Genomic DNA, 57,671 nt, shown 5'->3' with positions numbered 1-57,671 from the left:
CAGAAATTCTGAAATTCTTTTTAAAGTTACTATTATCATTGATATCTGCGTTGTCTTGTGCTAATGAGAATTTTCTTGAAAAATACTGATACGCTGACCAACCGGCTAAGAAAATTATAGCTCTAATAAAGAAACCTGTTTTATTTAACCAACCCGATTTATTAGCTACTAAAGCATCATAATTATGACTTCCTTCCGTAGTCATTCCATCCGTTAACCATATAAACACATGACTATCTGCAAAAAATGCTACCACTAATAGAAGTATTCCACCAGGTAAAACATACGATGTAATACCTTCCATCACTCTAAATAATACTGGAGACCAACCTGCTTGCGATGCATGCTGTATGGCATAAAATGCTAATACTCCTAAGGCTATCATAAAGAAAAAGAAACCTGCGACATACAATGCTGCCCAAGGTCTATTATGAACTTGGTGTAATACGTGCTCAACATGTTCTTTATGTTCATCAGCATGATCACCTTCTACATTTGAAGCACCATGAGCTTCCTCAACAGAAGCAACTTCAGAAACTTCACCGTGATGACTTTCTTCGCTTAGCATTGTTTCGACATCCTCAAAAGACTTGTGAGAATCAATGAATCCATAACCAACACCTAATGCTCCTAAAACCATTAAAATGATCGCTCCTATTCTTAATCGATTTGAAATTTTATATTCCATTATATAATCTTTATCTAAATCTTATTTTTCTAAATCAGCCTTAAGTTTCTCAACATAAGCAACTACTTGCCAACGCTCTTCTTCATTTAATTGGTTAGCGTAAGAACCCATTGTATTTTTACCATAATATAACGTATGATAAATACTACCTGTTGTAATCGCTCTACCTACATCATCATAGCTAGGTACACCTAAAATCTTTTCACGCTGTACCAATTTTCCTTGACCATCTCCTTTATTTCCATGACAAATACCACAATAAATGGCAAACAGTTGTCCTCCTCTTTCATAATCAACAGCACTAGAATCTAGAGGACTTTCTAAGTTTTCTTTAGCGAACTGAAACCCTTCTGTCGTATTTTCTATTTCAAAAGGCATAAAATCTCCTCTTGGTATTGTTCCTTCAGCTGGTAACTGACCTTGTTTACCGTTTGCAAAAGCATCAGATTCTTGATATGTTTCATAACCAACCGGTTCATACATGTTTGGCATGTATTGATAGTTTGGCCTAGAATTCTCTTGGCAAGATACAAGACCTACCAATAGTCCTAACACTACGATATATTTTGCGGCTATCTTCATATTAATGTGCATCTTCATCTTTATCAATAATATTTATCTCAACAGCACCTGTATCTTTCAACAGATTAGTTAATGATTCTTCGTTATTATTAACCGAGATTTCCATTAAGAAATGGTCATCCGTAGTTCTTGGATCTGGATTTTCAGCGTCTTTAAATGGCCACATTCTACTTCTTAAGTAAAACGTAATAACCATTAAATGCGCTGCGAAAAATACCGTTAGCTCAAACATTATTGGCACAAAGGCTGGCATGTTTTCTATATAACTAAAGCTTGGTTTACCACCAATATCTTGCGGCCAATCTTCTATCATTATAAAATTCATCATAACTGTAGCTACAGCTAAACCAACACATCCATATAAAAACGCTGTTATTGCCAAACGTGTAGGTGCTAGTCCCATTGCCTTGTCTAGTCCATGAACTGGAAAAGGCGTATAAATCTCTTCTATGTGATGTCTTTCTGCTTTCACCTTTTTAACGGCTGACATTAATACATCATCATCTGTATAAATAGCATGAATTACTTTCGAAGCTTCCATAGACTATATTAGTTGTTTAATAATTCTTTAGCTTGTCCTGACCAATCATCACGTTCTGCTCTTCCAGGGAAAGAACCTGTAATTTCGTCTAACAAGTCATATTCTCTTTTTGTCATTTTACTTACTTGTGCATAAGTAAATATACCAATGTTATTAAGGACTTCTTCCATTTTTGGCCCAATTCCGCTAATAACTTTTAAATCATCTGCTGTCTGTACAGAAGGATCAAATCTTCCAATTCCTTCTAGTAAGTTACCGACTTTTTCAACATTATCTTGGGTTGGTTTTGAAGCCGTAGTAGTTTCTGGAATTTTATAATTTGACGTTCTATTATCTGCACCAGTTCCTACTAAACTATCTCCACGTTCTCTAATATTCTTATAGCTTTCACCTGAAGACTTTAAAATTGTTTTCACTTCAGCTTGTGCAATTACTGGGAATGTACGTGAGTACAATAAGAATAACACAAAGAAAAATCCAATGGTTCCGATAAAAATTCCAATATCAACAAATGTTGGAGAGAACATTGTCCAAGAAGATGGTAAGTAATCTCTATGTAATGACGTTACAATAATTACAAAACGCTCAAACCACATTCCGATGTTTACAATAATTGAAATAAAGAATGAGAACATTATACTTGTTCGTAATTTCTTAAACCACATAAATTGTGGAGAGAATACGTTAAAGGTCATCATGCACCAGTAAGCCCACCAGTAAGGTCCAGTTGCTCTATTCAAAAAGGCAAACTGTTCGTATTCTACACCAGAATACCATGCGATGAATAACTCAGTAATATAAGCTACACCAACGATAGAACCTGTAATCATAATTACAATGTTCATTAATTCGATGTGTTGTACTGTAATATAATCTTCAAGGTTACACACTTTTCTCATAATAATAAGAAGTGTATTTACCATAGCAAATCCTGAGAATACAGCACCTGCTACGAAGTAAGGTGGGAAAATCGTTGTATGCCAACCTGGAATTACCGAAGTAGCAAAATCAAAAGATACAATGGTATGTACAGAAAGTACTAAAGGTGTTGCTAAGCCAGCAAGTACTAAAGATACTTCTTCAAAACGTTGCCAATCTTTTGCACGACCCGACCAACCGAAACTTAATAAAGCATAAATTTTCTTTTGAAAAGGACGTATAGCTCTATCTCTTAACATCGCAAAATCTGGTAATAAACCTGTCCACCAGAATACCAATGACACAGATAAATAGGTAGAGATTGCAAATACATCCCAAAGTAATGGTGAGTTAAAATTTACCCATAACGAACCAAATTGATTTGGAATTGGTAATACCCAATACGCTAACCATGGACGACCCATGTGAATAATAGGGAACAATCCTGCTTGGAATACTGCAAATATTGTCATGGCTTCTGCAGAACGGTTAATAGCCATTCTCCATTTTTGACGGAATAATAATAGTACTGCAGAAATTAATGTTCCTGCGTGACCAATACCAACCCACCAAACGAAGTTAGTAATATCCCAAGCCCAGTTTACGGTCTTGTTTAAACCCCAAACACCAATACCAGTAGATACGGTATAAATAATACAACCTATTCCCCAAAGGAATGCGACCAAAGAAATACTGAAAACAATCCACCATGCTTTGTTGGCTTTGCCTTCTACTGGTCTTGCTACATCTAATGTAACATCGTGATACGATTTCTCGCCAGTTACTAAAGGTCTTCTAATAGGTGCTTCGTAATGAGACGCCATAATTATATACTTGTTTCTTTAATTATTCTATTATTATGAAATTGAAACCAAATTGACTTAAAATTCCAACTTCAGACTTTCAACTTTCTATGAGTTTCTAACCTTTGTTTGATAAATTACATTAGGTTTTGTACCTACGTATTCTAACATATGATACATACGGTCATCTTCTTTTAATGCTGATATTTTACTGTCTTTATCATTAACATCACCAAATATCATTGCACCATTTCCACAAGCTGCTGAACATGCTGTTTCAAATTCACCATCTTTAATTGCTCTACCATCGCGTTTAGCATCTAGAATTGTTTTTTGTGTTTTTTGAATACACATAGAACATTTTTCCATTACACCACGAGATCTCACTACAACATCTGGATTTAATACCATACGGCCTAAATCGTCATTCATGTAATAATCAAATTCATCATTCTTGTTGTATAAGAACCAATTGAAACGACGAACTTTGTACGGACAGTTGTTTGCACAATAACGTGTACCTACACAACGGTTATAAGCCATTTGGTTTTGACCTTGACGACCATGTACTGTTGCAGCAACAGGACAAACTGTTTCACAAGGTGCATGATTACAATGCTGACACATTACAGGTTGAAAAACAACTTGAGGATTATCTGCAGGATCTTCTAACTCACCAAATTCACTTAAAGAACTACCTAAACCAGAAATATTATTTTTCTTATCTAAGTCATCTTTAAAGGTATCTTCAGATGAATAATAACGATCAATACGCAACCAGTGCATATCTCTACTACGTCTCATTTCAGATTTACCAACGACTGGTACGTTGTTTTCGGCATGACATGCAATTACACATGCTCCACAACCTGTACAAGCGTTTAAGTCGATAGATAAGTTAAAATGATGACCAATAGAACGATCAAACTCATCCCATAAATCTACATCTGGAGATGATACAGGAGTTGAAATATGATTAAGTGAAACTTCTGGAACGGCATTCCAGTGTTTCTTATCTTTTGTATTAAATACCTCTAGGGTTGTTTCTTTGATGATATCACCACGCCCCATTAAAGTATTATGCAATTGTACACAAGCAAATTCGTGCTCTCCAGCAACTTTACTAATCGTTACCTCCTGTACGGCATTGAAATCTTGATAAAGTGGGTATGCATTCACACCCGTTTTCATTTCCTCTTTAAGGGCTTTAGACGTTCTTCCGTAACCAAATGCTAAACCAACAGAACCTTTAGCTTGTCCTGGTTGAATTAAAACTGGCACTTTAGGAACTGTAACACCATTTACGGTAACATCTACATAACTTCCATTAAGACCACCATTAGCAACATTCTCATTAATTAAATCGTATGCTTTAGCGTCTGCTTGCGATAATGTAATATAGTTATCCCAAGTTGCTCTTGTTATAGGATCTGGAAATTCTTGTAACCATGGATTGTTAGCTTGTTGTCCATCTCCCATACCTGTTTTAGTATAGAGTGACAATTCTAACTTACCTTCTTTTGCAGAAGCTGCTAAAGCTCTTGCTGCTGTACCGCCAGTTAAGACAGCTGACGTATCTAAGGTATTACCATTGTTTACAGTAGTTGTAGTTGTCGTCGTTTTATAGACGTCTTTATCTTCGTCCTTAATACCAACACCGACAGCTACATCATGTATTACTCCACCTAAAAAGGTTCTATCCTTTTTGTCTTGTAATTCTGATGACGTCGTTGTTGTAGTTGATGATCCATTTGCACCAAATCCTGATGAACCGGTTACAAAAACACCATCTTGAACTGCTTTATTAAATGAAGAACCATTTAAAATACCCGCCGTCCAAACAGATTTAATATAATCTCTATACGTCCCAGACGTTTCTGTCCAGGCCATTAATACGTCTTGAAATTGCTTGGTATCAAACAACGGACGAATTGTAGGCTGCATCATTGAATAATGACCAGTTTTGAATTCGAAATCTCCCCAAGACTCTAAATTGTGTGGAGTGGCAGCAATATATTCACAGTTTGTTGATGTTTCATCTTGCTTCATTGAAAACGCAACTGACAACTCTGTTTTTGCTAATCCTTCTTTAAAGTCTGAAGCGTTTGGTAACGTATACATTGGGTTAACACCATTCATAATGATGGCACCAATTTTACCAGCTTTCATATCAGCTACTAATTGTGTAACTGCTTTATTACTCCCTTGTCTAATTTTAATCGTTGTTTTAGGATCAAAAGCTTTACTTCTTAAGTGCTCATTGATCTCTAAAACTGTCGTTTGTGCATTCACATCCTGTATACCAGAAACCACAACACCATTACTACCAGCTTTACTTAATTCTTTTGCTGCATCTTTCACCGCTTTATCTAAAGCTTCTGGCAAAGATCCTGGCAATGCTACACCTGTTACATAACTATAAAGTTTAGCAAGTGCTAGTTTTTGTTGGCTTGGCGTTAATGACACACGCTTATCTGCATTTGCACCAGATAAAGACATATTAGATTCAAATTGAATATGTCTCGACATTTTTCCATTCTCTGGAATACGCTTTTTAGCATAAGCAGATTCAAATCCTCCGCCTTGCCAGTCTCCAAGAAAATCAGCACCAACCGACACAATAGTCATTGCTTTAGAGAAATCGTAATTAGCCATTCCTCTTGTGCCATACTTTGCTTGGTAGGCATCTAAAGTTGCAGACTCTGAAACTGCATCATAAGACACGTGACTTACGTTGCCAAATTTTGCTTTAAACTCTGCAATTAATTTATTAGTTGATGGACTCGGCATAGATTGCGTTAACAATACAATTGGCTTACCGTTTAGTCCATTTAATTTTGAAGTTGTCTCAGACATAAAAGTTTCCCAAGAGATTTTTGAATCTCCTTTCATAGGTGACTTTACTCTTAGGTTATCGTACAATCCTAAAACTGAAGCATTAACTCTAGCGTTGGCAACACCATTTGATGCAGCATCTAAGTTGTTTTCAATTTTAATTGGTCGACCTTCTCTTGTCTTAACTAAAACACTTGTAAAATCAAAACCATCTGCAATTGTCGTTGCATAATAGTTAGCAACACCTGGAACAATCTCAGTTGGCTGTACTATATAAGGAATGGATTTAATCACAGGTCCTTCACAGGCAGCCAAAGAAGCTGCTGCTGTACTAAAACCAACGTATTTTAAGAAATCACGACGCGATGTAGATGAAGACTCTAAAGACTCTTTATCTCCCAAAAAATCGTCTGTAGGAATCTCTTCCACAAATTCATTTTGTTGAAGCGCCTCAACAATAGAGCTATTTTCGTTTAGCTCTTCAACACTTTTCCAGTATTTCTTGTTTGATGACATAGTGTTTATTTATAATTTTCGATTTTAGAATTTAATATTAAAGTCTTAAAACTTCAATCAATTCAATCTAAATATTTAATTCCTTTAAATTTAATTCTCTTCTTTTGTGCTTCTTGACACAATCACGCTAACGCGTTTTTAATAGTGACACTTACCACATTCTAAACCACCCATTTGTGCGACTGTCAATTCCTCAACACCATACTTTTTAGAAAGTTCTTCGTGAATTTTAGTGTAATATTCGTTATCCTTAACTTTTACGTTAGTTTCTCTGTGACAGTTAATACACCATCCCATAGTTAATGGCTCATGCTGATACATAATTTCCATTTCTTCAACAGGACCATGACACGTTTGACACTCAATACCACCTACTTCTACGTGCTGTGAGTGATTAAAGTAAGCAAAGTCTGGTAAGTTATGAATACGAATCCATTTTACAGGTTTTGCTTCACCAGTATAACCTGTACCATCCCAACCAACAGCATCGTATAATTTTTGAATTTCTTTATTGTAATCTACTCCGTATTCATTCATACCTTCTGCATGAGTATCAGCAGACACTTCTGAAATTGACTTATGACAATTCATACATACATTCAACGAAGGAATACCAGAGGTTTTACTCACTCTAGCAGAAGAGTGACAAAACTTACAATCGATGCCATTATCTCCAGCATGAATTCTATGTGAGTAGTGAATTGGCTGTACTGGTTCGTAACCTTGATCTACACCCACTTGCATAAAGAAGCCATACACAAAGTAACCAGCTGCTAGTAAAAATACGATTGCAGTAACTAATACCAAAAATTGGTTTTGAGCAAAAGCTTTCCATAACGGTGTGCTTTTTTCACGCTCTGCCACAACAGCGATATCTTTAGCTTCAGCAAAACGATTTAATGTACGATTTACTAAGACAAGTGCAACAGCTAACAATCCGAATAATAAAGCAAGTGCTCCAAGAATTATGTCGTTAGATATTCCGCCTGATTGAACAGGAGCTCCCTCAACACTACCTTCCACAACAACAGGCTCTGGTTTTGGTTCAGCCGTATACGCTAAAATATCAGAAATATCTTGATCACTTAATTGTGGGAACGGTGTCATTGGAACGTTGTTCCATTCTGCAAATACTTTGTTAGCATACGAATCACCAGAACTAATTACACCTGCACTATTTCTAATCCATGCTTGAAGCCAATCTCGACCTAAACCTTGCTCATCCATTAAACGGGCTTCAACACCACGTAAAGCCGGACCCGTAAGTGGCTTATCTAATCTATGACAAGCTGCACAATTAGTGTTATACAGTGATTTCCCTTTTACTGGGTCACCTTCTTGAGCCGCAAGGGCTGTTGAAAAAGAAAGCAATAGAACAAGACAAAGATTAAACATCTTCGAGGTTAAACTACAGTAAATCACCTGTTTCATATTATAAGTTGGATTATCTTCTAAACTTTGGTACGATTTTTTCATTAAAAATAGTAAAAAAAGACGTTATAAAAACTCTGGCAAAAGTAACATTTAAAGTCGATTTTGAAAATCTTAGAGAAGTGTTAATAGATAATTTATACTTATTCTAAATAACATTTTTAGAATTTTTTATGCGAATATTCGTTACTTATATATCGAGCGCTTGAAGCGCAATTGATTACAATTAAAATGTCAATAAAAAATAATTGTACATGTTAATTTGAATGCTTTACCTTTGCCATAATAATTTGAACTTATGAAAATAAAAAATAAAAATTTAGCACTATTAGCTTTAGGTTTAGGCCTAACATTTTCGTTACACGCACAACAAGGGGTTGTTAATATCAGTCAAGATAGTGATATAGATAAGCTACTTGAATTTAAAAAAGATGTAAAAACCTCAAAGGTTTATAAAATTCAAGTGTACCAAAGTAACGACATTGATAAGGCGCAGCGCGAGAAAACAAACTTCTTAAACACCTATAACGAATGGCCTACAGAAATTATCTGGAACACTCCAAACTACAAGGTATGGGTAGGGAATTTCGCCACTAGACTTGAAGCGGATCGCGCGTTAGTTAAAATTAAAGAAAACTATATGTATGCTAACATACTTCAACCAAAAACAGATTAAAAACGCATTTCATTTTATCCCATAAAAAAAACCGACAATTGATTGTCGGTTTTTTTATTTCTATCAGTTTTTAAAGTTGCTATTTCAACTTTTTCTTTACTTCTACTTCTTGGAATGCTTCTATAACATCACCTACAGCGATGTCGTTATAGCCTTTAATTTGCATACCACAATCATATCCTTTAGATACTTCCTTAACATCATCTTTAAAGCGTTTTAGAGCTTCTAACGATCCTGTGTGAACTACAACACCATCTCTAATGATGCGGATACCAGAATTTCTAAAGATCTTACCATTCATTACCATACAACCAGCAATGTTACCAACTTTAGAGACTTTAAATATTTCTCTAATTTCTGCAGTACCTGTAACTTCCTCTTTAACTTCTGGAGATAACATACCTTCCATAGCGTCTTTAAGATCGTTTATCGCTGCATAGATAATTGAGTATGTTCTGATATCGATTTCCTCTTTATCTGCAATCATTCTTGCATTTCCTACAGGACGCACATTAAAGCCGACGATAATCGCATCAGACGCTGTTGCTAACAACACATCACTTTCTGTAATGGCACCAACTCCTTTATGTATAATATTAACTTGAATTTCTTCAGTAGATAACTTCTGGAATGAATCTGTTAAAGCTTCAACAGAACCATCAACATCACCTTTAAGAATAATATTTAATTCTTGGAAATCACCAAGTGCAATACGTCTTCCAATTTCATCAAGTGTGATATGACGTTGTGTTCTTACAGATTGCTCTCGTTGTAACTGCGTACGTTTTGTAGCAATTTGTTTCGCTTCTCTTTCATCTTCAAAGACATTGAACTTATCACCTGCCTGTGGCGCACCATCTAAACCTAGAATTGATACAGGAGTTGCTGGACCAGCTTCTTCAACATCGTTACCCCGTTCATCTTGCATGGCTTTAACTTTACCACTATTCTTACCTGCTAAAACATAATCACCAACGCGCAATGTACCTGCTTGTACTAAGATTGTTGACACATATCCTCTACCTTTATCTAAGTAAGCTTCTACTACAGTACCACTAGCAATCTTATTAGGATTCGCTTTAAGCTCTAACAATTCTGCTTCTAGCAATACTTTTTCTAATAATTCTTTAACACCAGTTCCCATTTTAGCAGAAATATCGTGAGATTGAATTTTACCTCCCCAATCCTCTACTAAGAGATTCATTTGTGCTAATTGTTCTTTCACTTTTTCAGGATTAGCACCTGGCTTATCTATTTTGTTAATTGCAAATACAATTGGTACTCCTGCTGCTTGCGCATGAGAAATAGCTTCTTTTGTTTGAGGCATTATAGCATCATCTGCTGCAACAACAATAATAGCGATATCAGTTACCTGAGCACCACGTGCACGCATTGCCGTAAAGGCTTCGTGACCTGGTGTATCTAAGAAGGCTATTTTTTGCCCGTTTTCTAATTGTACTCCATAAGCACCAATGTGCTGTGTAATACCACCAGACTCACCTGCAATTACATTTTCTTTACGTATATAATCTAAAAGCGATGTTTTACCATGATCTACGTGACCCATAACGGTAACGATAGGAGCTCTTTCTATTAAATCTTTTGGATCATCTTCAACAACCTTTATTGATTCTTCGATATCTGCTTTGATAAATTCAACATCGAAACCAAATTCTTCTGCAACAATGGTTAAGGTTTCTGCATCTAATCTTTGGTTCATGGTTACCATCATACCTAAAGACATACACGCTGAAATAACTTGTGTTACTCCAACTTCCATCATTGTAGCCATTTCACTTACAGTTACAAACTCAGTAACCTTTAATGTTTTACTTTCTGCTGCTGCAATTTCTTGATCGATTTCCGTTTGTTGACGGTGTTGATCTCTTTTATCTCTACGGTATTTTGCTCCTTTACCTTTATTTGATTTTCCTTGAAGCTTTTCTAAAGTTTCGCGGATTTGCTTTTGTACATCTTCTTCACTAGGTTCTTCTTTAACCACTTTAGGTCTAGAATTTCCTCGACCTTTTTGACCACCTCTTTTATTATCAAACCTTGATTTATTTGAGGTATCATTTCCAGTTTTACTAATTCTACGTCGTTTACGTTTATTAGAATCACCTGTACTTTTTGCCTTATCGTCTTTCTTCTTTTTAGGCTTGTTAAATTGAGATAAATCAATTTTTTTACCTGTAATATTTGGTCCAGAAAGCTTTTTATACTGCGTCTTTAACGTTTCTTCTGCAGGCCCTGTAGATGTTTTTTCTTCTTCTTTTTTAGGGGCTTCTTTTTTAGAATCAACTTTAGGTTCTGACTTTTCTACATCTTTAGCCTTAACCTCCTTTTCAACTGTTTTAGCCTCTACTGGTTTTTCAACTTTCTCAGCTTTTTCAACCTTTTCAACCTTTTCAGTCTTTTCAGTCTTTTCTACCTTCTTAGGCTCCTCTTTAGGTTTTTCAGTTGATTTCTCAGGCTTTTCAGCTTTAGGCGTTGCCTTAGTTGCTTTAGGAGCTTCCTTAGTTTCAGGAATTTCAGAATCTTCCTTTTCTTCAGCTTTAGCTTTCTTATCTAAGTCAATTTTACCAACTTGTTTTGGGCCACTTAACTCAGCTTTAGCTTTAACCACTGATTCTCGTTCAGCTTTTTGCTTTTGCTTTTCTTCAATTTCGCGTTCTCTCTGTTCGCGAAGCTCTTCTTTTTCTTTAAGTTTTGCTTCACTTACTTCTTGAGCTTTTTCACGTTTTGATGCATCTGTCTGAAATTCATCAGAAAGCGTGTTATAAACCTCTGCCGAAATTTTAGTATTAGGACTTTTCTCAATTTCGATGCCTTTGGATTCTAAAAAATCCACAGCACGATCTATTGAGATGTTTAATTCCCTTAATACTTTGTTTAATCTTGTTGTTTGAGCCATAAACTGCTTTAAAATACTTAAATATATTATATATTAATTTTAAATTAAAATTAATATGAAATCAATTCAACTTAAAATGAATTTATGCTATTCATTTTAAAGTTAATTTGATGTTATTCTTCAAATTCTTCTCTTAGAATTCTAATGACATCTAAGATCGTTTCCTCTTCTAAATCCGTACGCTTCACTAAATCATCTACATCTTGCTCTAAAATGCTTTTTGCAGTATCTAATCCAGCTTTACTAAATTCAGAAATTACCCAATCTTCAATTTCATCAGAGAACTCTTTTAATTCTACATCTTCTTCTGCACCTTCTCTAAATACGTCTATTTCGTAACCTGTTAACTGACCTGCTAAACGTATGTTGTGACCACCTCTACCAATAGCTTTAGAAACCTCTTCTGGTTTTAGCAACACTTCTGCACGCATATTTTCTTCATCTAATTTTAAAGATGTTACTCTTGCAGGACTTAATGCTCTTGTTACAAAAAGTTGAATGTTATTAGTATAATTAATAACATCAATATTTTCATTTCCTAATTCACGAACAATACCGTGAATTCTAGATCCTTTCATACCAACACATGCTCCTACCGGATCAATTCTATCATCATAAGAATCTACAGCTACTTTAGCTTTTTCACCAGGAATACGCACTACTTTTTTAACCGTAATTAAACCATCGAATACTTCTGGTATTTCTTGTTCAAATAATTTCTCAAGAAATATAGGGGCGGTTCTAGACATTATAATTGCCGGCTTACTTCCTTTTAATTCAACACTTTCAATAATTCCTCTTACATTTTCTCCTTTTCTAAAGAAATCTGAAGGAATTTGTTTGTCTTTTGGAAGTATAATTTCATTGCCATCGTCATCTAACAAAATAATTGCTCTGTGACGAATATGATGTACTTCTGCGGTATAAATTTCACCTTCAAGTTCTTTAAAGTGCTTGTAGATGTTAGTATTATCGTGTTCGTGAATCTTAGAAATTAAGTTCTGTCTTAAAGCAAGAATAGAACGTCTTCCAAGATCAATTAACTTTACTTCTTCTGCAACGTCTTCACCAACTTCAAAATCTGGTTCTATTTTCTGAGCTTCTGATAAAGCGATTTCTTGGTTAGGTTCTTCTACTTCACCATCTGCAACAACGATACGGTTTCTCCAGATTTCTAAATCCCCTTTATCAGGATTAATAATGATATCAAAGTTATCGTCATCACCATACTTCTTCTTCAATGCATTACGTAATACATCCTCAAGAATCGCCATTAGCGTAACTCTATCTATTAATTTGTCGTCTTTAAATTCTGAAAATGACTCAATTAACGCTACATTTTCCATAATTGATATGAATTAAAATTTTATTTTAACTTTTGCTTCTTTAATATTATCGAAAGCAATAGTTGCTATTTTAGTTACTGTTACTTTTCCCTTTCCAACGGGTTTTGGCTCTCTTGCTTTCCAGTTTAAAACCACACCGTTTTCGTTTACCTCTGTGAGTTCTCCAGTTAATTCTTGATGATCTAAAGTCTTAACCTCTAAACTTCTGCCCACATGTTTATTGTACTGTCTTGGCAAAATTAATGGAGTTGCTGCACCAGATGACAAAACTTCTAGAGAAAAATCGTGTTCTTCTCTATCGATATTGTGTTCAATGGCTCTACTTACAAACATACAGTCCTCTACCAAAACACCATTATCACCATCTATGACTATTTTTATAGCATTATCTCCAGACAAGGTAAAGTCTATTAAGAATAGATCTTCTCTTTCCGTTAAAGCCGTTTGTAATAAGTCTTCTACTATTTTCTTAAACATTTCTTGATATAAAAAGAGAGGACTTTTCGTCCTCTCGCTTATTCATTTTTAGTAAATAACGGTGCAAATATACGATATTTATATTAATTAACCCAAGCGATGTAATATGGATTTATTTTCTTAAATTTAGAAAGACTATCTCTAACCAATAAATACAATAAATATGAATAGAATATTAGTACCAACAGATTTTTCAGAGCAAGCAGAAAATGCTTTAAAAGTAGCTGCTATGCTTGCTAGAACTCATAATTCTGAAATTTATTTATTGCATATGATGGAAATTCCAATGCAACATAAAGATCCTGCTCATGCTCAAAGCGACATTCCAGAAACTTTATTTTTTATGAATTTGGCCCGAAAAAGGTTTGAAAATCTAATGGCACAAGACTATTTAGAAAATATTACAGTTCATGAAACGGTTAAGGCAGACATAACGTTTAATGAAATTAATGATTCTTGTAAAGAGTTTAATATAGATTTAATTGTTATGGGTTCTCATGGAGCTACAGGTCTTAAAGAAATGTTTGTAGGTTCTAATGCTGAAAAAGTGGTACGCTCTTCTGAAGTACCAGTATTAGTCATAAAAAATGAACATCAAAGCTTTAAAGTCTCAGACTTTGTATTTGCTTCGGACTTTAATAACGACAATAAAGAGACCTATAAACAAGCTGTAAAATTTGCACAAGCATTCGATTCTAAAATCCATTTAGTTTTGGTAATTACATCTAGCAACTTTATGACGTCTTATGAAGCAAAGACAAGAGTTACTGATTTTATTTCCGGAGAAGCGTTTGATAACTACACCATTACTATACATAATGACCATACTGTAGAACAAGGTATTTTAAATATCTCTAAAGATTTAGATGCCGATTTAATTGGTATTAGTACACATGGCAGACAAGGTATTGCGCATTTCTTTAATGGTAGCATTAGTGAAGATTTAGTAAATCATGCCAAACGACCAGTGATTACGTTTAAGATATAAAATAGAGTTAAGAATCAAGACCGCTTCGCTTTTAGAATCTAGACTCGCTTTAAAATCATAAGAAAGAGAGGTTTGCAACCTTCAGTAAATGAAAAAACCCCAATCAAAACTGATTAGGATTTTTTTCTTTTGTTAGTCTACTAAGGTTTTACTTCGACTAGGCTCAGCATAAACTCCTCAACCTAAAAAAACCTTGCTAAAACAAAAAATCCTAACTCATTTCTGAATTAGGATTTAAATTTTGGTTGGCCTACTAGGTTTCGAACCTAGACTCTTCTGTACCAAAAACAGATGTGTTAGCCAGTTACACCATAGGCCAATCTCTCAAATTGAGGGTGCAAATTTAATACAAAGTTTTACTTTGACAAATAAAAATGAGAAAATAATTTAAAATACTTAACGTTAACTTAAAAATGTAGGCTTTTAGGTATTAATTAGTAAATTCGCGAGCATTAAAAAGCTAAGTTTTCATGAAAGATTTTAACTTTAAAAAGTGGAACAACATCCTAGGATGGTCTGTTTTTACCGTTGCTGTAGTCGTATACGGACTTACTATAGAACCAACCGTTAGTTTTTGGGACGCTGGTGAGTATATTTTAACCTCATCTAAATTACAAGTTGGTCACCCGCCTGGAGCTCCTTTATTTCAAATGCTAGGAGCATTTTTCTCAACTTTTGCTTTAGAACCTTCACAAATCGGAGCCATTATGAACATGATGAGTGGTGTGGCAAGTGCATTCACCATTCTATTTATGTTTTGGACTATTAGCCTTTTGCTTGTAAAATTAACCAAGTATAATGAAGACAAAGATACCAGTAAAGCCTATGCTATTTTAGGAAGTGCTTTAGTTGGTAGTTTAGCATTTACGTTTACAGATTCGTTTTGGTTTAATGCAGTAGAAACGGAAGTGTATGCCATGGCGACACTTATTATGGCTGTTTTGTTCTTTTTAGGCTTACGTTGGGAACGCGATATGAATGAGCCACGAGGTAACCGTTGGTTAATCCTCATTGCTTTTGTTATTGGCTTATCTTTTGGTGTTCACTTTATGGGATTATTAACCATTCCTGCGATTGGACTCCTTTATTATTTTAAAAACTATAAAACAATTACGGTAAAGAACTTTATCATAGCAAATATTGCTTCAGCCGCAATTTTACTTTTTATTTTCAAATTACTTTTACCGTCAACCTTAGAGTTGTTTGGTAATTTAGAAGTGTTTTTTGTAAACTCAATAGGTCTTCCATTTAACTCTGGTACAATTATTACTGGCATAATGGTGATTGCCTTATTTTATTTCGGACTTAACTACACGCGAAAAAAAGACATGAAACACACCAACACCTTAGTGTTATGTCTTATGTTTATTTTTATTGGGTTTTCGTCTTGGATGATGCTTCCTATTCGTGCCAATGCTAATGTCGTTATTAACGAAAATAACCCTTCGGATGCTAGAGAGCTTTTAGCTTATTACAACTTAGAACAATATCCTGAAACACACTTATTTTATGGGCCATTTTTTACAGAAGTGTATTCTGGTGCAGATAAAGACGAGCCTTTTATAGATGACAAAAAGAATTATGAGCGTGATTATGAAACCGGGAAATATGTAATTATAAACGATTGGGAAAAGAGTAAACAGAACTACAACCACGAACATGCGTCTATATTACCGAGAATGTGGAGCGCTGATCATGCTGAAAACTACATGATGTTTACAGGTTTAATTGATTTTAAAGTAAACCCGAACCTACAAACCCGTGCGTATAACGAAGCGATGAACGCTGGATTAACAGAAGAACAAGCTGCGCAATATGCACTTGGTGAAAAACAACAATTCGATCAGTTAGTTAACGATTTTAAAATGCGTGTTGCTAATGGTGAAATAGATTATAATGGTTATAATCAATTCTTAAGACAATACGGACAACAGTATTTAATTATTGAAAAACCGACCTTCATGGATAATATTATGTACATGTTTCAATACCAATTTGGTTACATGTATTGGCGTTATTTTATGTGGAATTTCACAGGGCGACAAGATGATATTCAGGGACGTTACACGCACAAAAATGGAAATTGGATTTCTGGTATAAATGTTATAGACGAACTTCATTTAGGTGTGTCTCAAGACAATCTGCCAACAGATGTTCTTGAAAACAAAGCCAGAAACACGTATTACTTCTTACCTTTAATACTAGGTTTAGTTGGTTTCTTTTTCTTAATGTATTCCGATTTAAAACGGTTTTGGGTGTTACTCGTGTTCTTTTTACTGACCGGTTTAGCCATTCAGTTTTATACTAACGTAAGACCATTTGAACCAAGAGAACGAGATTATTCCGTTGTAGGGTCATTCTATGTGTTTTCCATTTGGATTGGCTTTGGAGTATACGCCATTTATGATCTATTAAAGTCGCGATTAACAACTAAATTTTTAGCACCTGCTATTACAGTGGCTTGTATTATTATTGTACCTGGTGTTTTAGCTGCAAATAATTGGGATGACCATGATCGTTCTGGTAAATACACTACCGAATCTATGGCACGCAAATATTTAGAGTCTTGTGCTCCTAACGCTATTCTGTTTACTATTGGAGATAATGACACCTTCCCGCTTTGGTACTTACAAGAAATTGAAGGCGTGCGCACAGACGTTCGGGTGGTAAATACCAGTTTATTTCAAACGGATTGGTACATTGACCAAATGAAGCGTAAGGCATATGAAAGTGACCCTATTCCGTCTCAGTTAACGCACAATCAATATCGCGGAGGCACAAGAGATGTGATTATTAGACGAGAAATCACTAATGACACAATCCCTATTAAAGATTTTATGGATTTTGTCTCGAGTGAAGAAGCACGTACAAAATTTAAGTTCATTGTCGAAAGACAAGGAGATGATCCAAGTCAATACCCTAAACATTTATTGAATTCTAATTATTTCCCATCGCGCAATATTAGTATTCCTGTAAATAAAGACGTGGTTTTAGAGAAAGGTATTGTTAAACCAAAAGATGCCGATAAAATAGAAGACTACCTATTCACTCAAATTGAAGGCAGCTATCTTTATAAAAATCGCCTGTTAATGTTAGACATTATTGCTAATAATAATTGGGAACGTCCTATTTATTTTACAGGAGGAGCGTTTGGTGCAGAAGATTATATTTGGCTAAAAGACTATTTACAACTCGACGGTATGTGCTACAAGCTCGTACCTATTAAAACGCCTGTAGATAAAGCTAACCCTTATGATATGGGACGTGTCGATTCTGATTTAATGTACGACATGGTAAAAAACTGGAAATGGGGAGGCAGTGGAGAAGAGATGTACTACGACATTGAAACGCGACGAAATGGTATTACCTATAGAGGAAATTTAGCACGCTTAATTGAAGCTCTAATCAATGAAGATAAATTAAGCGAAGCTGAAGAAATAGCTGATATCGCCATGGAAAAAATGCCGGTAGATAAGTTTGGTTTCTATTCCTTATTAGAGCCTTATGTAAGCGCATATTACCAAATAGGAAATGTTGAAAAAGGACGCGCTTTATATAAAGATGTCGCTAAGAAATACCAAGAAAACTTAGTGTATTATAGTGGTTTATCAATAGAAAACCAAGAACGTATGGTCGGTGAAGATATTTACTTAGACATACAACGTTACAGAGCTTTAATTGATATATTAATCATATACAATGACGAAGAGTTCGCCTTACAAGAAACAAAGACCTTTAATAGTTATTTAAGCTTGTTTGATAAACTTATGAGTCGTTATAATGACGAGGAGTTACCAGAAATTCCAGCTGATTTAGACCTTCAAGAAACTACAAAGGACACGATAGATTTATTAGCTCCAGAAAATTAGTATGCAGATTATTCCAGCTAAAACACCAGGCTTTGTTAAAACATTGTTCCCAAATTTTATCTGGAATATCGCTACTAAAAACAAAGAACTCTATTTAACTTTTGATGATGGTCCAACTCCAGAAATTACAGATTGGGTACTTGCAACCTTAAAAGCTTACAATGCAAAAGCTACCTTTTTTTGTATAGGAAACAATATTGAAAAACACCCAGAGATTTTTCAGAATATTATTACTGAAGGTCATACTGTTGGCAACCACACCTACAACCACTTAAAAGGCTGGAAACATAAAACAAAGGATTACCTTGATGATGTCATCAAAACTCAAAAATTAATAAATTCCAGAATCCAAAATTATCACACTGAGCAGAGTCAAAGTGTCTATGGAAACAATTCTAATTTAAAAATGTTCCGCCCACCTTACGGGAAGTTTAAAACTAAGCAGAGCAAACAACTTCAAAACTTAGGTTACAACATTATTTTATGGGATGTTTTGTCTTACGATTGGGATGTATCAGTTACTGAAGCAACCTGTCTTAAAAATGTCCTTTCAGCGGCTAAAGAAGGCAGTATTATTGTATTTCATGATAGTGTAAAAGCATCACGAAACTTAAAATATGCACTTCCTAAAGTTTTAGAGTATTATAGTGAAAGCGGTTTTGAGTTTAAAACATTGTCGTCCGTTTAGAGACATAAGACCGCTTCGCTTATAGAATCAAGAAAAAAGACTTAATTGTAACTAGCTGATAAGAAACTCAGAAAAATACAAAATACTATTATCCGTAGGATGAGATTCCTGCTTTCGCAGAAATTTTAAACGTACTCTTGAATAATACCAATTAACGTATTAGCATCTTGTTCTCCACTATGACGCCATTTCATTTCACCATTTTTGTAGATGATTAAGGTTGGTAAACCCTTCACGCGCAAAGCCTCTGCAAGTTCCTTATTTTTTTCTACATCAATTTTAATCACTTTTGCTTTATCGCCTAAAGCAGCCGCAACATCTCTAAGTATAGGATGCATTGCTGTAGATTGATTGTCTTTTTCCGTATAAAAATCCAGAAGCACTGGAATTTCAACATCTATTAATTCCCCAAATTTTGACATACGTTATTGTTTTAGTCAAATGTATAAGTAGTTAAATTTGTAAATACTAAAAATAGTAATTCATTACCAATTAGATACTCATATCATAAAAATAAGCAATTCTTTACAATTACACACTTTTCGCCCCCTTTTTGAGTTCAATCACTGTGATTTCTGGCCAAATACCAACACGACCTGGATAGCCTAAATAGCCAAAACCTCTATTGACATTGATATGCTGATCTAACTCCGTATAAATACCTGCCCATTGCTTGTATCTCCATTTTGCAGGACTCCATTTTATCCAACCCGGAATTTCAATCCCAAATTGCATACCATGTGTGTGCCCACTCAACGTTAAATGATAGTGATACGGATCATTCAGCACTTTTGCTTCCCAATGGCTTGGATCGTGTGTCATTAATATTTTAAAATCATCAGCTTCTATAGCTGCAGAAGCCTTTTCTAAATCTCCAGCTTTTTTAAATCCTCCTTTTCCCCAATTTTCAACACCAACTAAAGCTAATCGTTGGCCATCTTTTTCTAAATAACGACTTTCATTTAGCAATAAATCGAAACCTATATCGCTTTGAATCGTTTTTAAATCTTCAAGATTTTTTGCTTTGTCTTCAGACGATTGCCAGTCGACATAATCTCCATAATCATGATTTCCTAAAACAGAAAACTTACCATCTTTCGCTTTCAATCGTCCAAAGGTATCCATCCATGGCAACATTTCTGAAGCCTTATTATTCACCATATCACCTGTAAATAATAATACATCAGACGCTTGTTCGTTTATTAAATCTACAGCGTATTCAATCTTTTCACGATTATCAAAACTACCCGAATGTATATCACTAATTTGAGTTATTCTATAACCATCAAAGGCTTCAGGTAAATCTTCAAAATGTAAAGTATAATTAAGAACTCTAAAATCGTATTTCCCTTTAAACATACCATAAAGCAATGAAGACAACGGTATTGCCGCAACACCCAAAGCTAATTGACTTATAAATTTTCGGCGCGATGGTAAATAAAATGTATCATTTTTAGTCACAAATTTATCGTACAGACTAATAATGCCTCTAATAATATCTTCACCAATTAAAAATGGCAACAAGACCAAGTTAAAAGCCATAAATGCCAATATAAACCCAAAGGCAAAACTTTTTGCCGTTGTTAAAACACGACCTTCACTTGCTGTTGTAAACTGAAAGATAAAATTACCCACAACAACAATGGCTATAATAAAAAATACGTAGTACACCCAAGTTTGTTTGGTTACTGTTCTTATAGCTTGAAAACCATAAATGGTAACTATGATAAATAAAATGGCAAATAGTATCCAGCGAATCATGTTGTGTCTTTGAGTTTACAAATTTAAAGTTAATAACGAGCCACTTATCTTATTAAAGTGTTAAAGCTTGAGCATAATATCGTATCAATTGTTATCAATTATTACCAATAAGTAGTTCCTAATATATCGTCAAAAACCCGAAAACAAGTTATACGTAGGTCATAATTGTGGCAAAGAAACTGATGAAAGTTCCAGAATGGCACTCGGATTATCATTTACAGGTAAAAAGTTCGATTTTTGTGGATGAAAGTCCAATAATTTAACAATAATCTATTAGATTTATCAGCTTATTAAAACTTGAAACGCTTAACAAAACAATAATCTCTACCAGCTATAACTAAACAAATTATGAATGAACAAAAATCCTATCGTTCCTCATTTATTTTACTAACCACCTTATTCTTCCTTTGGGGCTTTATAACAGTTTTGGTCGATTCTTTAATTCCGCGACTTAGAGAACTATTTACGTTGTCTTACTTTCAAGCCGGAATGGTACAATTTGCCTTCTTTGGTATGGCTATAAAAACGGTCGGAAGAATGTTGCCATTGCGAATTAAAAAATGATAGTCATAAAACGATTTTATTAACTAGAGTTCTTTCATTATTCCTAGAATCGCATCATTTATATGCATTACTCTTTTGGTAAGTACATATAGATTATTAAGGAGATTGACATTATCAAAATTATATAGCACATCATGAAACGTAGAAAATTTATAAAAGCAGCATCTTTAACTGGAGTAGGTTTCGCCGTAGGAAATTCATTGACTAGTTGTGATGAATCCGTTTCTGAAAAAGCAACGGAACAACAAAAGAAAGCTCTCAATGACTTGTTTGGATTACCATTAGTTGTTGCGACTTGGCATGTTAAAAATGCAACAGCAAAAGCTATGGCCGTTTTACAAGCTGGTGGAAATGCTTTAGATGCCGTAGAACAAGGCTGTAGAATTGAAGAAGCCAACGAAAAAGGACAATCAGTTGGAAAAGGAGGCTTACCTGATAGAGATGGAAATGTCACATTAGATGCGTGTATTATGAATAAACATGGTGATTGCGGTTCGGTAGTTTATCTTCAAAATATTACACATGCTGTTTCTGTGGCTAGAAAAGTGATGGAAGACACTCCACATGTTATGCTCGCTGGTGAAGGTGCCAAACAATTTGCTATTTCAAAAGGGTTTCAACCCGAAGATTTATTAACCGACGCTTCAAAAAAAGCTTGGGAGAAATGGAAAGTTGAAGCCAAATATAAACCCATTATAAACATAGAAAACCACGACACTATAGGAATGCTCGCCATTGATAAAAATGGTGATATTTCTGGGGCGTGTACAACGAGTGGCTTAGCATATAAACTTGGAGGACGTGTGGGTGATTCTCCAATTATAGGATCAGGATTATTTGTAGATAACGAAGTTGGTGGTTGTGTTGCTACGGGTTTAGGTGAAGAAGTGGTGAAAACAGTGGGTAGTTTTTTAGTAGTAGAACTTATGCGCCAAGGCAAAACACCTCAGCAAGCTTGCGAAGAAGCCATTGGTAGAATTGTAAACAAACCCAATAGTAATTATAAGAATTTTCAGGTTGGTTATGTTGCGGTTAATAAAAGAGGGGAAACTGGCTGCTACTCCATTCATCAGTGGTTTAGCATGACTAAATTTCAGGATGGTAGCAATGAGCAAATTCAATCCGATTATTATAATAAAGCTTAAAACCACTTAATAGTCAAGCGCGCCAATTTTTCTTTCATATTAGTATAAGGAGGAAACAATAGTTCAGTGACACCAAAGGTATGTTGTTTCATAACAGCACGTTCATTACTAAACGCTTTAAAACCGTAAAATCCATGGCTCTTGCCTATACCACTATTATTAACACCTCCAAACGGTAAATTATGATTGGCATAATGTAACACACTATTATTAATGCAAGTTCCTCCTGCTCTAGTAGAATTTAAAATCTTATTCGTGTTAGATTTACTTTTACTATAAATATAAAGTGCTAGTGGGCGTGGTTTCGAATTAATATAAGTAATAGCCATATCTAAGCTCTCATACGTAACGATGGGTAAAATAGGTCCAAAAATTTCTTCTTCTAAGACTATAGCTTCAGGTTTTAAATCGGAAATTATAGTCGGTTCAATATATTTTGAAGCGCTATCCGTTTGCCCACCAACCTCAATTGTAGCCTGTAGTGACTTTGCGTTATCAAGATAAGCACTTAAACGTTCAAAGTGTTTGTCGGTGACTATTTTACCATAAGAATCTGATGACTTTGCTTGATCATTATAAAATGTTTGCAACCATTTTTTACAAGATGTAATAAATTCTGCTTTTACACTGTCATCAATTAAAACATAGTCTGGTGACACACATATTTGCCCACAGTTCAAAAATTTTGCCCACATTATTTTTTTTGCTGCCTTATCAATGTTTGCCGTTTTATCTACAATGGTTGGCGACTTACCTCCTAGTTCTAACGTAACAGAAGCTAAATGTTTAGAAGCGGCTTCCATAACAATTTTACCAACCTTGGGCGAACCTGTAAAAAAGATATGATTGAAAGGGAGTTTTAATAATTGGGTAGAGACCTCAACGTCACCTTGTAATACAGCAACTTCATCTTCAGCAAATATGTCAGAAACAATCTTAGCCATTAGATCTGCTGAATTTGGTGTCATCTCAGAAGGTTTAATAATAGCCGTATTCCCAGCTGCAATAGCTGAAATTAATGGCCCAAAGGTGAGATTAAACGGAAAATTCCAAGGTGATATAATTAAACAAACACCTTTAGGTTCATATGTTATATAGGAGCTAGAACCTAATAACGATAGCGGTGTTTCTACATTTTGCTTGCGCATCCATTGATGTAAATGTTTCTTGGTATACTTTAGGTCGCCAATAATAGCATAGATTTCTGTAAGTTCTGTTTCTACAACTGGTTTCCCTAAATCTTTTTGTAAGGCTTCTTGAATCTGAGTTCTATAGGTAACCTCAATGGCTTTCTGAAGTTTGTTCAAGGTATTCAACCGTTCTTTATAACTACGATTGCCTATTGCAAATTGATTTAAGCTTTGTTTTGAAAACAAGTCATAATATGGGTTGTTACTAAATTCAGTCATAATAATTATCTGTTTACAGGTACTTGAAGCACATTTAATGCATTTCGTCGACAAAACTGTTTTTTTTATCCAAAGCACTCCAACGTTCAACATAAAACACAACGTATTTAAAGGGCTACCGACGCATATTGTGTAGTTCGTCGATATTTTTTACTGCCATTTACCACTTAACAGTTTATCGACATCCTTCATCTAAAAATTTTAACCACACGAGATATGTTGTGTTTCTTTGACTCGAAGTTAAAACAAATATAACGTCTTACGATTATGAAAAACGGTTTATTCATCTTATTATTTTTAACCATGTCTTTAGCAAGTTTTGCACAACAAGACGTAACCGTTAACAATGAGACTGAAGTTATTGAAACTTCTAAAGATGCAAAATCTGAAACTACTGATGCTGTTATTTCTTCTAAAATTAAAGCTAAGGTTTTAAGAATGAATCGTAAAAAGAATACTGAAATCATCAGTATCAAAACATTTAGAAAAAGTCTTCAAATTAGAGTTAAGACTAAAAAGCTTTGTTAAGACACGATAAAAAATGCTATTAACCATATATAATGCTATTAACCATATATTGTTAAAAAAAGCCGAAACGCAAGTTTCGGCTTTTTTGTTTTTAGTTTGAAACGGTATCGCAACCACTTTAATTTTTCAAATTTTAAAACCTTAGTAATATAATTCTGCATAATTAAATACTTCGATAAGCACTTACCCGTTATTATTTAGAATGAGAAAATATCACGTACAAAATAAACTCCGTAAGCACTGCTTCTTAAATTTGAATTCTTTTTAAGCCTTTAATAACATCGTGTAGATTGTTTAAGTTTTGATCCATTCATATCATGACTATTGATTCGTTTTCAAAACAATTCATAATAGAGGTCAAAATTAAATTCAGTTATACTAAGGTGGTATTTACGGGCCCTTCAGGCATAATTTATGCATTTCGCCGACAAAACTCAACCAGAAGTGTTTTTTATCTTACAAAAAACAACACTCAGCTTAAACCCCAACACATTTAAAGGGCTACCGACGAAAATTATGTAGTTCAACGATATTTTTTACTATCATTTACCACTTAACAGTTTATCGATAGGCTTCATCTAAAAATTTCATCTACACTAGAAATGTTGTGTTTCTTTGACCCGAAATTAAAACAGTATAGCGTCTCACGATTATGAAAAAAGGTTTATTCATCTTATTATTTTTAACCATGTCTTTAGCAAGTTTTGCACAACAAGACATAACCGTTAACAATGAGACAGAAGTTATTGAGACGTCTAAAGATGTAAAGGCTGAATCTACTGATGCTACTATTACTTCTGAAATTAAAGCTAAGGTTTTAAGAATGAATCGTAAAAAGAATACTGAAATCATCAGTATTAAAACATTTAGAAAAAGTCTTCAAATCAGAGTTAAGACTAAAAAGCTTTGTTAAAACAATAAAAGATTACCCGCTATTAACCATATATAAAAAAAGCCGAAACGCAAGTTTCGGCTTTTAGTTGTTATAGAAGTGCCTAATAATTAATCGGCATAATTCAATTCACCATTTGCTTCTTTTTCCTTAAATTTCTTAACCAAATCTAAGGCATCAGGTATTACATCACTACACAATACAATTAGTGACCCCTTTACCGCATTTTTCACCGCATAGGTAATCGCTTCTTTTTCCGATGGAATTATGGTCGTCTTTTTATTAGGATCTCTTTTCTTAATGCCATCATCGAGCATCTTAATTAATTCCTGCTCAGTTTTACCTCTTAAGCGTTTGTCTTGTCTAATAATAATTTCATCAAACATATCAGCAGCAATCGCTCCCATTTCGTTATTATCTTCTACACGACGGTCTCCAATACCTGCAATAATTCCCACTTTTACAGTTGCTTCAAGTTCATTAGTAAAATTCTGAAGTGCTCTCATTCCTGCAGGATTATGAGCATAATCTAACAAAATAGAAAAGTCTTTAAACTTAAATAAATTTAAACGACCTGGTGTTTGTGATGCCGAAGGAATAAAAGTTTCCAAACCAGCTTTCATATCTTCAATACTCATACCTTGCACATGCGCACCTAAAATGGCAGCCAATACATTCTGAATCATGAATTTTGCCTTTCCACCATAAGTCAATGGAATATTTTCAGCTTTCATTAAGCGCATTTTCCATTCCCCTCTACAAATGGTTACATAGCCATTTTCATAAATAGCCGTAATACCATTGAGACGTTGTAAAGCTTTTATTCTCGGATTATTTTCGTCCATAGAGAACAAAGCAACATTACAGTTTACAGAGCGTCTCATGTCGTAAGCCAAATCATCATCGGCATTTAAAATGGCATAACCATCTGGCAATACCGTTTCTGGCACAACTCCTTTTACACGCGCTAATTGCTCTATCGTATGAATCCCTTTTAAACCTAAATGATCTGCAGCAACATTTGTCACAATAGCCACATCACATTTTTTAAATCCTAATCCAGCGCGCAACAAGCCTCCTCGTGCACATTCTAAAACAGCAAAGTTTACTGTTGGATCTTTAAGCACAAATTCTGCACTTGCAGGACCTGTACAATCACCTGTCATTAACAAACGGTTCTGAATATAAACTCCATCACTTGTGGTGTAACCTACGCGATAACCATTCATTTTGGCAATATGAGCCATTAGTCGAGAGGTAGTCGTTTTTCCGTTAGTTCCTGTAATAGCGATAATCGGAATACGTCCTGTATCTCCTTTTTGTGGAAATAATTTATCAATTACTGGTGCTGCCACATTACGAGGCAATCCTGTTGTTGGCGCTAAATGCATTCTAAATCCTGGACCTGCATTGACTTCTAAAACCGCTCCTCCAGTTTCGGATAAGGGTTGAGAAATATCCGTGGTCATAATATCAATACCACAAATATCTAAATCTATAATTTTTGAAATGCGCTCCGCCATACTCACATTAGACGGATGAATAATGTCTGTAATATCCTCAGCTGTGCCACCTGTACTTAAGTTGGCTGTGTCTTTTAAAATGAGTCTTTCATCCTTGGGTAGAACGCTTTCTAAAGTATAACCAGCATCCTTTATAATAGTTTGCGTTAATTCGTTGGTGGTAATCTTGGTTAATACATTTTCATGTCCATAACCACGACGTGGATCACTATTCTCCTTATCGATTAATTCTTGCACTGTAGATTTGCCGTCACCAATAACATGCGCAGGCGTTCTTATGGCACCAGCTACTAACGTATTATTAATAACTAACAACCTATAATCTTCACCAACAATAAATTTTTCAACAATAATAGCTCCACTTTTAGAACTATCCTTGGCATGATGAAAAGCCACTAAGGCATCGTCATAACTTTGAATATCTACAGTAATACCACGACCATGATTGCCATCAATAGGTTTAATTACTAAGGGGTAACCAACATAACGACAAGCCTCTTTTAAACTACGCTCGCGACGAATAATATCGCCTTTTGGCACGTCAACTTCAGCTTGTTCTAGCAAATATTTAGTGTCCTCTTTATCACATGCTAATTCTACACCAATACTACTCGTTTCAGAAGTTACTGTGGCTTGAATTCGTTTTTGATTGGCTCCATAACCTAATTGACACAAGGAATATTTATTAAGACGAATCCATGGAATGCCACGTGCTTCGGCTTCTTCAACAATAGAACCTGTACTTGGTCCTAAACGTTCGGCTTCGCGTAATTCTCTCATTTCCTGAATATCATCAGTCATATCATAGTCTTCACCTGCAATAAGTGCTTCGCAGATTCTAACGGCAGATTTTGCTGCAAAACGACCTACCGATTCTTCCATATATGAAAACACCACACTATAAACTCCGTGTTCTCCATAACCTCTTGTACGTCCAAAGCCCGTATCCATTCCTGCCAAAGTCTGAATTTCTAGGGCAATATGCTCAATGATATGCCCCATCCAAGTACCATCATCAACACGCATAAAAAAACCACCTGCACAACCTTCAGAACAACGATGCGAATACATACTTGGAAACATGGCTTTTAAGCGCTCCGGAAACCCTTCAATTTTATTTGATGGTAACTCTTCCATTTCTTCAAGATCGAGAACCATCACTATTAATTTGTGTCGTCTTATTGACCAATAGTTAGGGCCTCGCATCGCATTAATTTCGCGTATTTTCATGTTCGTTGGTTTGTTTTAGTTATTGAAAGATTCTAATATAGCATTTTTCACTAAAAAAAATGCCTTATTTTTGCCCAATATTTTATGATGAAAATTATGCAGAAGATTAAAGGAACATTAATACCAATAGGAGGAAATGAAGATAAAGGTATTGAGGAAAGTGAAATTTACACTTTAGAATTTATTGACGAAGGGATATTATACCACGTTGTAAAAGAAGCTGGAGGAGTTAATGCAAAGATCGTTGTGGTGCCAACAGCATCAAGTATTCCGGTTGAAGTTGGTGAAAATTACTTGACTGCATTTGATACTTTAGGGTGTAAAAATGTTGACGTTTTAGATATTCGTTCTAAAGAAGATTCTGAAACCGAACAGGCTATTAACCTTATAAAAAACGCAGATTGTGTGATGTTTTCTGGTGGAGATCAGTCTAAAATCACAGATAAAATTGGTGGCACAACCCTACATAATATTTTAATAGAACGTTATAAAAATGACGCCGGATTTGTTATTGCTGGTACAAGTGCTGGAGCAATGTGCATGGCAAATGAAATGATTGCTGGAGGAAGTGCTTCTGAATCGTTTATTAAAGGTGCCGTAAATATGTATAACGGTTTAGGGTTGATTCCTGAATTGATTATAGACACGCATTTTATTCGTCGTGGTCGTTTTGGAAGACAATCTGAAGCCGTTGCTAAATTCCCTAATCTTATAGGGTTCGGATTGGCTGAAGATACGGGTATGATTATAAAAAATGGTAACGATTGTACGGTTATTGGTTCTGGAATGGTGATTGTTTTTGATGGCAGTAAACTGACGCATAACAATGAAAAGATACTTGAGGAAGGCACTCCTATGACAATGGCTAATCTTACGATTCATGTCCTTTCTAATGGTGATGAATACAATATTAAAACTCGAAAAGTGAAGGTGCTGCCTATTGAGGCTCCTTTTATCTAAAAAACCCCTTTGAAAAAAGGGATCTCATTACTGAATACTAGATTTTACTTTTTACTTGTGATTGCGTAATTAATCTTTGCGATTTAGCGTCTTCGCGTGAAATTATGACACTGAGTTGTACAGGGATTACACGGAGACTCTCAGTGAAAAACACCTAAACAATAAACAACTTTACAATAAACCTAACTTTGCGCCTTTGCGTGAAAATTACACAGAGATGCACAGAGGTTACGCGGAGAAACACAGAGAAAAGCATCTTAAGAACAAACAACTTTACAACAAACACACCTTAGCGTCTTTGCCCCTTCGCGTGAAAATATTACTGAATACTAGATTTTACTTTTTACTTGTGATTGCGTAATTAATATTTGCGATTTAGCGTCTTCGCGTGAAATTATGACACTGAGTTGTACAGGGATTACACGGAGACTCTCAGTGAAAAACACCTAAACAATAAACAACTTTACAATAAACCTAACTTTGCGTCTTTGCGTAAAAATTACACAGAGATGCACAGTGGTTACACGGAGAAACACAGAGAAAAGCATCTTAAGAACAAACAACTTTACAACAAACACACCTTAGCGTCTTTACCCCTTCCCGTGAAAATATTACTGAATACTAGATTTTACTTTTTACTTGTGATTGCGTAATTAATCTTTGCGACTTAGCGTCTTCGCGTGAAATTATGACACTGAGTTGTACAGAGATTACACGGAGACTCTCAGAGAAAAACACCTAAACAACAAACAACTTTACAATAAACCTAACTTTGCGTCTTTGCGTAAAAATTACACAGAGATGCACAGAGGTTACACGGTGAAACACAGAGAAAAGCATCTTAAGAACAAACAACTTTACAACAAACACACCTTAGCGTCTTTGCGCCTTTGCGTGAAAATTACACAGAGAAAACAACTTTACAACAAACAACTTACCGACTTCTCACTACCCATAAATAGCAACTTCCTCAATCCCATCCGAAGATTTCTGTCCACGATACATCCCTTCGGTATTAAAAGGCATCGCAATATTTCCTTTAGTATCTACAGCGATTAAGCCACCATCACCTCCGATTTCTAAAATACGTTTGTGAATCACTTCGTTAGAAGCGTCTTCCAAACTCATATTTTTATGCTCCATTAAACAAGCCACATCGTAAGCCACTACTCCGCGTATAAAAAACTCACCACTTCCTGTACAACTAATAGCACACGTTTTATTATTCGCATAATTTCCGGCACCAATCATAGGAGAATCTCCTACGCGTCCCCATTTTTTATTGGTCATACCACCTGTAGAGGTTGCTGCTGCTATATTACCATCTTGGTCACAAGCTACGGCTCCAACAGTTCCAAATTTGGAATCCTTTTTTGTTGAATGATCTAACTGAAAACTGTCGGTGTCTTTTATCTCTAACCATTGGTTGTGTCGAAACTCATCATAAAAATAAGAAGCATCCTCTAATGTATAATTGAGTTCTTTGGCAAATTGCATGGCTCCGTCTCCTGCTAAAAACACATGCTCGCTTTTTTCCATCACATCGCGTGCTAAGGATACCGGATTTTTAACGCCTGTTATTAAACTTACACCACCTGCATTTAAGGTTTTGCCATCCATAATAGACGCATCCATTTCGTGCGTTTCGGTGGCTGTAAATACAGAACCTTTTCCTGCATTGAATAAATGTGAATCTTCTAGTAATTTAACCGCTACCTCAACAGCTTCAACAGCTGTTTTTCCGTCTTCCAAAACCTTATACCCTGCATTCAAAGCTATTTGTAATGCTGATTTATATTGTGCTTCCAACTCAGCGGTCATCATGCCTTTGACTAAAGTACCTGCGCCGCCGTGTATGGCTATTGAGAATGTGTTCATGTTTAAAATTCTTAGGTTTCAAAGATACATCTTGGAATTGATAAAATAAGATGCTTTTCAAGTTTTAAAAACTAGAAAGGTCAAATAAGTTTTCGTAATTTGCAGGCTGTTGATTTTCTTAAATCAACCCATTATATTCTACTGTCATTTCGAACGCAGTCGAGAACTTAGAACCTCTAGTTTTAAAGACCTTTAGACAACGCTCAAAGTGACATCCATTTACAAATTGATAAATATGTCAGATCAAAAACGCTTATTCCTAGTCGATGCCTACGCCCTTATTTTCCGTGGGTATTACGCTTTTATAAAAAACCCAAGAATCAATTCTAAAGGAGAGGATACCTCTGCCATAATGGGCTTTATGAACTCCCTTTTAGATGTTATTAAACGTGAACGACCAGATCATTTAGCCGTTTGTTTTGATAAAGGCGGAAGTGCAGACCGTGTGGAACTATTTGAAGCTTACAAAGCCAACAGAGACGAAACGCCGGAAGGTATCAAAACTGCTGTGCCTTATATCTATGAAATCTTAAAAGCCATGCACATTCCAATTATGGTGAAAGAAGGTTTTGAAGCGGATGACGTCATTGGAACTTTAGCTAAAAAGGCCGAAAAAGAAGGCTACAAAACCTTTATGGTGACTCCAGATAAGGATTTTGCACAATTGGTTTCAGAAAACATCTTTATGTACCGACCAGTTTTTGGTGGTGGTTATGAAACTTGGGGCATCCCAGAAGTACAAAAGAAATTTGAAGTTACAGATCCGCTACAAGTTATTGATTATTTAGGCATGATGGGAGATGCTTCTGATAACATTCCTGGCTTACCAGGTGTTGGTGAAAAAACAGCCAAGAAGTTTCTAAAAGCATACGGCAGTATGGAAAATTTGTTTGCCAATACGCACGAGCTAAAAGGCAAGATGAAGGAAAAGGTGGAGGCCAACCAAGAACTCGGTTTACTCTCAAAACAACTAGCTACTATTATGCTAGATGTGCCTGTAGAATTTAATGCCGAAGATTTTGAAATGTCGGAGCCTGATATTCCTAAAGTCACGGAAATTTTTCAAGAATTAGAGTTTAGACGTTTAATTGATAATTTTACAAAGACATTTTCTGCTGAAGCTAAAACAGCACCTAGTGTCACTTCGAGCACTTCGACTTCGCTCAGCACAGGCTCTGTCGAAAAGTCTCAATCAAATTCAACTCCAACTTCAAGTTCGTCAGCAGGAGCAGGTCAGTTCTCACTATTTGGCAGTGCTGGTGCCGATTCAGGAGCTACGGACACAAGTTCAGCATCTGAGAGAAAAACAGCAGCAACCTATTCGCACTTCTACCAAAGTGTTGCTTCAGGCATGGCAACCAAACTGTTTGTCACCAATTTAATGAAGCAAACAGCAGTGTGTTTTGATACGGAAACCACAGGCTTAAACCCCTTAACCGCAGAATTAGTCGGTATTGCTTTTTCATGGGAAGTCGGGAAAGGATTTTACGTCCCATTTCCAGAAGACAAAACCGAAGCACAAGAACTTATTGAAACCTTCAAACCCTTTTTTGAGGACGATAACATCGAAAAAATAGGTCAGAATCTTAAATACGATATTAAAGTATTAGCCAAATACAACATACAGGTAAAAGGCAAACTTTTTGACACCATGTTAGCGCATTATTTAATTAATCCAGACATGCGTCATAATATGGATATTTTGGCCGAAACGTATTTGAATTATACACCGATTTCAATCACAGAACTCATTGGCAAAAAGGGAAAAAACCAATTGTCTATGCGCGATGTGGATTTAGAAAAACTAACCGAATATGCGGTAGAGGATGCCGATATCACCTTACAACTCAAAGAACACTTTCAAAATGAATTAGGCGAAGCCAACACCCAAAAATTATTCGATGAGATTGAAATTCCACTATTGCGTGTGTTAGCCGCTATGGAATTGGAAGGTATAAATCTCGATACCGAATTTTTAAATTCACTTTCAGATGCGCTTAACAACGACATCCTTAATCTCGAGCAAAAAATTTATACTACAGCAGGCGAAGAATTTAACATTGCTTCACCAAAGCAGTTAGGGATCATTTTATTCGAAAAACTAAAACTAGTAGACAAGCCTAAAAAGACCAAAACCGGTCAATATAAAACGGGTGAAGACATCTTATCGTACTTAGCAAAGGACCACGACATTGTTCAACAAGTTTTAGATTACAGAGGACTTGCCAAATTGAAGAGTACTTACGTGGACGCCTTACCGCTACAAGTAGAACCATCTACAGGACGCGTACATACCGATTATATGCAAACCGTTGCAGCTACTGGCCGTTTAAGTAGCAACAATCCGAATTTACAGAATATCCCAATCCGTACCGAACGCGGTCGTCAAGTGCGAAAAGCCTTTGTGCCAAGAAATGAAGACTACACCTTACTAGCAGCCGATTACTCGCAAATAGAATTACGAATCATCGCTGCCTTAAGTGAAGAAGAAACCATGATTGAAGCCTTTAAGAATGGTGAGGATATTCATGCCTCAACGGCTTCAAAAGTATTTGGTGTTCCACTAGAAGAGGTGACCAGAGCACAACGTAGTAATGCTAAAACGGTCAATTTCGGGATTATCTATGGCGTATCAGCCTTTGGGTTAAGCAACCAAACGGATTTATCGCGTGGTGAAGCCAAAGAACTCATTGACACCTATTACGAAACCTATCCAAAATTAAAAGCCTACATGAGTAAGCAAGTCGATTTTGCAAGAGATCATGGGTATGTCTCTACCGTTTTGGGTCGTCGTCGTTATTTAAAAGATATCAATTCTAGAAATGCCGTAGTCCGTGGCGCAGCAGAACGCAATGCCGTAAACGCACCAATTCAAGGAAGCGCAGCTGATATTATTAAAATCGCCATGATTAGCATCTTCAACAAACTAGAAGCAGGCAATTACAAATCTAAAATGCTCTTACAAGTACATGATGAATTGGTCTTTGACATCTACAAACCAGAACTCGAAGAACTCACCACATTAATTAAAACAGAAATGGAAAGTGCTTTTAAACTGGAAGTGCCTTTGGATGTTGAAGTAGATACAGGTTTGAATTGGTTGGAGGCGCATTAATATGAAAACAATTCCTGTTACTTGTGCTATCGTTCAGTTTGACAATAAAGTTTTAGCTGTTCAAAGAAGCGAAACAATGAAACTTCCTTTGAAATGGGAATTTGCGGGAGGAAAAATTGAATCCGGAGAATCTGAAATTGATTGTATTAAGAGGGAAATATTTGAAGAATTAAATATTCAAATTGAAGTCAAAGAAAGATTGACTCCTGTTACTCATCAATATACAGATTTCAAAATTAAATTGATTCCTTTTACTGCTAAATATGTTTCAGGAGAATTGAAGCTAAAAGAACATTCTGACTTTGTTTTAGCAAGAAAAGAAGAATTGATTAATTTAGATTGGGCTGAAGCTGATTTGCCTATTTTAAAAGAGTTTATTGAATTATGAATCAAGGAATATATGAGCAATTAATAACACAACTAGTATCTGAAAAATTAAAAGAACTTGATAAAGATAAATTCTTTCTAAAGAAAAACATAATTGATAAAGAAAAAGCATCTAGCGTTCTTTCCAAGCATTTATCAAAAACACTAAAACAAGCATTTGATATAATTGGAAAAAACAAAGTTGAACAACAAATTCAAATTGCCAATAAAATAATAAAGCTTTTAAAACAAGAAATAGGCAAACAAGAGTTTGATGATGATATAGTAAAAATTGAAGGTGAAATTCTAAAAGCTGTGTTCTCAAAAACAGATGCTCATTTTGCAAATTTAGATTTACATCTAAAAGAAATAACACCTTATACAACTTTAACTCAAAGTGAACTATTTACTGGTGGAAATGGTGGATTATCATTAGAAAGTGAATTAAAGAAAGAAATCCTTTCTTCTGACAAAATTAATTTATTAGTCTCTTTTATAAAGTTTAAAGGAATAATAATTCTTGAAAAAGAATTAAGAGAATTCACAGAACGTGGCGGAAAACTAAAAGTAATTACGACAACTTATATTGGAGCGACGGATTATAAAGCCATACAATTACTTTCAAAACTTCCAAATACCGAAGTTAAAATATCTTACAACACAAGTAACGAAAGGTTACACGCAAAAGCTTATCTATTTTATAGAAACTCAGGTTTTCATACTGCATATATTGGTTCTTCTAACTTTTCAAGGTCGGCTTTAACAGATGGTTTAGAATGGAATTTAAAAGTTACTACTAAAGAAGTAAGCCATATAATTGACAAATTCCAAAAGACATTTGATACCTATTGGAAAAGTGATGATTTCGAATTATTTGATGATTCTATTCATAAAGAGAAGCTACAAGTTGCATTAAAGCAAAGTAAATTTAATAAGCCATACGAAAACACAACTGCTTTTTTTGACCTTAAACCTTTTCCATATCAAAATGAAGTTTTAGAAAAACTAGAAGTTGAAAGAACTGTGCACAATAGATATAAAAACCTTATTGTTGCAGCAACAGGAACTGGAAAAACTGTGATTTCGGCTTTCGATTATAAACGTTTCAAACAAAATAATATATCTGCAAAACTTCTTTTTCTTGCTCACAGAAAAGAAATATTACAACAATCGCTTTCTACTTTCCAAGGTGTTCTAAAAAATAATAATATTGGAGAGTTATGGGTTGATGGATTAGTACCTGATAATTTTGAGTATGTTTTCGCTTCTGTTCAAACTGTAAACAATCAGCTTGAGACAGCCAATATTTCTGCCGATTATTATGATTTTATCATAATAGACGAATGTCATCATCAAATCGCAAATAGCTACAGGTCGACAATTAATTATTTTAAACCAAAAATACTTCTTGGACTTACAGCTACGCCTGAAAGAATGGACGGTGGAGATATTCTAGAAGATTTTGACCACAAAATTGCTGCTGAAATTAGACTACCTGAAGCAATGAACAGAAAATTACTTTGTCCTTTTCAATACTTCGGAATTACTGATAGTATAGATTTATCTAACATTAAATGGACCAAAGGACGATATGTTGCAAGTGAACTAACGGATATTTATACTGAAAACGACAGAAGACTTGGAGAAATAATAACTGCCTTAGAAAAATACACAAAAGACATCAATGACGTTAGAGCGTTAGGTTACTGTGTATCTATGGAGCACGCTAGATATATGGCTGAAAAATTTACTTTAGCAGGGTTAAAAGCCAATTATTTAACAAGCAACAATAGCCAAGAAAGAGCAAAGGTTCGACAAGAATTAGAAAAGAAAGAAATCAATTATTTATTTGTCGTTGACATGTTCAATGAAGGAATAGATATACCAGAAATTGACACCGTTTTATTTTTAAGACCTACAGAAAGCTTAACCGTTTTTTTACAACAACTAGGAAGAGGCTTAAGACTACATGAAGACAAAGATTGCCTAACCGTTTTAGATTTTGTTGGAAATTCTAGACCAGAATATAATTTTGAAAGTAAATTCAGAGCATTAATTGGCAAGACAAACACAACAGTTATAAAAGAAGTAGAAGACAATTTCCCGCATTTACCTTTGGGCTGTTCAATAATTCTGGAAAAAAAGACAAAAGAAACAATTCTTAAAAATATTTCAGCAGCAACGTTATTAAATAAAAAGAAACTAATTCAAAGAATACAACAGTTCAAACACGACACAAATTTACCGTTGACTATCGGTAATTTTAGCACCTTTTATAATATTCCACTACAATCTATATATAAAAGAGGTAGCTGGAAGCGATCGTGTCAACTTGCAGGTAAAATAAAAGAATTTGATTCTAATAATGAAAAAGAAATTGTTTCTGCAATTTCGAAGAAATGGCTTTCAACAAATTCATTAACTTACTTCTCTTTTCTTTTGAAAATCGCAAAACTGAATTTTAACATAAAGATTTCAAATTATAATTCAAATGAAAAAACAATGCTCTTAATGTTGCATTATGATGTATGGCAAAAGGAAGCAGGCTTTGATTCTTTAGAAAAAAGCATACAAGCAATTGGTTCAAATATCGTTTTAGTTGAAGAAATAAAAGAAATTCTTGAGGTGTTAATTGAAAACATAGACTTTAAAGAATTACCTATTGAACTTCGTTATGAACAACCATTGCAATTACATAGTCGATACACTAGAGACCAAATTTTAGCTGCTTTTAAGTTTAGTAGTTTTGAAAAAAAATCATCTAACAGAGAAGGAACAGCTGAAAATAAAGCTTTAAATACCGAAATATTATTCATCAACCTTATTAAATCTGAAGAAAACTTCTCACCAACAACCATGTATGATGATTATGCTGTAAATGAATTATTATTTCATTGGCAAACTCAAAACTCCGCAAGACCAGATTTAGGCAAAGGGTTATCATACGTTAAGCATAAAAAAAATGAGAAACTAATATTACTATTTGTTAGAGAAAAAGCAAAAAATGAATTTGGTAATAGTTTAGGTTATGTTTTTATTGGAGAAGGTAAATTGAAAGACTATTATGGCTCTAAACCAATGAGTATTAATTGGGAGCTAAGTGAACCTATGCCACATTACTTATGGAAAGATGCGGCAAAACTTTCAATTGGGTAAAATTATAACACAATCACCTACTATACAATTAAGGTATTCTTCCTACACCCCTAAAGTCCCCTCAAAGGGACATTTGATAAAAGAAAATAGAATATTCACAGGGTTTACCGTTTGGGTATTGGTAAAATAAATTTAATTTTTCACACTTTTCTTTGTTGGTTTAGAATGTCCCCTTGAGGGGACCTTAGGGGTGTTCATGACTGTTCAAAAATAATTTCAAAGTTGTTCCTCCTATTTATCACGCAATTCCCCAACCCTCTCCTCAATAACCAACAACACACTAAACATATTCTTTTTAACGTCATCGTTAGAAAACCTCAAAAAAGTAACATCATAAGCCTCTAATTCACTTTGCCGTTTAGCGTCATATTGAAAATTATACTCATGACTATCGCCATCAATTTCAATTACCAATCGTATTTCATGACAATAAAAATCTACAATGTAATTTAACATAGGAACTTGTCTATGAAACTGAACACCATAAGCACGCTGTTTTATATGTTGCCACAGCAAAACTTCTTGTAAGGTGCTACTTTTTCTTAACTGCCTAGCACGTTCCTTTAGGTCTGGGTTGTATGGAATGATTTTGTTTTTCATTTTATTAATTTACCACTTATCTATTTACACCCCTAAAGTCCCCTCAAGGGGACATTTGATAAAGGAAAATAGAATATTCATAGGATATCAGATTGGGTATTGGTAAAATAAATTTAATTTTTTACACTTTTGTTTGTTGGTTTAGAATGTCCCCTTGAGGGGACCTTAGGGGTGTTCATGACTGTTCAAGAATAATTTCAAAGTTGTTCCTCCTATTTATCACGCAATTCCCCGACCTTCTCTCCAACAACCAACAAAACACTAAACCACAGTAATTTAAAAAATTACCAAACAAAAAAAGCCTTGATTATATAATAATCAAGGCTACTAAATAAAGACATTGCTTTATTCTACTTCTTCAAAAGCTTTTCTGTATGTGTTTTACCATCATTGGTAACCACGTTTAACATATAAACTCCAGAAACAAGACGACTAACATCTAGTGCATCAACAGAAGTACTTTCCATTAATTGCTGTCCATTTAAATTATAAACAGACAACTGTGTTATCGCTTCCTTCTGAATGCCATTTATTTGTAATTCATCAGCAACCGGATTTGGATAAATACGCAATGCTGAGGCATCCGCAAAGTCGTCAACACTTAAGGTACCGCTTTCATAACTAAAATTATCGTAATAAGCATCACCACCATAATTGTTATGCAGCATATTAAAACCTAAAATAGCAACAGACGTAAAATTGCTACGTGTGTGCACTAAAACATCATTTAAATAATACTTTAACTCTGCTGCAGTCACTTCAATTTTAATGTTTAACCAGGTGTTTGGAGTCCACTCGGCATCGTCAATATAAAACGCGCCAAAATAAATATTATCAATGGTATAAATCAAACCCCTATTTTCCATAGCGATACCAGCTATTGGAACAAAGTCGTCATTAGCATCAATACCAAATAAGGTCACTTCAAAATCAGCTCCACCAGTTTCTGTAACCATAACATCATAAGAGAATGTAAAATCCTCAAATGATCTTGGAGTGTCAAAGTTTTTTGCAGCACCAAAGATTGGAGCAAATTGAGCACCAAAACTTGGCTCATAAGAATTTTTAAAGGAATAAGTTCCATCAGTTGCTTCCTCATCTGAAACTACCTGATTTTGTATAAAACCGTCTTCACCACCTTCTGTTACTTCCCAACCATTTTGGTTGTTTAGCGTTCCTAAAGTATAAGATTCACTAGTTTCAAAGGAAATTGTTTCCTGACTAAAAACGCCTCCTGTAAGCAATAACATGAGGCCAATTGCGTAATTTTTTATCATATTTTTTTATTGTTTAGAGCCATAAAATTAATATAATCACAACACAAATACGAAACAATTAACACTTGAAAAACACCGAAATCAGTAGTTAATTGAGTTACTGACACCTAACGATAGTTGTGGTTTTTTTATAACGCTATAATTTTAATACTTATCAATGATATCTATTAACACTATCATTACAACGGATAGAAAACCACGATGTCCTATATCTAGCACTACCAAGTAAAGGTTCACCCGTATATACTCCGTGTGTACTCCGCGTGTACTCCGCGTGTACTCCGAATCAACCGCGAATATGTCACAATCTATATTAAAAACTGAAAACATGACCTAAAGTTATCACTTTGTAAGATCCGCAAATAGTTTTAATTCTAATGATTCCTTTTAACAATATATTAGTAGCTTGCTTGGGTAATTTAAGGGTTGTAATACGTCTACAAATAAGCTATAGGCCCAGTATTAAAGATCCAATCCTTTCAAACTCTCTACTCTATTTCTAGCTAAGAAATCATCAATAGTTTCAAAGTGTTCAATCACACGTTTTTCTTTAAACTCAAAGACCTTTTTAGATAATCCTTGAAGAAAATCTCTATCGTGAGAGACTAATATTAAAGTACCATCAAAATTTTGAAGCGCTTCTTTTAATACATCTTTCGACTTTAAATCTAAGTGATTGGTTGGCTCATCGAGAATTAATAAATTAACTGGTTCTAATAAGAGTTTTACCATGGCCAATCTGGTTTTTTCACCTCCAGATAATACACTTACTTTTTTCTCTACATCATCGCCACGGAACATAAAACCACCTAAAATATTTTTTATTTGTGTTCTTACATCGCCTTTAGCCACATCATCTACGGTTTGAAAAACAGTTAAATCTTCATCTAACAAAGCCGCTTGGTTCTGCGCAAAATACCCAACCTTAACATTATGACCCAAAGCGCAAGTGCCTTCCACATCAATTTCGCCTAAAATGGCTTTAATCATAGTAGATTTTCCTTCACCATTTCGACCTACAAAACACACTTTTTCACCTCGTGCAATAGACATGCTAGCCTCTTTAAACACGACATGGTCGTCATAAGATTTTGAAACTTCCTTTACCGTCACAGGATAATCGCCAGAACGTTGTGTTGCCGGAAATCGCAAGCGCAATGCTGAGGTGTCAATCTCATCAATTTCAATGCGTTCTAGCTTTTCGAGCATACGCTCTCTTGACGATACTTGATTGGTTTTAGAATATGTGCCTTTAAAACGCTCAATAAATTGCATGTTATCTGCAATAAATTTCTGTTGTTCTTCATAGGCTTTTATTTGGTGCGCACGTCTATCTTCACGCAGTTGTAAATAATGCGTGTAATTCGCTTTGTAATCGTAGATGCGTCCCATGGTCACTTCAATCGTACGATTTGTTATATTATCGATAAACGCTCTATCGTGTGAAATCACTAAAACAGCTTTGGCTTTATTCACTAAAAAGTCTTCTAACCAAATAACCGATTCAATATCGATATGGTTGGTTGGCTCATCTAATAAAATTAAATCTGGTTTCTGAAGTAAAATTTTTGCCAATTCAATTCGCATACGGTAACCACCAGAAAATTCATTGGTTTGTCTTGTAAAATCTTCTTGTTTGAATCCTAAACCTTTTAAGGCTTTTTCAACTTCAGCATCGTAGTTAACATCTTCTAACGCATAATATTTTTCACCTAAATCTGAGACACGTTCAATGATTTTCATGTAGTCGTCAGATTCGTAATCCGTTCTGGTTTCTAACTGTTTATTCAGCGCATCCATTTCGTCACGCATTTCAAACACATGCGCAAAAGCTTTAGACGCTTCGTCAAAAACAGTGGTATTATCTTCGGTTAACAAATGCTGAGGCAAATAAGCGATAACAGCCTCCTTTGGACATCTCACATTACCACGAGTGGCACTTTGAACACCTGCAATAATTTTCATCATGGTCGATTTTCCTGCTCCATTTTTGCCCATTAAGGCAATTTTATCATTTTCGTTAATGGTAAAAGACACATCACTGAAAAGGGTTTGACCACTAAATTCTACGGCTAAATTATCGACTGAAATCATATTCTAAATTTTAAAAATGCAAAACTACTAAATGGTCAGGCATTATTATTCATATGCAGATAAAAATAATATGTGTTCGTATTTCAGTTAATTGTGATATTATTTCAGCTAAGTCATGAGTATAAATCCTTTTATCTTTATATCAATTCAAAAATCACCTTATAATTATGATTATCACTAAAGTTTTAGGATTAACTAGTGCATTAACGAAAAGTAAAAAAGCCAAAATCGCCATCTTAGGCATCGAAATGGCTGTCTTAGGTTATGCCTTGTATCAACAAAAACAAGAAAACAAAAATAAACGGCTCAAATCATAGAGGTAATAGATTTTGAAGTAATTTTGTAGTCGTATCATACGATTATGAGTATCATTTCAAAAGACATATCAAAAGCCATTCAACTTTTAACAGCTGAAGACATTGTTGCTATCCCAACCGAAACGGTTTATGGATTGGCAGGAAACATCTACAGTGAAAAGGCGATAACATCTATTTTTGAAACTAAGAAACGTCCATTTTTTAATCCTTTAATAGTTCATATTTCGTCTATCGATGAACTTTCAACTATTGTAGATCATATTCCTGTAAAAGCACAATTATTAGCTGAAGCCTTTTGGCCAGGTCCTATAACCTTAGTGTTAAAAAAGAAAGCGATAATTCCAGATTTAATAACCGGAGGAAAAGACACGGTTGCTGTTCGTGTTCCAAATCATCCCACTACATTAGAATTATTAAGACGACTAGAGTTTCCTTTAGCAGCTCCAAGTGCAAATCCATTTAGCAGTATTAGTCCAACCACAGCACAACATGTAGACACCTATTTTAAAGACACTATTAAAATGGTTTTAGATGGTGGAGCCTGTACAAGTGGTATAGAATCTACTATAATAGGTTTTGAAAATGACGAGCCTATAATTTACAGATTAGGCTCAACAGCTATTGAAGCTATTGAAACGGTTGTCGGACACGTTGACATTAAAAATTCAGTAAAAAGTGAGACTGCAGACATTCCGGATGCTCCAGGTATGTTAGCACGGCATTATGCTCCAAAGACAAAAACGGTTCTAACAGATAACGTTTTAGAAACCATTAAACGCTATCCCAATAAACGCATTGGAGTCTTAGTGTTTACATCTAAAATTGAAAGTACTTCTATAAAGACACAAATCGTTTTATCTAAGTTAGGAAGCTTAGAAGAAGCGGCGTCAAAATTATATAATGCATTACATCAATTAGACACAGAACATTTAGATCTAATTATAGCAGAAGAATTTCCAGATTTTGGCTTAGGAAAATCAATAAATGACAGACTCACTAGAGCTACAAAAAACTAACCTACAGTCTCTTTTTTTAAACCTGCTGATTTTCAGTATAAAAATATTACCAACAAGGTTTGGTAAATCAATAGTTTATCGTAAATTTGCAAACTCTTTTTTGAAGAGGAATGTTTAATCTATTGTGTTATTTAAGACACAATTATAAATCAAATTAGTGTGGATACATTAAGCTACAAAACAGTTTCAGCTAACAAAGCTACCGTTAATAAGGAGTGGATTTTAGTTGATGCTGAAGGACAAACTTTAGGTCGCTTAGCTTCAAGAGTAGCAATACTTTTAAGAGGTAAGCACAAACCTAATTTTACGCCACACGTTGATTGCGGTGATAACGTTGTTGTTATCAATGCGGAAAAAATCAACTTAACTGGAAACAAATGGACGGAAAAAAGTTACATCCGTCACACAGGTTATCCAGGTGGACAAAAAAGTCTGACAGCTACTGAATTGTTTGAGAAAGACCCAAGCAGATTAGTAGAGAAGTCAGTAAAAGGAATGTTGCCTAAAAACAAATTAGGAGCAACCCTTTTTAGAAATCTAACTGTTGTTAATGGAACAGAGCATGCACATGCAGCTCAAAAACCAAAAGCAATGAAATTAAACGAAATTAACTAATGGAAGTAATTCACAAAATTGGCCGTAGAAAGACGGCTGTTGCTCGTGTGTACGTTGCCGAAGGAAAAGGTAAAATCACGGTGAACAAAAAAGACATGGCGGATTATTTTAGTACAGCAACATTGCAGTACAAAGTAAACCAACCTTTAGCCTTGACTAACAATGATGGCAACTTTGATATTACTGTTAACGTATATGGAGGTGGTATCACCGGCCAGGCAGAAGCAATACGTTTAGGATTAAGTCGTGCAATGTGCGAACTAGATCCTGAAAACAGACTAGTATTAAAGCCAGAAGGTCTATTAACGAGAGACCCAAGAATGGTAGAGCGTAAGAAATTCGGTCAGAAGAAAGCGCGTAAGAAATTCCAATTCTCGAAACGTTAATATCCAACAATTTTTTATTCAGAATCTGCTTCGGCAGGTTCTGGATTATTATTTTTTATTAGTGAAACTCAAGTTTTTAAAATTGCATAGCAATAATTTAAAAATTTCTTAGTTGAACTAATTCCGATTTAAAATCGGAATCTCATTATTGAGAACTACCAAATTTTATTTGGTAAAAAATTAAAATTAAAGGTCCTGAAACGAGTTCAGGATTACAGTTTAGCATCTAAATGAAGCCAACAGTCAATAGCAAAGCGCTAAAAGCCAAATGGAACATTGCTAATTTAACAGAACGTAAACTATTACAACATGGAAAAAGTAGAAGTAAAAGAATTACTTGAAGCAGGTGTACACTTCGGTCACCTTACACGTAAGTGGAACCCAAACATGGCTCCTTACATTTATATGGAACGTAACGGTATCCATATTATCAACCTTTACAAAACAGCAGCAAAAATTGAAGAAACTTCTGAAGCTTTAGCTAAAATAGCAGCATCAGGAAAGAAAATCTTATTCGTTGCAACAAAAAAACAAGCTAAAGACATCGTTGCTGAGAAAGCAGGCGCTGTAAACCAACCTTATATTACAGAGCGTTGGCCAGGTGGAATGTTAACTAACTTTGTAACTATCAGAAAAGCGGTTAAGAAAATGGCTGCAATTGATAGAATGAAGAAAGATGGTACATTCAACTCTTTATCTAAAAAAGAACGTTTACAAGTGAATCGTTTACGTGCAAAATTAGAAAAGAATTTAGGTTCTATTTCTGATATGACACGTTTACCAGGTGCTATATTTGTTGTAGATATTATGCGCGAGCATATTGCCATCAAAGAAGCTCAAAAATTAAATATCCCAATCTTTGCGATGGTAGATACAAACTCTGACCCACGTGAAGTAGATTATTTAATTCCTTCTAATGATGATGCTTCTAAATCTATAGACAAAATCTTATCTATCGTAACTTCTGCTATTGCAGATGGTTTAAACGAAAGAAAAGCTGAACGTGCTGAAAAAGACGCAAAATCTCAAAAAGGAGAGGCTAAAAAGGACGCAAAAAAAGAAGAGAAAACTGAAGCAAAAGCAAAGCCAGCTAAAAAAGCTGAAGAAGCTCCAGTAGCATCTCAAGAAGAAGAATAAAATAACATTTATACAATATTAAAAGTCATTTGGTTCTTTTCATTTTGAAAATTAATTAAATGACTTTTTAAATTCAAAAAACTATGGAAAACACTGTTAAAGTTACAGCAGCAGAAGTAAACAAGCTTAGAAAAGCAACTGGTGCTGGTATGATGGATTGTAAAAAAGCATTAGTTGAAGCTGGTGGTGATTTTGATAAAGCTATTGAAGTTTTACGTAAAAAAGGTCAAAAAGTTGCAGAAAAAAGAGCTGACAGAGAGTCTTCTGAAGGTGCTGCAATCGCAAAAATTAATGCAGATAACACTGCTGGTGTTGCTATTGTATTAGGATGTGAAACAGATTTCGTTGGTAAAAACGAAAACTTCGTAGCATTAGCTAATGAATTAGCTGAAATAGCATTAAACCATGACACTAAAGAAGCATTTTTAGAAGCTGACTTTGGTGGTATGACTGTTTCTGAAAAATTAATTGAGCAAACTGGAGTTATTGGTGAAAAATTAGACATCACTGCTTTTGAAAAATTAAATGCACCTTACGTAGGTCAGTACGTTCATATTAATAAAATTGCTGCTTTAGTAGGTTTATCTGCTAAAGTTGATAACGTTGAAACCTTAGTTAAAGATGTAGCAATGCAAGTGGCTTCTATGGGAGCAACATCATTATCTTATAAAGATTTTGATCCTGCATTTATTGCATCAGAAACTGAAGCTCGTATCGCAGTAATTGAAAAAGATAATATTGAATTAGGACGTTTAGGTAAAACCTTAAAAAATGTTCCTAGTTATATCTCTATGGCTCAATTAACTCCTGAAGTTATTGCTGAAGCTGAAGAAGCTGCAAAAGCAGAATTAAAAGCTGAAGGTAAGCCAGAGAAAATTTGGGATAGAATTTTACCTGGTAAAATGGAGCGTTTTATTTCTGATAACACAACTTTAGATCAAGAACAATGTTTATTAGATCAGAAGTTTATTAAAGACGAAAAGCAAACTGTTGCTGATTACGTTGCTTCTTATGGAGATGTTACTGTTACTGGTTTCAAACGCGCTACAGTAGGATAATCAATTTGCTAAGTTCAACTTCACTAAAATGTTTAGTGAACACGGATCAATGCAAACAACGATATAACTTTAAAAGTCATTATTCATCATTTGAATAATGACTTTTTTTTTAGCAATTTTTTCACTTTTACAGAAGCTAATAATTACGTAGCTTTGCTCTGCATTAAATCATTCAATGAAATCAACCAAGTTAATTTAGTTATATTAAGACTTGGTAACTAACATTACACCATCAAACAGCAATAGAAACTAACTAATGAAATACAAAAGAGTACTACTAAAACTATCTGGAGAAGCCTTAATGGGAAACCGTCAATATGGTATAGATCCAGAGCGACTTACAGAATACGCTAAGGAAATTAAAGAACTTACAGAATTAGGTGTCCAAGTTGCTATAGTCATTGGTGGTGGTAACATTTTTAGAGGAGTTGCAGGTGCTATGAATGGTATGGATCGTGTACAAGGCGACCATATGGGAATGTTAGCAACAGTAATAAATGGTTTAGCCTTACAAAACGCATTAGAAGATACAGGTATTAAAACCCGTTTACAAACAGCGATTAAAATTAACGAAGTTGCAGAACCGTTTATTAGACGAAAAGCAATGAGTCATTTGAATAAAGGTCGTGTTGTTATTTTTGGTGGTGGGACAGGAAACCCATATTTTACAACAGACTCTGCAGCTGTGTTACGGGCAATAGAAATTGAAGCAGATGTCATTTTAAAAGGCACACGTGTCGATGGGATTTATTCTGCCGATCCGGAAAAAGATAGTTCAGCCGTTAAATTTAATCAGATTTCTTTTAAAGATGTTTTACTTAAAGGTCTAAAAGTTATGGATACAACCGCTTTTACTTTAAGTCAAGAAAATGAATTGCCAATTATTGTTTTTGATATGAATAAAAAAGGAAACTTATTAAAAGTAGTTTCTGGAGAAAATATAGGAACAGAAGTCAATATTTAAATCTTGGCTTAAACTTTGATAACTCTCACTTAAATAGTTAACACAATGAACGAAGACATTAAATTTATAATCGATACTGCAAAAGAATCCATGGATGCTGCTATGACGCATTTAACAAAACAATTAACTAATATTAGAGCAGGTAAAGCTAGTCCTGCGATGTTAGGTAGTGTAATGGTAGATTATTATGGCTCTCAAACACCGTTGAGCCAAGTTGCTAATGTCAATACTCCAGATGGGCGAACGATAACGGTTCAGCCATGGGAAAAAAATATGCTTCAAGAAATTGAACGTGGAATTATGTTGGCTAACCTTGGTTTTAACCCCATGAATAATGGTGACTTTATTATTATAAATGTACCGCCATTAACTGAAGAAAGACGACGCAATCTTGCAAAACAAGCCAAAGTAGAAGCTGAAGATGCTAAAATTAGTGTAAGAAGTGCTCGTAAGGATGCCAATCACGACATTAAAGATTCTGATGTTTCTGAAGATTTACAAAAGAATGCCGAGTTAGATATCCAAAAACTAACCGATGCTTATGTAAAGAAGATTGATGAAACCCTAGACATTAAGGAAAAAGAAATAATGACAGTGTAGTCCCAACACTTAAAAAAATATAAGACTGTCTAAAAAGTAATCTATAATGTCATATTGAGCATGACAAAATTATTTTATTTAACTTTTTAGACAGTCTCTTTTTATAATAACACAATTTAAACATCCTAAATGCGAAAGCACCTGTTTGTCGTTTTAATTATAACGCTTGCATCTTACAGCAATGCACAGCAACCACACGTAAACAAAACAGATTCTACAAAAACAGTACAGGACTCTATTAAGAGAGCAGCGTTTATTAAAAACATTGGCAATGGATACCTACCCTTTAATTACTTTAATTTAGATTTAAAATACCTTGTTAAATTTAATCAATACGAAGGTTTTAGAAGTGGATTAGGAGGTATTACAAATGATCGATTTTCTGAACGCTACCGCATAGATGGTTATTTGGTGTATGGTTTTAAAGACAAAGCGCTTAAATATAAAATTGGTGGAGGTTTTAGAGTAAATGAAGCTTCAGACACCTGGATTAACCTCACTTATGTAGATGATTTACAAGAAACTGGAAGTTCAAAATTTTTAACCGACAAACGCTTTTTCACCTTTTTTGAACCACGTCTATTAAACATTGATTTATTTCATAGACATATTACAAAATCAATTTCACTACAGCATAAATTCTCTAACCATTTACTTTCTGAAACTCAATTAGCGGTTTCAAAAATAGATCCGACCTATAGTTATAACTTTCTAATAAACAATAACTCTTTCAGTAGTTACGACCTTAGTACTTCTAAAGTTAGTTTACAATGGAGTCCCTTTAGTTCGTTCGCTGAGACAAATGGTAAACTCATAGAAACTAAAGATGGTTATCCTAAATTTACACTTCAATATACGAAGGCCTATAAATCTGTATTTGGAAGTGACTTTAATTTTTCAAAAATCAATTTTAGAACTATACAACAATTCGAACACAAGAATTCTTCCATAACCAGACTTGCTCTCGTAGCAGGAATTGCAGGAGGAAACACACCTATTACACATTTGTATCACGCTTACCCAAATAACATTCGGAAAGAAACCATTTTACAACGTTTTTCAGTAGCCGGATTAAACAGTTTCGAAACCATGTATTTTAATGAGTTTTTTAGCGATAAATTTTCAACGCTACAAGTAAAGCATACCTTCAAACCCTTTAATATTTCCAACCGATTTAAACCGCAACTGGTACTCATATCACGTTATGCGATTGGTGATATGAATAACATTGACAGACATCAAGGTATTCAGTTTAATACTCTTGATAAACTCTATTCAGAATCTGGCTTTGAAATCAACAAGTTAATCTTCGGTTTTGGGCTTAGTTTTGCGTATAGATATGGCGGTTATCACTTACCTAATTTTGAAGATAACTTGGCCTTTAAGTTTACCTTTAATATTTCACTATAAGGTAAATTATATTACTGTTAATTAACCAACAATTCCTTAGGTTTTTTCTACCTTTACCGCTTATTTTTGGCACTCAACGCGGTTAATGCTCAAGAGGTCATAAATTCAAAACTAAAGAACGATTTCAATTAATACCTTATGAGCTTACTCTGAGGAAGTTACTAAAACATGTTAAAACTTTTTACCACAGGTTTTTGGGATGCTATTGCGAGACTAATTCTACGTAATAAAATTTTTATGCTTATTGCCATTATTTTGGCAACCTTGTTTTTCAGTTCTCAATGGAAACACATGCGTTTTTCGTCTACCGAAGCAAACTTATTACCAGACGATCACGAAGTCAACCTTATTTACAACCAATTTTTAGAAATTTTTGGTGAAGAAGGTAACCTTGTTGTATTGGGTGTAAAGGATTCTACATTGTTTTCAGTTAAACAACTGAATGATTGGAATGCGTTAGCCGATTCATTTAAAGGTTATGACGAAGTTGATGCCGTATTGTCTATAAAAGACCTTCAGAAGTTAGTTAAAAACACTGAAAAAGTAAAATTTGATTTAGAGCCATTCATCACCGATTCTATTACGAGTAGTGCAGAGCTTAGTCAACTACAAAAAGAACTTTTTGAGCAGTACCCTTTTTATGATAACTTTTTATTTAATGCGGAAACTAAAACCATTAGAACCGCTCTCTATTTAAAGAAAGATATTATAAATACACCTGCAAGAAAAGCATTTATTTTAGACCACTTACAAGTAAAAATTGATGACTATGAAGCAAAAACAGGACTCGATGTACGCGTTTCTGGAATGCCTTATATCCGAACGTTAAACTCGCAAAGTATTATAGATGAAATTCCTATTTTTATTGGAGGAGCACTATTTGTAACGTCATTAATTTTCTTCTTCTTCTTTAGATCTTTTAGAGCAACTTTTATTTCACTTATTGTAGTGTGTATTGGCGTGATGTGGACCTTTGGGATTTTAGGCTTACTCGGTTATGAAATCACTGTGCTTACCGCATTAATTCCACCCCTCATAATTGTCATCGGAATACCGAATTGTATTTTCTTAATCAATAAGTTTCAGCACGAAGTAAAATCGCATGGAAACAAAGTAAAATCCTTACAACGTGTCATTACCAAAGTGGGTAATGCAACTTTAATGACCAATGTAACAACAGCATCTGGTTTTGCCACATTTATGCTCACAGAAAGCACCTTACTTAAAGAATTTGGTATTGTAGCATCCTTGAGTATTCTGGCAATTTTTATATTGTGTTTACTCATTATTCCTATAATGTACACGTTTTTACCTTATCCTAAAAAACGCCACCTCGAACATTTAAACAAACAATGGATTGGTGCTTTTGTAGGTTGGATGGAATCCATGGTGAAGAACAAAAAAATCACCATTTATATTACAACACTCATCTTGCTTATAGCAAGTATTATTGGTATTCATCAGATTAAAATTTCTGGAAGTCTCATTGAAGATATGCCTCAAGACACAGAGTTTTTTAAAGATATTCGGTTTTTTGAATCTGAATTTAATGGTATTATGCCATTAGAAATTATGATAGATACCAAACGTAAAAAAGGAGTTATGAAATTAGCGACTTTAAAACGTATGGATGAGCTTGAAGAATTAATTTACGACATTCCGGAATTATCGCGACCAATTTCAGTAGTCAGTTTGGTAAAATATAGCAAGCAAGCCTATTACAACGGAAACCCGAAATACTACCAACTACCAACAAGTCAAGAAAATAGTTTCATCTTGTCTTATGCTAAAAACTCATCTTCTAATGTAGATATGCTTAGCAATTTTGTGGATAGCACAGGGCAATATGCACGTATCACAACATTTATGAAAGATGTTGGTACTAATAAAATGGAGCGTATTCAAGAAGATCTTCAAGATGAAATAAACAAGCTATTTCCGAAAGAGCGCTATGACGTTATTATTACAGGAAAAGCTTTAGTGTTTCAAAAAGGAACCAAATATCTGGTTAAAAATTTAGCCATTTCATTAACGCTTGCCATTATACTTATTGCGTTATTTATGGCGTATTTGTTCCGTTCATTTAGAATGATAATTGTATCGTTAATTCCAAATCTATTACCACTTTTAGTAACCGCTGGTATAATGGGTTATGTTGGTGTACCAATAAAGCCTTCAACCATTTTGGTATTTAGTATTGCCTTTGGTATTTCTGTAGACGATACCATTCACTTTTTAGCAAAATACAGACAAGAGCTACAAGCCAACAACTGGAAAATAAGAAAATCCGTCTATGGTGCACTTAGAGAAACTGGAGTGAGTATGATTTATACCTCTATTGTATTATTCTTCGGATTCTCGGTATTTACCATTTCAAGTTTCGGTGGTACAGTAGCGTTAGGAGCTTTGGTTTCTATAACCTTACTATTTGCAATGCTATCTAACTTGCTATTATTACCTTCACTATTATTATCTTTAGAACGAAATATTGCTAATAAAGAAGTGTTAAGAGAACCTTCGATTAATATTATTGCATCAGAGGATACTGATGACGACCATAAAGAACAAAAAGATTAAAAACATATTTTAGCATTCAAAAATTATTTATAAAATGAATTCAAAAACTGTAGCACAATTATTATCACAAGATGTCACCTTACAAGATGTTTCAATTAAAGGTTGGGTAAGAACGTTTAGAGCTAACCGATTTATCGCTTTAAATGACGGTTCTACCATTAATAATATTCAATGTGTTGTCGATTTTGAAAATTTTGACGAAGCACTTTTAAAGCGTGTCACCACAGGAGCTTCACTACATGTTACTGGAGAATTGGTTGAAAGCCAAGGCAAGGGGCAATCTGTAGAAATAGTTGTAAAAACTTTAGAGGTTTTAGGGGATTCTGATCCTGAAACCTACCCTATTCAACCTAAAAAGCACTCATTTGAATTCTTGAGAGAAAACGCACATTTACGCACCAGAACAAATACGTTTAGCGCTGTAATGCGTTTACGCTCGTCTTTATCTTTTGCGGTTCATAAATATTTTAATGAGAACGGTTTCAACTACATGCACACACCTATTATAACAGGTAGTGATGCAGAAGGAGCTGGTGAGATGTTTAAAGTTTCAAATTTAGATGCAAAAAAACCACCATTAAATGAAGATGGATCTGTAAATTATAAAGAAGACTTCTTCGGGAAGGAAACTAATTTAACCGTTTCTGGGCAACTCGAAGCTGAAACTTACGCCATGTCTTTAGGGAAAGTGTATACTTTTGGACCAACTTTTAGGGCCGAAAACTCTAATACAACACGTCACCTTGCAGAGTTCTGGATGATTGAACCAGAAGTTGCATTCATGGATTTGGCAGGTAATATGGATTTGGCTGAAGATTTTATGAAATCTGTTCTAGGCTATGTCTTAGAACATAATAAAGAGGATTTAGAATTTTTAGACAAACGCTTACAAGACGCCGAAAAGAAATTACCGCAAGCAGAGCGAAGCCCTATGAATTTAATTGAAAAAATTAAGTTCGTAGTCGATAATAACTTTAAGCGTGTTAGCTATACTGAAGCTATTGATATTCTAAAAAATTCTAAGCCTAACAAAAAGAAAAAATTCAATTATATTATTACAGAATGGGGTGCAGACCTACAGTCTGAACACGAACGTTTCTTAGTAGAAAAGCACTTTAAATGTCCTGTAATTTTATTCGATTATCCTGCAGACATTAAAGCGTTTTACATGCGTTTAAATGACGATGGTAAAACCGTAAGAGCCATGGATATTTTGTTCCCAGGCATTGGTGAAATGGTTGGAGGATCGCAACGTGAAGAACGTTTAGAGGTTTTAAAAGAAAAGATGAAAGCCTTAGATATACCTGAAGAAGAATTATGGTGGTATTTAGACCTACGTAAATACGGAACCGCTGTACACTCTGGTTTTGGATTAGGCTTTGAGCGATTAGTTATGTTTGCTACAGGTATGGGAAATATTAGAGATGTAATTCCTTATCCTAGAACACCTCAGAATGCAGAGTTTTAAAATAAATGTTTGGCTGAGCGCAGTCTAAGTCCTTAAAAACTCATTTAATTGACACTTCGGTTACGCTCAGTGTGACAAATAGGTAGAAATCAAATAGTTTTATTACATTTATAGTCAACAGAAATTTTATGTCCTTAAAACAGTTTTTACAGTTTAAACTTTCACAAAAGTTGTCTCCACAGCAGATTCAGCTTATGAAGTTGATTCAGCTACCTACACAAGCGTTTGAACAACGTTTAAAGCAAGAGTTAGAGGAAAACCCTGCCTTAGATACAGGAAAAGAATCGGAAGCTTCTGAGGACAATTTTGATGAATTTGATAATTCAGAAACAGAGTATGACGACAATGAAACCATAGACACTGAAGAAATTAATATTGACGAGTATCTAAGTGACGATGAAATCCCAGATTATCGTACTCGAGCCAGCAATTACAGCGCAGATGACGAAGAAAAAACTGTACCATATGCTGCAGGAACATCCTTTACTCAACATTTAATCAATCAGTTAAACACGTTTCGTTTATCTGACCAAGAAGAAGAAATTGCTTATTTCTTAGTCGGAAGTGTAGATGAAAGCGGTTATATACGTCGCTCTTTAGCTGATATTACTGACGACTTAGCCTTCACTCAGAATGTATACACTACAGAAGAGGACGTTGAAAAGGTCTTAGGTATTGTACATCAATTAGATCCTGCAGGAGTTGGTGCTCGAAATCTTCAAGAGTGTTTAAGTATTCAGTTGCATCGAAAAGAACAGCATCCAGATGTAGAGTTGGCAACACACATTATAGATAAAGCCTTTGAACAATTTACTAAAAAGCATTATAAAAAATTAATGCAAAAGTTCAATATTGACGAAGAACAATTAAAAGATGCCATTGAAGAAGTCGAACGTTTAAATCCGAAACCAGGTGGATCGTATGCTGGTAATAATAAAATTGTAGAGCATATTGTTCCAGATTTTGCGATAAAAATTGTAGATGGCGAATTAGAATTGACCTTAAATGGTAGAAATGCACCAGAACTGCACGTTTCTAGAGAATATAACAACATGCTTAAAGGGTATAAAGAGACTAAAGAAAAGTCTAAATCTCAAAAGGATGCTGTCATGTTCATTAAACAAAAGTTAGATGCTGCAAAATGGTTTATTGAAGCCGTTAGGCAACGTCAACAGACGTTATTTGTAACCATGAGTTCTATTATGCATTACCAAAAAGAATATTTCTTAACGGGTGATGAGCGCAATTTGCGTCCAATGATTTTAAAGGATATTGCAGACGAAATAGAAATGGATGTTTCAACAATATCTCGTGTTGCTAATAGTAAATATGTAGATACACCTTATGGCACCAAATTGATTAAAGAATTCTTCTCAGAATCTATGACCAACGATCAAGGTGAAGAAGTCTCTACACGAGAAATTAAAAAAATTCTAGAAACAGTTATAGACGAAGAAAGTAAAAAGAAACCTTTAACTGACGAAGCACTTTCTAAAATCTTAAAAGAAAAAGGCTATCCAATTGCTAGACGAACCGTAGCAAAATACAGAGAGCAATTAGATATTCCTGTGGCACGTTTAAGAAAAGAACTTTAGGAAGTTTGGATGAAAGATTTTATTTTAAAAAGTATATCGTTTGTTTTTCACCCATTAATAATGCCATTATTGGGTATCCTTTTTTATTTTTCCAAAACACCTCGTTTTATTCCAGTTCCAGTAAGAAATGCGAAAATATTCTCGATTGTTATTCTTACCATCATTCTACCGATTCTGTTATTCTTTCTATTAAAAACAATTAATAAAGTTAATTCTATATATCTAAAAAGCACTAAAGAACGCTTAATACCACTGTTTATTAACTGTATTATTTTAGTATTGATTTTATTACGTGTACTTACACCAGATGAAATAATAGAGCTTTATTTCTTCTTTTTAGGCATTTTATTCTCAACCTTAACCTGTTTTATACTCGCTGTCTTTAAAATTAAGGCTAGTATTCATATGATTGCGGCTTCAGGCTTTTTTATGTTTGCCGTGGCAATAAGTTTGCATTATCACATTAATATTAATGGCACTATTGCGCTAATGATGATTATTCTAGGTGCTATTGCTACTTCCCGCTTACACCTAAAAGCGCATACGTCTCAAGAATTAATTTTAGGGGTTTTTACAGGTTTAGTGCCACAACTTATTTTGCTTAATTATTGGTTATAGAATATAAAACATCAAGCCAATTTTTAACGATTTCATATCTATTTGCTCACCTTCAAACTGAATACCGTTATCGAAGATAGGGTTTAAACCATAATATACATGAAAATTCCATGTGCTATAACCAGCACTCAAGGTTAAACCATATTGAATCGTATTAAACCCATCACTATTACTAAGTTTCACATCTGTAACTTCACTTTTAAAATTAGAAGAATTATACAGCAAATAACCTACTTTAAATCCGGTATAAATACGCCAAAAGTTATAATCACTAGCATTAGATGTTCTCCATCTAATTTCTAAAGGAACCTCAACTAAATATGTTGTAAACTTATTTTTAGATACATTATAATCACCTTCGTCTATATTAGTGAAGTTAACGGTGTTATCAATATCTTCAATTAATACGTTTCTTTGGTTATACGAATTCGTTGAAGCACCAATACCTAGACCAATTGCCACATTTCGATTGTTGTTAATTGGCATATCTCTAATAAAACCAAAGTGAAATCCAGAGGAAAAACCACTTTGAGCAATACCGTCTGGTTTTTTATTTAGTATGTTGTAAGTAACGGAAGCATAAAATTGGTCCTCTCTATAATTTTCATAGAGAACGTTGGTATCTGTGTTATCTTGTTGAGAAGACCCAAAATAGCCGACTAAGGATAGTAAAAGTAAAAGATAACTTTTCATGCGGTGATATCTATTTATTTTAAATGCTAGTATTGCAATCCAAATAGTTAATTTTATCGGTAATAATATATTTCATGCGTACCTAGCCTAGTGATAAAGCTACAAAATCTTTAATAGCTATTAAACAAAAAAACGTCCCGATTGCTCAGGACGCTTTATATATAAAATTAAGATATTATATTATTCTACTTTTTGATTATTGGAGATATACATTACTTTTAATGCATTCGCCTTACGTAGTTCTTGCTTAATATCTGATACTAAACCAGCGTTGGTATTTTTATCAACTTTAAGGCCAATAACTACTTTACTTTGCAATTCTTCATTCATTTCAACAATACCTTGACTTACCGAAGACTGAACATCTTCTACAGTAATAAACGCATCATTAAATTGAATTCTAGGTTCTTGCCCAAACTGCTTATACTGACTACTAGGTTTACCTGCAAAGATAAAAATAGTTCTATCTTTTTTAAGCTTTTCTACTTGATCTGCATTTGGCATTTGGTTTTCAACCATTAGCGAACTGTCTCTCATTACAGTTGCAACCATAAAAAAGAAAAGCAACATAAATACAATATCTGGAAGTGATGCCGTTGAAATTGCTGGCAAGCCTCCTTTATCTTTTTTTCTAAACTTAGACATATTTGTTACGTTTTATTTTTTATCTGGTTCTGCTTCTGACAATTTCATTGGGAATAACTTCTTAATGGTTTCTATACGTTCATTAAGTACTTCATCCTTACTAAATTGATTTTTCTCCTTCTCTTCAAGCATTGCAGTAAATACTTTTTCTGCATTAGGGTAATACTGACTATATAGTCTCGTTGCCTCACGCTCTCTTAAAAAGTTATAAGCTGCAACTAACTCATTTTGTACTTCTATGTACTTCTCATAAGTAGTTTCTCTATCGTGTTTCATTGAGATAATTGCTTTGTCAGGATGATCAGAGGAAGCCTCTGAACGTTCTCCTTTACAATAATCACATGACTCACCAGCTTGGTTTGTTCCACCTCCATTATCTAAAAAATCTATGGTCGCTTGTCTTAGTTCTGTAATTGGAATTTCTTCCTCTTCAACTAAGAGTTGGTTGTTACGGTTAATGTTAACCGTAAATAGATTTTTTTGTTTAATAACTGGCGGTTCAACTTCGGTGTCATCAATAGGTGGCAAACTTCTTAATAATCCTTTGTCTTTCTCAATAGTTGTTGTTACTAAGAAAAATATGAGTAATAAGAAGGCAATGTCAGCCATTGATCCTGCATTTACTTCGGGTGCTGCTCTTTTTGCCATTTTATATTATTTACTGATTACTTTTTTAACTCCTGAAAACATCATGGTTATTGCAGCAACTGCTAATAGTATATAAAATGCTATTAGGCCTGCTCCTACCATATGTGACTCTCCAGCTGTTGCCATTTCGTCACCATTTTTGTAAGGTGTTATA

Annotated in this window: 45 protein-coding genes, 1 tRNA gene and 1 pseudogene (2 of these 47 only partly in view); 25 read left to right on the top strand and 22 right to left on the bottom strand. The window is 34.5% G+C overall.

All coding sequences use genetic code 11. The annotated features are described in order from the left end of the window. The 6 genes from K1X16_RS13615 to K1X16_RS13590 form a co-directional block, all read right to left on the bottom strand. Positions 1 to 688, bottom strand: the 5' portion of a protein-coding gene (locus K1X16_RS13615) for a quinol:cytochrome C oxidoreductase (protein WP_225036791.1). The gene continues 653 nt to the left of window position 1, outside the view; only the first 688 of its 1,341 coding nucleotides appear in the window; the start codon lies at positions 686 to 688; its stop codon lies beyond the left edge, outside the window. 21 nt (positions 689 to 709) lie between these two features. Further along, on the bottom strand, positions 710 to 1,270 hold the full coding sequence (locus K1X16_RS13610) for a c-type cytochrome (protein ID WP_225036790.1): 561 nt from the start codon (positions 1,268 to 1,270) through the stop codon (positions 710 to 712). Between the two features lies 1 nt (position 1,271). Beyond that, positions 1,272 to 1,811 (bottom strand): DUF3341 domain-containing protein, encoded by a 540-nt coding sequence (locus K1X16_RS13605; RefSeq protein ID WP_195872433.1) that lies wholly within the window; start codon positions 1,809 to 1,811, stop codon positions 1,272 to 1,274. Between the two features lie 8 nt (positions 1,812 to 1,819). Further along, on the bottom strand, positions 1,820 to 3,553 hold the full coding sequence (gene nrfD / locus K1X16_RS13600) for an NrfD/PsrC family molybdoenzyme membrane anchor subunit (protein WP_195872432.1): 1,734 nt from the start codon (positions 3,551 to 3,553) through the stop codon (positions 1,820 to 1,822). A gap of 87 nt (positions 3,554 to 3,640) precedes the next feature. Then, positions 3,641 to 6,883 (bottom strand): TAT-variant-translocated molybdopterin oxidoreductase, encoded by a 3,243-nt coding sequence (locus K1X16_RS13595; RefSeq protein WP_225036789.1) that lies wholly within the window; start codon positions 6,881 to 6,883, stop codon positions 3,641 to 3,643. A 138-nt stretch (positions 6,884 to 7,021) separates the two neighbouring features. Continuing rightward, on the bottom strand, positions 7,022 to 8,314 hold the full coding sequence (locus tag K1X16_RS13590; RefSeq protein WP_225036817.1) for a cytochrome c3 family protein: 1,293 nt from the start codon (positions 8,312 to 8,314) through the stop codon (positions 7,022 to 7,024). Between the two features lie 298 nt (positions 8,315 to 8,612). On the opposite strand from K1X16_RS13590, the gene K1X16_RS13585 reads away from it, so the two are divergent. Further along, positions 8,613 to 8,990, top strand: coding sequence for an SPOR domain-containing protein (locus tag K1X16_RS13585; RefSeq protein ID WP_195872430.1), 378 nt, complete (start codon positions 8,613 to 8,615; stop codon positions 8,988 to 8,990). 79 nt (positions 8,991 to 9,069) lie between these two features. Here the strand turns inward: K1X16_RS13585 and infB are convergent, their stop codons facing one another. The 3 genes from infB to rimP form a co-directional block, all read right to left on the bottom strand. Further along, positions 9,070 to 11,904, bottom strand: coding sequence for a translation initiation factor IF-2 (infB, locus tag K1X16_RS13580; protein ID WP_225036788.1), 2,835 nt, complete (start codon positions 11,902 to 11,904; stop codon positions 9,070 to 9,072). 113 nt (positions 11,905 to 12,017) lie between these two features. Then, positions 12,018 to 13,250, bottom strand: coding sequence for a transcription termination factor NusA (gene nusA / locus K1X16_RS13575; protein ID WP_195872428.1), 1,233 nt, complete (start codon positions 13,248 to 13,250; stop codon positions 12,018 to 12,020). A 12-nt stretch (positions 13,251 to 13,262) separates the two neighbouring features. After that, on the bottom strand, positions 13,263 to 13,727 hold the full coding sequence (gene rimP / locus K1X16_RS13570) for a ribosome assembly cofactor RimP (RefSeq protein ID WP_195872427.1): 465 nt from the start codon (positions 13,725 to 13,727) through the stop codon (positions 13,263 to 13,265). A gap of 163 nt (positions 13,728 to 13,890) precedes the next feature. On the opposite strand from rimP, the gene K1X16_RS13565 reads away from it, so the two are divergent. Further along, a complete protein-coding gene (locus tag K1X16_RS13565; RefSeq protein ID WP_195872426.1) occupies positions 13,891 to 14,715 on the top strand; it encodes a universal stress protein in 825 nt (274 codons plus the stop codon). 242 nt (positions 14,716 to 14,957) lie between these two features. Here K1X16_RS13565 and K1X16_RS13560 read toward each other — a convergent pair. Further along, a tRNA-Gln gene (locus tag K1X16_RS13560) sits at positions 14,958 to 15,034 on the bottom strand. 151 nt (positions 15,035 to 15,185) lie between these two features. Between K1X16_RS13560 and K1X16_RS13555 the strand changes: the two genes are divergently transcribed. Together K1X16_RS13555 and K1X16_RS13550 are read left to right on the top strand one after the other, a co-directional pair. Then, positions 15,186 to 18,584: a DUF2723 domain-containing protein gene (locus K1X16_RS13555; RefSeq protein ID WP_225036787.1), complete on the top strand. Its 3,399-nt coding sequence runs from the start codon at positions 15,186 to 15,188 to the stop codon at positions 18,582 to 18,584. Between the two features lies 1 nt (position 18,585). Continuing rightward, complete coding sequence (locus tag K1X16_RS13550) at positions 18,586 to 19,272, top strand: polysaccharide deacetylase family protein (protein ID WP_225036786.1); 687 nt, start codon at positions 18,586 to 18,588, stop codon at positions 19,270 to 19,272. Positions 19,273 to 19,397: 125 nt separating this feature from the next. Here K1X16_RS13550 and K1X16_RS13545 read toward each other — a convergent pair whose 3' ends face one another. Together K1X16_RS13545 and K1X16_RS13540 are read right to left on the bottom strand one after the other, a co-directional pair. Beyond that, positions 19,398 to 19,694, bottom strand: coding sequence for a thioredoxin family protein (locus tag K1X16_RS13545; RefSeq protein ID WP_225036785.1), 297 nt, complete (start codon positions 19,692 to 19,694; stop codon positions 19,398 to 19,400). Between the two features lie 109 nt (positions 19,695 to 19,803). After that, a complete protein-coding gene (locus K1X16_RS13540; protein ID WP_225036784.1) occupies positions 19,804 to 21,033 on the bottom strand; it encodes a metallophosphoesterase in 1,230 nt (409 codons plus the stop codon). A 348-nt stretch (positions 21,034 to 21,381) separates the two neighbouring features. On the opposite strand from K1X16_RS13540, the pseudogene K1X16_RS13535 reads away from it, so the two are divergent. Both K1X16_RS13535 and K1X16_RS13530 read left to right on the top strand, forming a co-directional pair. After that, positions 21,382 to 21,543 (top strand): annotated as a pseudogene (locus K1X16_RS13535) (glucose/galactose MFS transporter); the annotation flags it as partial. Between the two features lie 188 nt (positions 21,544 to 21,731). Further along, complete coding sequence (locus K1X16_RS13530; RefSeq protein ID WP_225036783.1) at positions 21,732 to 22,742, top strand: N(4)-(beta-N-acetylglucosaminyl)-L-asparaginase; 1,011 nt, start codon at positions 21,732 to 21,734, stop codon at positions 22,740 to 22,742. Here K1X16_RS13530 and K1X16_RS13525 read toward each other — a convergent pair. Next, a complete protein-coding gene (locus K1X16_RS13525) occupies positions 22,739 to 24,151 on the bottom strand; it encodes an aldehyde dehydrogenase family protein (protein WP_225036782.1) in 1,413 nt (470 codons plus the stop codon). The two genes, K1X16_RS13530 and K1X16_RS13525, sit on opposite strands and share 4 nt — an antisense overlap. Before the next feature lie 267 nt (positions 24,152 to 24,418). Between K1X16_RS13525 and K1X16_RS13520 the strand changes: the two genes are divergently transcribed. Continuing rightward, positions 24,419 to 24,679 carry a hypothetical protein gene (locus K1X16_RS13520; RefSeq protein ID WP_225036781.1) on the top strand — a complete coding sequence of 87 codons (261 nt, stop codon included), beginning with the start codon at positions 24,419 to 24,421 and terminating at the stop codon, positions 24,677 to 24,679. A 652-nt stretch (positions 24,680 to 25,331) separates the two neighbouring features. Then, positions 25,332 to 25,592 carry a hypothetical protein gene (locus tag K1X16_RS13515; RefSeq protein ID WP_225036780.1) on the top strand — a complete coding sequence of 87 codons (261 nt, stop codon included), beginning with the start codon at positions 25,332 to 25,334 and terminating at the stop codon, positions 25,590 to 25,592. A gap of 89 nt (positions 25,593 to 25,681) precedes the next feature. Here the strand turns inward: K1X16_RS13515 and cphA are convergent, their stop codons facing one another. Beyond that, positions 25,682 to 28,324: a cyanophycin synthetase gene (cphA, locus tag K1X16_RS13510; protein ID WP_225036779.1), complete on the bottom strand. Its 2,643-nt coding sequence runs from the start codon at positions 28,322 to 28,324 to the stop codon at positions 25,682 to 25,684. Between the two features lie 96 nt (positions 28,325 to 28,420). Here cphA and K1X16_RS13505 point away from each other — a divergent pair, with 96 nt between their 5' ends. After that, the gene (locus K1X16_RS13505) at positions 28,421 to 29,284 is read left to right on the top strand and encodes a cyanophycinase (RefSeq protein WP_225036778.1); all 864 of its coding nucleotides are present in this window, start codon (positions 28,421 to 28,423) and stop codon (positions 29,282 to 29,284) included. 948 nt (positions 29,285 to 30,232) lie between these two features. Here K1X16_RS13505 and K1X16_RS13500 read toward each other — a convergent pair. Beyond that, complete coding sequence (locus tag K1X16_RS13500; RefSeq protein ID WP_225036777.1) at positions 30,233 to 31,162, bottom strand: isoaspartyl peptidase/L-asparaginase family protein; 930 nt, start codon at positions 31,160 to 31,162, stop codon at positions 30,233 to 30,235. Positions 31,163 to 31,397: 235 nt separating this feature from the next. Here K1X16_RS13500 and polA point away from each other — a divergent pair, with 235 nt between their 5' ends. Genes polA through K1X16_RS13485 form a run of 3 tightly spaced genes read left to right on the top strand, consistent with a single transcriptional unit; the run spans position 31,398 to position 37,799 of the window. Beyond that, entirely contained in the window at positions 31,398 to 34,277 is a 2,880-nt protein-coding gene (gene polA / locus K1X16_RS13495) for a DNA polymerase I (protein ID WP_225036776.1), read from the top strand. 1 nt (position 34,278) lies between these two features. Next, the gene (locus K1X16_RS13490) at positions 34,279 to 34,665 is read left to right on the top strand and encodes a (deoxy)nucleoside triphosphate pyrophosphohydrolase (RefSeq protein WP_225036775.1); all 387 of its coding nucleotides are present in this window, start codon (positions 34,279 to 34,281) and stop codon (positions 34,663 to 34,665) included. Further along, positions 34,662 to 37,799: a DUF3427 domain-containing protein gene (locus K1X16_RS13485; RefSeq protein WP_225036774.1), complete on the top strand. Its 3,138-nt coding sequence runs from the start codon at positions 34,662 to 34,664 to the stop codon at positions 37,797 to 37,799. The genes K1X16_RS13490 and K1X16_RS13485 overlap by 4 nt, the downstream gene beginning before the upstream one ends. A 231-nt stretch (positions 37,800 to 38,030) precedes the next feature. Here the strand turns inward: K1X16_RS13485 and K1X16_RS13480 are convergent, their stop codons facing one another. The 3 genes from K1X16_RS13480 to K1X16_RS13470 form a co-directional block, all read right to left on the bottom strand. Beyond that, positions 38,031 to 38,399, bottom strand: coding sequence for an endonuclease domain-containing protein (locus tag K1X16_RS13480; protein WP_225036773.1), 369 nt, complete (start codon positions 38,397 to 38,399; stop codon positions 38,031 to 38,033). A 350-nt stretch (positions 38,400 to 38,749) separates the two neighbouring features. Further along, complete coding sequence (locus K1X16_RS13475; protein WP_225036772.1) at positions 38,750 to 39,676, bottom strand: T9SS type A sorting domain-containing protein; 927 nt, start codon at positions 39,674 to 39,676, stop codon at positions 38,750 to 38,752. 462 nt (positions 39,677 to 40,138) lie between these two features. Continuing rightward, entirely contained in the window at positions 40,139 to 41,770 is a 1,632-nt protein-coding gene (locus K1X16_RS13470; RefSeq protein ID WP_225036771.1) for an ABC-F family ATP-binding cassette domain-containing protein, read from the bottom strand. A gap of 167 nt (positions 41,771 to 41,937) precedes the next feature. Here K1X16_RS13470 and K1X16_RS13465 point away from each other — a divergent pair, with 167 nt between their 5' ends. The 13 genes from K1X16_RS13465 (at position 41,938) to K1X16_RS13405 (ending at position 55,531) form a co-directional block, all read left to right on the top strand. Next, positions 41,938 to 42,087, top strand: a complete 150-nt coding sequence (locus tag K1X16_RS13465) for a hypothetical protein (protein ID WP_225036770.1) — start codon at positions 41,938 to 41,940, stop codon at positions 42,085 to 42,087. Positions 42,088 to 42,131: 44 nt separating this feature from the next. Further along, positions 42,132 to 43,103 (top strand): L-threonylcarbamoyladenylate synthase, encoded by a 972-nt coding sequence (locus tag K1X16_RS13460; RefSeq protein WP_225036769.1) that lies wholly within the window; start codon positions 42,132 to 42,134, stop codon positions 43,101 to 43,103. A gap of 159 nt (positions 43,104 to 43,262) precedes the next feature. Then, complete coding sequence (rplM, locus tag K1X16_RS13455) at positions 43,263 to 43,718, top strand: 50S ribosomal protein L13 (RefSeq protein ID WP_225036768.1); 456 nt, start codon at positions 43,263 to 43,265, stop codon at positions 43,716 to 43,718. Further along, the gene (gene rpsI / locus K1X16_RS13450; protein ID WP_195871170.1) at positions 43,718 to 44,104 is read left to right on the top strand and encodes a 30S ribosomal protein S9; all 387 of its coding nucleotides are present in this window, start codon (positions 43,718 to 43,720) and stop codon (positions 44,102 to 44,104) included. The genes rplM and rpsI overlap by 1 nt, the downstream gene beginning before the upstream one ends. A gap of 309 nt (positions 44,105 to 44,413) precedes the next feature. Beyond that, positions 44,414 to 45,241, top strand: coding sequence for a 30S ribosomal protein S2 (gene rpsB / locus K1X16_RS13445; RefSeq protein WP_225036767.1), 828 nt, complete (start codon positions 44,414 to 44,416; stop codon positions 45,239 to 45,241). A gap of 83 nt (positions 45,242 to 45,324) precedes the next feature. Continuing rightward, positions 45,325 to 46,299 (top strand): translation elongation factor Ts, encoded by a 975-nt coding sequence (gene tsf, locus K1X16_RS13440; protein ID WP_195871168.1) that lies wholly within the window; start codon positions 45,325 to 45,327, stop codon positions 46,297 to 46,299. Between the two features lie 256 nt (positions 46,300 to 46,555). After that, complete coding sequence (pyrH, locus tag K1X16_RS13435; RefSeq protein WP_195871167.1) at positions 46,556 to 47,263, top strand: UMP kinase; 708 nt, start codon at positions 46,556 to 46,558, stop codon at positions 47,261 to 47,263. 45 nt (positions 47,264 to 47,308) lie between these two features. Then, positions 47,309 to 47,863: a ribosome recycling factor gene (gene frr, locus K1X16_RS13430; RefSeq protein ID WP_195871166.1), complete on the top strand. Its 555-nt coding sequence runs from the start codon at positions 47,309 to 47,311 to the stop codon at positions 47,861 to 47,863. A 129-nt stretch (positions 47,864 to 47,992) separates the two neighbouring features. Then, complete coding sequence (locus K1X16_RS13425) at positions 47,993 to 49,273, top strand: DUF5686 family protein (RefSeq protein WP_225036766.1); 1,281 nt, start codon at positions 47,993 to 47,995, stop codon at positions 49,271 to 49,273. A 168-nt stretch (positions 49,274 to 49,441) separates the two neighbouring features. Beyond that, a complete protein-coding gene (locus tag K1X16_RS13420) occupies positions 49,442 to 51,850 on the top strand; it encodes an efflux RND transporter permease subunit (RefSeq protein ID WP_195871164.1) in 2,409 nt (802 codons plus the stop codon). A 34-nt stretch (positions 51,851 to 51,884) separates the two neighbouring features. Beyond that, the gene (gene asnS / locus K1X16_RS13415; RefSeq protein ID WP_225036765.1) at positions 51,885 to 53,318 is read left to right on the top strand and encodes an asparagine--tRNA ligase; all 1,434 of its coding nucleotides are present in this window, start codon (positions 51,885 to 51,887) and stop codon (positions 53,316 to 53,318) included. 128 nt (positions 53,319 to 53,446) lie between these two features. Further along, a complete protein-coding gene (gene rpoN, locus K1X16_RS13410; RefSeq protein WP_195871162.1) occupies positions 53,447 to 54,913 on the top strand; it encodes an RNA polymerase factor sigma-54 in 1,467 nt (488 codons plus the stop codon). A gap of 9 nt (positions 54,914 to 54,922) precedes the next feature. Continuing rightward, positions 54,923 to 55,531 (top strand): hypothetical protein, encoded by a 609-nt coding sequence (locus tag K1X16_RS13405; protein WP_225036764.1) that lies wholly within the window; start codon positions 54,923 to 54,925, stop codon positions 55,529 to 55,531. Here the strand turns inward: K1X16_RS13405 and K1X16_RS13400 are convergent. From K1X16_RS13400 to K1X16_RS13385, 4 genes are all read right to left on the bottom strand, one after another. After that, on the bottom strand, positions 55,526 to 56,224 hold the full coding sequence (locus K1X16_RS13400; protein WP_225036763.1) for a porin family protein: 699 nt from the start codon (positions 56,222 to 56,224) through the stop codon (positions 55,526 to 55,528). The two genes, K1X16_RS13405 and K1X16_RS13400, sit on opposite strands and share 6 nt — an antisense overlap. A 180-nt stretch (positions 56,225 to 56,404) precedes the next feature. Then, entirely contained in the window at positions 56,405 to 56,869 is a 465-nt protein-coding gene (locus K1X16_RS13395; RefSeq protein ID WP_195871159.1) for an ExbD/TolR family protein, read from the bottom strand. A 12-nt stretch (positions 56,870 to 56,881) separates the two neighbouring features. Further along, complete coding sequence (locus K1X16_RS13390; protein WP_195871158.1) at positions 56,882 to 57,517, bottom strand: ExbD/TolR family protein; 636 nt, start codon at positions 57,515 to 57,517, stop codon at positions 56,882 to 56,884. A gap of 6 nt (positions 57,518 to 57,523) precedes the next feature. Continuing rightward, positions 57,524 to 57,671, bottom strand: partial view of a hypothetical protein gene (locus K1X16_RS13385; protein ID WP_195871157.1) — the 3' portion only. Its footprint extends 290 nt past the window's final position; the window shows 148 of its 438 coding nt (coding positions 291-438); its start codon lies off the right edge, out of view — the gene reads right to left on this strand; its stop codon occupies positions 57,524 to 57,526.

The sequence above is a fragment of the Winogradskyella sp. SM1960 genome (assembly GCF_020179375.1).
GTDB lineage: Bacteria > Bacteroidota > Bacteroidia > Flavobacteriales > Flavobacteriaceae > Winogradskyella > Winogradskyella marina.
The sequence above is the reverse complement of the archived record's forward strand: the minus strand, read 5'-3'. Positions and strand labels throughout refer to the sequence as shown.

Coding starts and splice junctions, on each gene's coding strand:
- K1X16_RS13610 (WP_225036790.1), bottom strand. CDS start 1,270: ATGAAGATAGCCGCAAAATATATCGTAGTGTTAGGACTATTGGTAGGT.
- K1X16_RS13605 (WP_195872433.1), bottom strand. CDS start 1,811: ATGGAAGCTTCGAAAGTAATTCATGCTATTTATACAGATGATGATGTA.
- nrfD (WP_195872432.1), bottom strand. CDS start 3,553: ATGGCGTCTCATTACGAAGCACCTATTAGAAGACCTTTAGTAACTGGC.
- K1X16_RS13595 (WP_225036789.1), bottom strand. CDS start 6,883: ATGTCATCAAACAAGAAATACTGGAAAAGTGTTGAAGAGCTAAACGAA.
- K1X16_RS13590 (WP_225036817.1), bottom strand. CDS start 8,314: ATGAAACAGGTGATTTACTGTAGTTTAACCTCGAAGATGTTTAATCTT.
- K1X16_RS13585 (WP_195872430.1), top strand. CDS start 8,613: ATGAAAATAAAAAATAAAAATTTAGCACTATTAGCTTTAGGTTTAGGC.
- infB (WP_225036788.1), bottom strand. CDS start 11,904: ATGGCTCAAACAACAAGATTAAACAAAGTATTAAGGGAATTAAACATC.
- nusA (WP_195872428.1), bottom strand. CDS start 13,250: ATGGAAAATGTAGCGTTAATTGAGTCATTTTCAGAATTTAAAGACGAC.
- rimP (WP_195872427.1), bottom strand. CDS start 13,727: ATGTTTAAGAAAATAGTAGAAGACTTATTACAAACGGCTTTAACGGAA.
- K1X16_RS13565 (WP_195872426.1), top strand. CDS start 13,891: ATGAATAGAATATTAGTACCAACAGATTTTTCAGAGCAAGCAGAAAAT.
- K1X16_RS13555 (WP_225036787.1), top strand. CDS start 15,186: ATGAAAGATTTTAACTTTAAAAAGTGGAACAACATCCTAGGATGGTCT.
- K1X16_RS13550 (WP_225036786.1), top strand. CDS start 18,586: ATGCAGATTATTCCAGCTAAAACACCAGGCTTTGTTAAAACATTGTTC.
- K1X16_RS13545 (WP_225036785.1), bottom strand. CDS start 19,694: ATGTCAAAATTTGGGGAATTAATAGATGTTGAAATTCCAGTGCTTCTG.
- K1X16_RS13540 (WP_225036784.1), bottom strand. CDS start 21,033: ATGATTCGCTGGATACTATTTGCCATTTTATTTATCATAGTTACCATT.
- K1X16_RS13530 (WP_225036783.1), top strand. CDS start 21,732: ATGAAACGTAGAAAATTTATAAAAGCAGCATCTTTAACTGGAGTAGGT.
- K1X16_RS13525 (WP_225036782.1), bottom strand. CDS start 24,151: ATGACTGAATTTAGTAACAACCCATATTATGACTTGTTTTCAAAACAA.
- K1X16_RS13520 (WP_225036781.1), top strand. CDS start 24,419: ATGAAAAACGGTTTATTCATCTTATTATTTTTAACCATGTCTTTAGCA.
- K1X16_RS13515 (WP_225036780.1), top strand. CDS start 25,332: ATGAAAAAAGGTTTATTCATCTTATTATTTTTAACCATGTCTTTAGCA.
- cphA (WP_225036779.1), bottom strand. CDS start 28,324: ATGAAAATACGCGAAATTAATGCGATGCGAGGCCCTAACTATTGGTCA.
- K1X16_RS13505 (WP_225036778.1), top strand. CDS start 28,421: ATGCAGAAGATTAAAGGAACATTAATACCAATAGGAGGAAATGAAGAT.
- K1X16_RS13500 (WP_225036777.1), bottom strand. CDS start 31,162: ATGAACACATTCTCAATAGCCATACACGGCGGCGCAGGTACTTTAGTC.
- polA (WP_225036776.1), top strand. CDS start 31,398: ATGTCAGATCAAAAACGCTTATTCCTAGTCGATGCCTACGCCCTTATT.
- K1X16_RS13490 (WP_225036775.1), top strand. CDS start 34,279: ATGAAAACAATTCCTGTTACTTGTGCTATCGTTCAGTTTGACAATAAA.
- K1X16_RS13485 (WP_225036774.1), top strand. CDS start 34,662: ATGAATCAAGGAATATATGAGCAATTAATAACACAACTAGTATCTGAA.
- K1X16_RS13480 (WP_225036773.1), bottom strand. CDS start 38,399: ATGAAAAACAAAATCATTCCATACAACCCAGACCTAAAGGAACGTGCT.
- K1X16_RS13475 (WP_225036772.1), bottom strand. CDS start 39,676: ATGATAAAAAATTACGCAATTGGCCTCATGTTATTGCTTACAGGAGGC.
- K1X16_RS13470 (WP_225036771.1), bottom strand. CDS start 41,770: ATGATTTCAGTCGATAATTTAGCCGTAGAATTTAGTGGTCAAACCCTT.
- K1X16_RS13465 (WP_225036770.1), top strand. CDS start 41,938: ATGATTATCACTAAAGTTTTAGGATTAACTAGTGCATTAACGAAAAGT.
- K1X16_RS13460 (WP_225036769.1), top strand. CDS start 42,132: ATGAGTATCATTTCAAAAGACATATCAAAAGCCATTCAACTTTTAACA.
- rpsI (WP_195871170.1), top strand. CDS start 43,718: ATGGAAGTAATTCACAAAATTGGCCGTAGAAAGACGGCTGTTGCTCGT.
- rpsB (WP_225036767.1), top strand. CDS start 44,414: ATGGAAAAAGTAGAAGTAAAAGAATTACTTGAAGCAGGTGTACACTTC.
- tsf (WP_195871168.1), top strand. CDS start 45,325: ATGGAAAACACTGTTAAAGTTACAGCAGCAGAAGTAAACAAGCTTAGA.
- pyrH (WP_195871167.1), top strand. CDS start 46,556: ATGAAATACAAAAGAGTACTACTAAAACTATCTGGAGAAGCCTTAATG.
- frr (WP_195871166.1), top strand. CDS start 47,309: ATGAACGAAGACATTAAATTTATAATCGATACTGCAAAAGAATCCATG.
- K1X16_RS13425 (WP_225036766.1), top strand. CDS start 47,993: ATGCGAAAGCACCTGTTTGTCGTTTTAATTATAACGCTTGCATCTTAC.
- K1X16_RS13420 (WP_195871164.1), top strand. CDS start 49,442: ATGTTAAAACTTTTTACCACAGGTTTTTGGGATGCTATTGCGAGACTA.
- asnS (WP_225036765.1), top strand. CDS start 51,885: ATGAATTCAAAAACTGTAGCACAATTATTATCACAAGATGTCACCTTA.
- rpoN (WP_195871162.1), top strand. CDS start 53,447: ATGTCCTTAAAACAGTTTTTACAGTTTAAACTTTCACAAAAGTTGTCT.
- K1X16_RS13405 (WP_225036764.1), top strand. CDS start 54,923: ATGAAAGATTTTATTTTAAAAAGTATATCGTTTGTTTTTCACCCATTA.
- K1X16_RS13400 (WP_225036763.1), bottom strand. CDS start 56,224: ATGAAAAGTTATCTTTTACTTTTACTATCCTTAGTCGGCTATTTTGGG.
- K1X16_RS13395 (WP_195871159.1), bottom strand. CDS start 56,869: ATGTCTAAGTTTAGAAAAAAAGATAAAGGAGGCTTGCCAGCAATTTCA.
- K1X16_RS13390 (WP_195871158.1), bottom strand. CDS start 57,517: ATGGCAAAAAGAGCAGCACCCGAAGTAAATGCAGGATCAATGGCTGAC.